At 64.2% G+C, this 57,671-nt stretch carries 44 protein-coding genes (2 of these 44 only partly in view); 16 read left to right on the plus strand and 28 right to left on the minus strand.

Annotation, left to right across the window (positions count from 1 at the left end):
* Both QA642_RS44105 and QA642_RS44110 read left to right on the plus strand, forming a co-directional pair.
* Positions 1–283: the final stretch of a transcriptional regulator GcvA gene (locus QA642_RS44105; protein WP_283082400.1), read on the plus strand. 617 nt of this gene lie to the left of the window's left edge; only the last 283 of its 900 coding nucleotides appear in the window; its start codon lies off the left edge, out of view; the stop codon is at positions 281–283.
* Positions 284–426: 143 nt separating this feature from the next.
* The gene (locus QA642_RS44110) at positions 427–1,752 is read left to right on the plus strand and encodes an MFS transporter (protein WP_283082401.1); all 1,326 of its coding nucleotides are present in this window, start codon (positions 427–429) and stop codon (positions 1,750–1,752) included.
* Positions 1,753–1,921: 169 nt separating this feature from the next.
* Here QA642_RS44110 and QA642_RS44115 read toward each other — a convergent pair whose 3' ends face one another.
* The 3 genes from QA642_RS44115 to QA642_RS44125 are packed head-to-tail and all read right to left on the minus strand — an operon-like array spanning position 1,922 to position 4,581.
* Complete coding sequence (locus QA642_RS44115; protein ID WP_036040510.1) at positions 1,922–2,335, minus strand: Rieske (2Fe-2S) protein; 414 nt, start codon at positions 2,333–2,335, stop codon at positions 1,922–1,924.
* Positions 2,336–2,384: 49 nt separating this feature from the next.
* Positions 2,385–3,497, minus strand: coding sequence for an amidohydrolase family protein (locus QA642_RS44120; RefSeq protein ID WP_283082402.1), 1,113 nt, complete (start codon positions 3,495–3,497; stop codon positions 2,385–2,387).
* A 25-nt stretch (positions 3,498–3,522) separates the two neighbouring features.
* Complete coding sequence (locus tag QA642_RS44125) at positions 3,523–4,581, minus strand: amidohydrolase family protein (RefSeq protein WP_283082403.1); 1,059 nt, start codon at positions 4,579–4,581, stop codon at positions 3,523–3,525.
* 142 nt (positions 4,582–4,723) lie between these two features.
* On the opposite strand from QA642_RS44125, the gene QA642_RS44130 reads away from it, so the two are divergent.
* A complete protein-coding gene (locus tag QA642_RS44130) occupies positions 4,724–5,206 on the plus strand; it encodes a CinA family protein (protein WP_283082404.1) in 483 nt (160 codons plus the stop codon).
* Between the two features lie 168 nt (positions 5,207–5,374).
* Here QA642_RS44130 and QA642_RS44135 read toward each other — a convergent pair whose 3' ends face one another.
* The 13 genes from QA642_RS44135 to QA642_RS44195 form a co-directional block, all read right to left on the minus strand.
* On the minus strand, positions 5,375–5,650 hold the full coding sequence (locus QA642_RS44135; RefSeq protein ID WP_283082405.1) for a DUF1488 family protein: 276 nt from the start codon (positions 5,648–5,650) through the stop codon (positions 5,375–5,377).
* Positions 5,651–5,753: 103 nt separating this feature from the next.
* Complete coding sequence (locus tag QA642_RS44140; RefSeq protein WP_283082406.1) at positions 5,754–6,365, minus strand: tetratricopeptide repeat protein; 612 nt, start codon at positions 6,363–6,365, stop codon at positions 5,754–5,756.
* Positions 6,366–6,486: 121 nt separating this feature from the next.
* Positions 6,487–7,956 (minus strand): AMP nucleosidase, encoded by a 1,470-nt coding sequence (locus tag QA642_RS44145; RefSeq protein ID WP_283082407.1) that lies wholly within the window; start codon positions 7,954–7,956, stop codon positions 6,487–6,489.
* A 226-nt stretch (positions 7,957–8,182) separates the two neighbouring features.
* On the minus strand, positions 8,183–9,517 hold the full coding sequence (locus QA642_RS44150) for an HlyD family type I secretion periplasmic adaptor subunit (protein ID WP_283082408.1): 1,335 nt from the start codon (positions 9,515–9,517) through the stop codon (positions 8,183–8,185).
* Entirely contained in the window at positions 9,514–11,259 is a 1,746-nt protein-coding gene (locus QA642_RS44155) for a type I secretion system permease/ATPase (protein ID WP_283082409.1), read from the minus strand. Before QA642_RS44155 ends, QA642_RS44150 begins: the two co-directional genes overlap by 4 nt.
* 254 nt (positions 11,260–11,513) lie before the next feature.
* The gene (locus QA642_RS44160; protein ID WP_283082410.1) at positions 11,514–11,783 is read right to left on the minus strand and encodes a GlsB/YeaQ/YmgE family stress response membrane protein; all 270 of its coding nucleotides are present in this window, start codon (positions 11,781–11,783) and stop codon (positions 11,514–11,516) included.
* A 484-nt stretch (positions 11,784–12,267) separates the two neighbouring features.
* Positions 12,268–13,242: an ABC transporter ATP-binding protein gene (locus QA642_RS44165; RefSeq protein ID WP_283082411.1), complete on the minus strand. Its 975-nt coding sequence runs from the start codon at positions 13,240–13,242 to the stop codon at positions 12,268–12,270.
* A complete protein-coding gene (locus tag QA642_RS44170) occupies positions 13,239–14,654 on the minus strand; it encodes an amidase (RefSeq protein WP_283082412.1) in 1,416 nt (471 codons plus the stop codon). The genes QA642_RS44165 and QA642_RS44170 overlap by 4 nt, the downstream gene beginning before the upstream one ends.
* Positions 14,651–14,848, minus strand: a complete 198-nt coding sequence (locus QA642_RS44175) for a hypothetical protein (protein WP_283082413.1) — start codon at positions 14,846–14,848, stop codon at positions 14,651–14,653. The genes QA642_RS44170 and QA642_RS44175 overlap by 4 nt, the downstream gene beginning before the upstream one ends.
* Complete coding sequence (locus tag QA642_RS44180; protein ID WP_283082414.1) at positions 14,845–15,906, minus strand: oligopeptide/dipeptide ABC transporter ATP-binding protein; 1,062 nt, start codon at positions 15,904–15,906, stop codon at positions 14,845–14,847. Before QA642_RS44180 ends, QA642_RS44175 begins: the two co-directional genes overlap by 4 nt.
* 158 nt (positions 15,907–16,064) lie before the next feature.
* On the minus strand, positions 16,065–16,967 hold the full coding sequence (locus QA642_RS44185) for an ABC transporter permease (protein ID WP_283082415.1): 903 nt from the start codon (positions 16,965–16,967) through the stop codon (positions 16,065–16,067).
* A 207-nt stretch (positions 16,968–17,174) separates the two neighbouring features.
* On the minus strand, positions 17,175–18,128 hold the full coding sequence (locus tag QA642_RS44190; RefSeq protein ID WP_027562031.1) for an ABC transporter permease: 954 nt from the start codon (positions 18,126–18,128) through the stop codon (positions 17,175–17,177).
* 193 nt (positions 18,129–18,321) lie between these two features.
* Positions 18,322–19,980 carry an ABC transporter substrate-binding protein gene (locus QA642_RS44195; protein WP_283082416.1) on the minus strand — a complete coding sequence of 553 codons (1,659 nt, stop codon included), beginning with the start codon at positions 19,978–19,980 and terminating at the stop codon, positions 18,322–18,324.
* Positions 19,981–20,179: 199 nt separating this feature from the next.
* Between QA642_RS44195 and QA642_RS44200 the strand changes: the two genes are divergently transcribed.
* The gene (locus QA642_RS44200; RefSeq protein WP_283082417.1) at positions 20,180–21,775 is read left to right on the plus strand and encodes an ABC transporter substrate-binding protein; all 1,596 of its coding nucleotides are present in this window, start codon (positions 20,180–20,182) and stop codon (positions 21,773–21,775) included.
* Between the two features lie 330 nt (positions 21,776–22,105).
* Here QA642_RS44200 and QA642_RS44205 read toward each other — a convergent pair whose 3' ends face one another.
* Positions 22,106–24,337, minus strand: coding sequence for an adenylate/guanylate cyclase domain-containing protein (locus QA642_RS44205; protein WP_283082418.1), 2,232 nt, complete (start codon positions 24,335–24,337; stop codon positions 22,106–22,108).
* A gap of 135 nt (positions 24,338–24,472) precedes the next feature.
* A complete protein-coding gene (locus QA642_RS44210) occupies positions 24,473–32,770 on the minus strand; it encodes a VCBS domain-containing protein (protein WP_283082419.1) in 8,298 nt (2,765 codons plus the stop codon).
* 618 nt (positions 32,771–33,388) lie between these two features.
* Between QA642_RS44210 and QA642_RS44215 the strand changes: the two genes are divergently transcribed.
* Both QA642_RS44215 and QA642_RS44220 read left to right on the plus strand, forming a co-directional pair.
* Positions 33,389–34,120 (plus strand): transglutaminase-like cysteine peptidase, encoded by a 732-nt coding sequence (locus tag QA642_RS44215; RefSeq protein ID WP_283082420.1) that lies wholly within the window; start codon positions 33,389–33,391, stop codon positions 34,118–34,120.
* A 123-nt stretch (positions 34,121–34,243) separates the two neighbouring features.
* Positions 34,244–35,278: an IS110 family transposase gene (locus QA642_RS44220; RefSeq protein ID WP_283080660.1), complete on the plus strand. Its 1,035-nt coding sequence runs from the start codon at positions 34,244–34,246 to the stop codon at positions 35,276–35,278.
* Between the two features lie 429 nt (positions 35,279–35,707).
* On the opposite strand, the gene QA642_RS44225 is transcribed toward QA642_RS44220, so the two are convergent.
* Positions 35,708–36,841 carry a murein L,D-transpeptidase family protein gene (locus QA642_RS44225; RefSeq protein ID WP_283082421.1) on the minus strand — a complete coding sequence of 378 codons (1,134 nt, stop codon included), beginning with the start codon at positions 36,839–36,841 and terminating at the stop codon, positions 35,708–35,710.
* Between the two features lie 262 nt (positions 36,842–37,103).
* Between QA642_RS44225 and QA642_RS44230 the strand changes: the two genes are divergently transcribed.
* From QA642_RS44230 to QA642_RS44240, 3 genes are all read left to right on the plus strand, one after another.
* Entirely contained in the window at positions 37,104–38,549 is a 1,446-nt protein-coding gene (locus QA642_RS44230; RefSeq protein ID WP_283079231.1) for an IS1182 family transposase, read from the plus strand.
* Positions 38,550–38,833: 284 nt separating this feature from the next.
* Positions 38,834–39,097: a hypothetical protein gene (locus QA642_RS44235; RefSeq protein WP_283082422.1), complete on the plus strand. Its 264-nt coding sequence runs from the start codon at positions 38,834–38,836 to the stop codon at positions 39,095–39,097.
* Between the two features lie 214 nt (positions 39,098–39,311).
* Positions 39,312–40,436: a hypothetical protein gene (locus QA642_RS44240; protein WP_283082423.1), complete on the plus strand. Its 1,125-nt coding sequence runs from the start codon at positions 39,312–39,314 to the stop codon at positions 40,434–40,436.
* Positions 40,437–40,715: 279 nt separating this feature from the next.
* Here the strand turns inward: QA642_RS44240 and QA642_RS44245 are convergent, their stop codons facing one another.
* From QA642_RS44245 to QA642_RS44270, 6 genes are all read right to left on the minus strand, one after another.
* The gene (locus QA642_RS44245) at positions 40,716–41,915 is read right to left on the minus strand and encodes an ABC transporter substrate-binding protein (protein WP_283082424.1); all 1,200 of its coding nucleotides are present in this window, start codon (positions 41,913–41,915) and stop codon (positions 40,716–40,718) included.
* A 105-nt stretch (positions 41,916–42,020) separates the two neighbouring features.
* Complete coding sequence (locus tag QA642_RS44250; protein ID WP_283082425.1) at positions 42,021–43,859, minus strand: AMP-dependent synthetase/ligase; 1,839 nt, start codon at positions 43,857–43,859, stop codon at positions 42,021–42,023.
* Positions 43,860–43,972: 113 nt separating this feature from the next.
* Positions 43,973–44,761 carry an ABC transporter ATP-binding protein gene (locus tag QA642_RS44255; RefSeq protein WP_283082426.1) on the minus strand — a complete coding sequence of 263 codons (789 nt, stop codon included), beginning with the start codon at positions 44,759–44,761 and terminating at the stop codon, positions 43,973–43,975.
* Between the two features lie 3 nt (positions 44,762–44,764).
* Positions 44,765–45,523, minus strand: coding sequence for an ABC transporter ATP-binding protein (locus QA642_RS44260; protein ID WP_283082427.1), 759 nt, complete (start codon positions 45,521–45,523; stop codon positions 44,765–44,767).
* Positions 45,520–46,671, minus strand: a complete 1,152-nt coding sequence (locus QA642_RS44265; protein ID WP_283082428.1) for a branched-chain amino acid ABC transporter permease — start codon at positions 46,669–46,671, stop codon at positions 45,520–45,522. The genes QA642_RS44260 and QA642_RS44265 overlap by 4 nt, the downstream gene beginning before the upstream one ends.
* Positions 46,672–46,677: 6 nt before the next feature.
* The gene (locus QA642_RS44270) at positions 46,678–47,553 is read right to left on the minus strand and encodes a branched-chain amino acid ABC transporter permease (protein ID WP_283082429.1); all 876 of its coding nucleotides are present in this window, start codon (positions 47,551–47,553) and stop codon (positions 46,678–46,680) included.
* 262 nt (positions 47,554–47,815) lie between these two features.
* Here QA642_RS44270 and QA642_RS44275 point away from each other — a divergent pair, with 262 nt between their 5' ends.
* Both QA642_RS44275 and QA642_RS44280 read left to right on the plus strand, forming a co-directional pair.
* Positions 47,816–48,565 carry an ABC transporter ATP-binding protein gene (locus tag QA642_RS44275; protein ID WP_283087105.1) on the plus strand — a complete coding sequence of 250 codons (750 nt, stop codon included), beginning with the start codon at positions 47,816–47,818 and terminating at the stop codon, positions 48,563–48,565.
* Positions 48,562–50,088, plus strand: a complete 1,527-nt coding sequence (locus QA642_RS44280; protein WP_283082430.1) for a permease — start codon at positions 48,562–48,564, stop codon at positions 50,086–50,088. Before QA642_RS44275 ends, QA642_RS44280 begins: the two co-directional genes overlap by 4 nt.
* 33 nt (positions 50,089–50,121) lie before the next feature.
* On the opposite strand, the gene QA642_RS44285 is transcribed toward QA642_RS44280, so the two are convergent.
* Positions 50,122–51,288, minus strand: coding sequence for an acyltransferase (locus tag QA642_RS44285; protein ID WP_283082431.1), 1,167 nt, complete (start codon positions 51,286–51,288; stop codon positions 50,122–50,124).
* 363 nt (positions 51,289–51,651) lie between these two features.
* On the opposite strand from QA642_RS44285, the gene QA642_RS44290 reads away from it, so the two are divergent.
* The 4 genes from QA642_RS44290 to QA642_RS44305 all read left to right on the plus strand — a co-directional run bounded on the left by QA642_RS44290 (position 51,652) and on the right by QA642_RS44305 (position 55,335).
* Positions 51,652–52,464 (plus strand): MBL fold metallo-hydrolase, encoded by an 813-nt coding sequence (locus QA642_RS44290; protein WP_283087106.1) that lies wholly within the window; start codon positions 51,652–51,654, stop codon positions 52,462–52,464.
* A 71-nt stretch (positions 52,465–52,535) separates the two neighbouring features.
* The gene (locus tag QA642_RS44295; RefSeq protein ID WP_283082432.1) at positions 52,536–53,480 is read left to right on the plus strand and encodes an EamA family transporter; all 945 of its coding nucleotides are present in this window, start codon (positions 52,536–52,538) and stop codon (positions 53,478–53,480) included.
* Positions 53,481–53,554: 74 nt separating this feature from the next.
* Positions 53,555–54,085, plus strand: a complete 531-nt coding sequence (locus QA642_RS44300) for a hypothetical protein (protein WP_283082433.1) — start codon at positions 53,555–53,557, stop codon at positions 54,083–54,085.
* 197 nt (positions 54,086–54,282) lie between these two features.
* A complete protein-coding gene (locus tag QA642_RS44305; RefSeq protein ID WP_283082434.1) occupies positions 54,283–55,335 on the plus strand; it encodes an amidohydrolase family protein in 1,053 nt (350 codons plus the stop codon).
* An 82-nt stretch (positions 55,336–55,417) separates the two neighbouring features.
* On the opposite strand, the gene QA642_RS44310 is transcribed toward QA642_RS44305, so the two are convergent.
* Positions 55,418–55,873, minus strand: a complete 456-nt coding sequence (locus QA642_RS44310) for a cupin domain-containing protein (RefSeq protein WP_092212323.1) — start codon at positions 55,871–55,873, stop codon at positions 55,418–55,420.
* 235 nt (positions 55,874–56,108) lie between these two features.
* Here QA642_RS44310 and QA642_RS44315 point away from each other — a divergent pair, with 235 nt between their 5' ends.
* Positions 56,109–56,663, plus strand: a complete 555-nt coding sequence (locus tag QA642_RS44315) for a hypothetical protein (protein WP_283082435.1) — start codon at positions 56,109–56,111, stop codon at positions 56,661–56,663.
* A gap of 227 nt (positions 56,664–56,890) precedes the next feature.
* On the opposite strand, the gene QA642_RS44320 is transcribed toward QA642_RS44315, so the two are convergent.
* Positions 56,891–57,671 carry the 3' portion of an aminopeptidase gene (locus QA642_RS44320; RefSeq protein ID WP_283082436.1) on the minus strand. 476 nt of this gene lie beyond the right edge of the window, so 781 of the gene's 1,257 nt are visible here — the last part of the coding sequence; its start codon lies beyond the right edge, outside the window; the stop codon is at positions 56,891–56,893.

A 57,671-nucleotide genomic window follows, 5' to 3' on the forward strand; every position in this document is an offset into this window, starting at 1 on the left:
GACCGCGGCTGGCCTGCCGGCCGATATCGCGCGGCAGCCCGGCATCACCTTCGACATGATCTTCATGACCATCCAGGCCGCGATCGACGGCATTGGCGTTGCGATGGGGCGGACCTCCTACGTCCAGGACGACATCGCCAAGGGCCGGCTGGTCGTCCCCTTCAAGATCGCGCTGCCAGCCGATGCCGGCTTCTACCTGGTTGCGCCGGAGGGCCGCCGCGAGGCGCCGAAGCTTGCCGCCTTCCGCCAATGGCTGGTCGCTGCAACGCAAAATAAAGCCTGAAAAATCATCAGCTTCCGCGGCAAATTCAATTGACTCGCAGCCCCTCGCGCGGGAAGGGGTAAGACAGATTGTCGCAGCATCAATCTGTCGCCTTGCCGTGAAATGAGTTCCGGTCCGGCCACGTCTCGAAGGGGAGCAACGCCATGGCTGGACCAACAACCAATCCGCCCGCAATCAAGTCGCGCATCGGCGCGATCCTGCGTGCCACTAGCGGCAATTTCCTGGAGCAGTTCGACTTCTTCCTGTTCGGCTTCTATGCCGCCGCGATCGGCAAGGCGTTCTTCCCCTCGACCAACGAGACCGCGTCCTTGCTCAATACGTTCGGCGTGTTCTGGCTCGGCGCGTTGATGCGCCCCGTCGGTGCGATCGTGCTGGGGGCCTATATCGACCGCATCGGCCGCCGCCAGGGGCTGATCGTCACGCTGGGAATCATGGCGTTCGGCACCGTCGTGATTGCGTTCTGCCCGAGCTATGCGACCATCGGCATCGCGGCGCCGGTCATCGTGCTGATCGGCCGCCTGCTGCAGGGTTTTTCGGCCGGCGTCGAGCTCGGCGGCGTGTCGGTCTATCTCGCGGAGATCTCGACACCAGGCAATCGCGGCTTCTACACCTCATTCCAGTCGTCGAGCCAGCAGGTCGCGATCTTCGTCGCCTCGATCCTCGGCTACATCCTCTCCGAACTGATGCCGGCCGATACCGTGGCGTCCTGGGGCTGGCGCATTCCCTTCTTCGTCGGCTGCCTGATCATTCCCCTGATCTTCTTCCTGCGGCGGACGCTGGAGGAAACGCCCGCATTCCTCGCGATGAAGAAGCATCCGACCGCGAGCGAGGTGTTCGCCTCTGCGCTCGCCAACTGGCGCATCGTCATCCTCGGCATGATGATCGCGATCCTGACCACGACGACGTTCTACTTCGTCACCGTGTACACCCCGACCTTCGGCAAGACCGTGCTGAAACTGTCGACGCAGGACGCGCTGCTGGTGACGCTGCTGGTCGCCGTCACCAATTTCATCTGGAATCCGGTCGGTGGCGCGCTGTCCGATCGCATCGGCCGCAAGCCGGTGCTGATCGCCATCGCGACCCTGGCACTGCTCACGGCCTATCCGGCGCTGTCCTGGCTGGTGGCGGCGCCGACCTTCGGCAAGCTGCTTGCGGTCGAGATGATGTTCTCGTTCTATTTCGGCATGTACAGCGGCACCATGCTCGGTGCCCTCGTCGAGATCGTGCCGGCGCATGTGCGCACCACCTGCTTTTCGCTGGCCTTCGCGCTCGCCGCCGCGCTGTTCGGCACCTTCACACCGTTCGCCTCGACCTGGTTGATCGAGCAGACCGGCAACAAGGCCGCACCCGGCGCCTGGCTGATGTTCGCGGCCGTGCTCGGCATCATCGCAGCGCTGATCGTCTATCGCGGCGGCGGCAAGACGGTGCCGACGTATGATCCGGTGGCGGAGCCGGTTGCTGGGCATTGATGGTCTGCCTTCACCTCTCCCCGCTTGCGGGGAGAGATCCAATTCGATCCCAGATCGAATTCGGGTGAGGGGGTACAGGTCCTTCAGGGATCTCACGTGTGGAGAGAAGCCCCTCACCCCAACCCTCTCCCCGTAAGAACGGGGCGAGTGGGCGCACCGTCGGTGCCGCCTACAGCTCCACCACCACGTAATCGCTCTCGACCTTCACCGGGATCGTCTCCGCAACATACGGCCCCTTCACCACGCTCGCGCCCGGCTCGACATGGGCCGGATAGGCCTTCACGCGGAAGCGGCGGGGGTCGCAATAGGACTGGCCGGTGCGGATGTCGAACTCCCAGCCGTGCCACGGGCAGCGAATGATCTCACCCAGCTTGGTATATTCGATCTCGCCGGGATTGCTCGACTGCGCGAGGCCGATCAGCGGACCCTCGCACAGCGCCGCGCCCTGATGCGGGCAGCGGTTCATCAGGCCGAAATATTCGCCCTTGATGTTGAAGACCGCGATCGGCCGGCCGTCGATCTCCAGAAATTTTCGCGTGCCCGGCGGAAGCTCATCGACCGCGGCAATCACATGCCGCGCCATTATGTCTTCCGCTTGGTCTGATCGAAAAGCCGCTTCACACTTTTTCGGATCATGCGGCGATCCCGTACAGCTTCTTCGCATTACCGAGATAGAACGCCTCGCGATTGGATTCGCTGACGCCCGCCGGCAGCACGCGCGACGGCTCGTCATAATCCCAATGCGGATAGTCGGTCGCGAACAAGAGCCGATCCCAGCCGATCCATTTGATGACGTCGAACAGATCTTCGCGCCGTTCAGGATCTTCCATCGGCTGCGTCGTCCACCACACCTGCTCGCGGATATATTCGGACGGCGGCCGCTTCACATGCGGCACCTCGCTGCGCAGCCGCTGCCAGGCCTTGTCGAGCCGCCACGCCAGTGACGGTGCCCAGCCGAAGCCGGCTTCGATCATCACCATCTTCAATTTTGGGAAGCGCTCGAACACGCCCTCGAGTACGAGGCTCGCCAACGCCGATTGCTGGCACTGCGAGTGGCCGACCATTTCCTCGATGTAGTAGGACGGCCAGCCCGACGGCGTGATCGGGTTGCCGCCGAAGCCAAACGCGTGCACGCCGACAGGAAGGCCGGCCTCTTCCGCGGCCTGATAGATCGGCCAGTAGCGGCGCTGGCCGAGCGGCTCGACATTGCGACTGAGTAAGAGAACCTGCACAAAATTCTTGTCGCCGGCCCGTTCGCGGATCTCGGCTGCGGCCGACAGGCCGTCCTCATTGCCGACGACGATCGACGCCTTCAGCCGCTTGTCCTTGCTGGTCCATTTGTCAATCTGCCAGTCGTTGATCGCCGAGCACAGCGCAGCCGAAAGCTCGTGATTGCGGATGCCCTGCCCCGTGTTGAGTGGATTGAGCACGCCAAGCTGGACATTGTTGGGATCGAGCAGCTGCTCCTGCATGAAGGAAAGCGAGGAGCCCTGCGGCCCACCCTCCGGCGGATAGGCGTCGCGACGCGAGGCGTTGGGCTGGGCTTTTGGATAGGGCGGGCCTTCCATCATGCCCTGATAGGCATGGACGCCGTAGACTTCGAGATGATGCTGCCAGCGTTTGGCGAGGTACGGATAGAGCTCGGTGCGGGTGGCGCGTGCCGGATGGATGTCACAGTCCGCAATCGCGGTTTTCGTCGTCAGGGGGGAAGCGGCTTCTTGGCTCTCGCGGAACTGAATATTCATCGCCTTGCCTCCTTTGGCAGCGGGCTCACGTCAGGCGGGGATAGGTTGCATGCGGATTGTCGATCATGATCTTGCGCACGAGATCGGGGGACAGACCTTCGGGCAGCGCGTCCTGGGCGTCGAACTGCCAGTGCGGATAGTCCGTGGAGAATAGGACCAATTCGTCGGACTGCATATGATCAAACAGGCGAATTAATGTCTCAGGTTGCGGCGGCACATCAAAAGGCTGTAACGAGAAGCGGATGTTGCTGCGCACAATCTCCAGCGGCGCGCGATCGACCCACGGCGTTTCCATCCGCACCCCGCGCCAGAACTTGTGCAGGCGCCAGAGATAGGGCGCAATCCAGGAGACGCCGGATTCCAGCATCACCATTTTCAGCCGCGGATATTTTGCGAACACGCCCTCAACGATGAGACTGGTGAGCTGGGTCTGGAACGCCTGGGCCTGACCGACATAATCCTCGATGTGGTAGGAACCCCACCCCACAGCGGTCGGCGGATTGTGATAGGCGGAACCGGCGTGGATGCCGACAGCAAGTTCCAGCCGTTCCGCGGCCTCATAGATCGGCCACAGCGCGCGCTTGCCGAGCGGGATGTCGCCCATCACGAGCATCAGCACCTGCACGAAGCGCTTGTCCGCCGCGCAGCGCTCGATCTCGGCGACTGATTTCTCGACGCTCTGCGTCGGGATCACGATCGAGCCCCGCAGCCGCGAATCACGATCGAGCCATTCCTTGACGAGCCAATCGTTCAGCGCGCGGCAGAAGGCTGCCTGCATGTCCTCGGAAAATACCATCTGCACGCCGTAGAGCGGATTGCAGATGGCAAGCTCGAGCTGGAAGGGATCGAGCACATGGCGCTGCATGTCCTCAAGGCTTTCGCCCGGCTTGCCAGTCTCAGGACGCCAGTCAGGGCGCGCCACGATTGGCGAGTTCTTCGGGTAGGATTGCGAGACGAGATCGACCATGCCGCGCGTCGTCACCTGATCGCGCCAATAGTCGCTCAGGTACGGCAGCAAGCTGGTCAGATGCGGCACGGCCGGATGCACATCGCAATCCACCCCGCCGGCGATCAGGGACGCCATGACGTCTCCTTCACGTTTCCTCGTCTTGTCTTGTTCTCTCCGCCATTGAAGCAGGCCTGCCCCTCGCCCGCAACTCGGCCAAGGCTTCTGTCATATGCTAGGAAGGCTGAGCTCAGTTGCGAAGGCATATGGGGTCAAAGGGATGAAAGAGCTCGTCGGCATTGCGGAACAGGTCGCGGCCAAACTGATCGCGCGCAAACAGACCATTGCTGTCGCCGAATCCTCCGCCGGCGGCCTGATCGCGGCGAGCCTGCTCGCGGTGCCCGGCGCCTCCGCCTATTTCCTCGGTGGCGCCGTGGTCTACACCCGCGATGCCAGGCGCGTGCTGATGGATATTTCAGATGAAGGAATGAAGGGCTTTCGTTCCTCATCCGAGCCCTACGCGAAACTGCTCGCCGAACGGATGCGCAGCCGCTTCAGCTCCGACTGGGGCCTCTCGGAGACCGGCGCCGCCGGCCCCACCGGCAACCGCTACGGCGACGCCGCCGGCCACAGCTGCATGGCGGTCGCAGGGCCCGCGGCGGAGGTGATGACGCTGGAGACTGATAGCAGCGACCGGTTTGCGAACATGCAGGTGTTTGCGGCAACCGCGCTGAGGTTGTTGCTGAGGAAGCTTGAGGGGTGAGGCTGCCGCGCCGGTGAGCGTGTCGGGACCGTCTCGCCACCAACAATCCTGTCATCGCCCGCCTTCGGGCGATCCAGTACTCCGCGGTGGCTGTGATTGAATCGATAGGCCTCGGAGTGCTGGATGCCCCGGTCAAGCCGGGGCATGACAGCGGTGGGCGGGCAGACACTACCTTCCCAGATGCCGCATGAAAATCCGCACCACATAGCCCTGCACCCTCGGCGCCTCGTCGTAAATGTCCGACGCGATGCGCTCGATGGTTTCGCGCAGCGACAGGAACTGCGCCTGGCGCGCGCTGCCTTCGGTGCCTTGCATGCCCGCGAGCTCGTCCATCGCGGCATCAGAGATCTGGCACTGCACGACCTCGTCGTCACGCATCATCGTGAAGCGAAAGGCCAGCCGTTCGAGATCATGGCCGATGATTCTGTCGCGCAAGAGTGGCATCAAGTCGTCCCTGTCGCGCCCCGCGCCGGACAATGCTGAAATTTTGACGACTTGTCACCATGTCTGGAGTGGCTTGGCTTCGCGGCCAACCCACCCCGCGCGTTCAGTACACGAGCGCCGTGCCGGTCGGCTTCTCCAGCGCCGCAGCCAGGGATTTGTACTCATCGCAAGCGGTCCCGCAAATGGCGGCAATCCGGTTCAGATGATACATCGCCTGCTCGCGATTGCCCTGCTCGAGCTGCCAGAGCCCATAATACTGCCAGGTCAGCACGTGGTTCGGATCAGCCTTGAGCGCACGCTGGTACCAGACCTGCGACTGCTCGTAATCGCCGAGCTTGCGATAGGAATAGCCGATGAGGTTGGCGACGTTCGGATGGTCGTCATGGCCGAGCGACTTCAGTTGCGCGATCGCGGCCGCATAGTCGTTGCGCTCGTAGATCGTGTCATAGGCGACGCGATAGCCGGCCGCGAATGCGGGATCGCCGATGCTGGACTGGTTGTTCGGCTTCTTGCCCTTCTGCGTTGCCCTGCTGCCCGGGCGCTTCGGATAGGTCGGCTGCGGTTTCTGATCCGAATAGGCGCCGGCATAGGGATCGGTGCCACCGCCGCCTCCACCACCTCCGCCTCCGCCTCCGCCGGCGGCCAGCGCTGGCGCGTTCAACAAGGCTGCCGCAAACGTACCCAGCGCGACGAGCCTGATCATCGTCGTGAGCATCTCGGTCTCCTGTCCTGTTTCTAGCGGCCCCGGACGAGGTGATAACCCTGTCGTGGCAGCAATATTCCAGGACGCTGTGTTCACGGAGACGTCAGCGTTCATGCGGCAGGTCTGTTGTCCCTTACTGGAATGCGACTTCGGCAAAGCTTCGGAGTTTTCGCGAGTGCAGCCGCTCCGATTCCTGCTGCTTGAGCCGCTCCAGCGCCTTCAGGCCGATCTCGAGATGCTGGCCGACGCGGCGGCGGTAGAATTCGCTGGCCATGCCCGCGAGCTTGATCTCGCCATGCAACGGCTTGTCGGAGACGCAGAGCAGTGTGCCGTAGGGGACGCGGAAGCGATAACCGTTGGCGGCGATCGCGGCCGATTCCATGTCGAGCGCGACCGCGCGCGATTGCGACATGCGGCGGATCACGTCGGGCCCGGAGATCTCCCAATTGCGGTTGTCGACGCTCGCCACCGTGCCGGTGCGCATCAGGCGTTTGAGCTCGAACCCCTCAAGCCCGGTGACATCCTCGACCGCTTGTTCGAGCGCGACCTGCATCTCGGCCAGCGCCGGGATCGGCACCCAGAGCGGCAGCTCGCGGTCGAGCACATGGTCCTCGCGCACATAGCCATGCGCGAGCACGTAATCACCGAGCCGCTGCGTGTTGCGTAGCCCTGCGCAATGGCCGAGCATCAGCCAGGCGTGCGGCCGAAGCACGGCGACGTGGTCGGTGACGTTGCGGGCGTTGGACGGGCCGGTGCCGATGTTGATCAGGCTGATACCGCGATAGCCCGGCGTGACAAGATGGAAGGCTGGCATCTGTGGCGCACGCACGGGCGCCGTCCCGCTGGTCGCACCGCCATTCTGCATGATCACATTGCCGGGCGCGACGAAGGAGTCGAGACCGGCCTCGCCCGACTGAAGCCGCTGCTGGCAGAGCTGCGCGAAAGCATCGACATAGAACTGGTAGTTGGTGAAAATGACAAAGTTCTGGAAATGCTCGGGATCGGTGCCGGTGTAGTGATAGAGTCGGCGCAGCGAATAATCGACGCGCGCCGCGCGGAACAGCGACAGCGGCTCGGGCGCGCCGGGCTGGAGCTCGAAGGTGCCGTCGGCGATGGAATCGTCCATGGTGGCGAGATCGGGCACGTCGAACGCATCGCGCAGCGATCGCGTGAGCGAGGAATTCTCGCTGGTGGTGATGGCGGCCTCGATATTGATGTCGCGGCGATAGGCGAAGTGGATCGGGATCGGCTCGGCGGATTCGCCGATCTCGACGGGAACGCCGTGGTTCTGGATCAGGAGACCGATCTGCTCGGTGAGGTAGGCGCGAAACAGGTCCGGCCGCGTCACGCTGGTCTCGTGCACGCCGGGTCCGGCGACGAAGCCATAGGCGAGCCGCGAATCCAGCCGGGCATGCGTCGCGGTGGTGACGCGGACGAAGGGATAATAGGCCCGCACCCGCGTCGTGACGGCTTCGCCGCCAACGTAAGCCTCGAATCGCTCGCGCAGGAATTTCGTGTTGCGCTCGTAGATCTCCTCGAGCCGGGCGACGGCGAGGTCAGCATCGGTGAAGGATTTGGTGGCGATGGAGGGGGGAGATTGCATGGTTCGACCGCCGGGTTGTGGGCTTGAGTCGAACTATAGCAAAGAAGGCGGCGCCGTAGGGTGGGCAAAGCGAAAGCGTGCCCACCACATGCGCGACGTGTGAAAGATGGTGGGCACGGCGCGTTGCGCCTTTGCCCGCCCTACGAGATCACACCGCTGTCATGCCCCGGCTTGAGCCGGGCGATGACAGCGAGCACGGAGCTCCGGAATCACGCGCTGTCGCGCGTCACTTCTCGCGGAAGGCCCGCATCAGCTGGTCGTGCAGCGGCTTCATCAGGTAGGACAGCATGGTGCGGTCGCCGGTCTGGACGAAGGCTTCGACGGGCATGCCGGGGATCAGCTTGACGTCGCCGAGGCGGGCGACCTCTTCGGCTGGCATCGAGACGCGGATGGTGTAGTAGCTCTGGCCGGTGCGCTGGTCGGTGGTGACGTCGGGCGAAACGCGGCTGACGACGCCGTTGAGCTCGGGCGTGGTGCGCTGGTTGAAGGCAGACAGGCGCAGCAGCGTCTTCTGGCCGATCTGGAGCTTGTCGATGTCGACCGGATTGACCTTGGCCTCGACCTGGAGATCGTCGGCCTGCGGCACGATCAGCATCAGCGTGTCGCCGGCGGTGACGACGCCGCCGACGGTGTGCACCGTCGATTGCAGCACCATGCCGTCCTGCGGCGCGCGGATATCGACACGGCGGAGCTGATCCTCGGCGGCGACCTTGCGCTCGATCAATTCGCCGATCTTGTCGTTGGTCTCGCGCAGATCCTTGGAAACCTCGCTGACCATGTCCTTGTCGACCTGGATGATCTGGAGCTCGGTCTCGGTGATCTTGCCCTTGGCCTGAGCGCGCGAGGCGATGTATTGCGCGCGCTCGCCATTGAGGCGGGCCGCATCGCGCTCGAGCTGGGTCAGACGCGAAATCTGCACCAGACGCTTGTCGTAGAGGTCGCGGACGCCGGTGAGCTCGTTCTGGACCAGCGCGATCTCCTTGTCCTTGGCCGTCTCCTGCGCTGACAGACCCTCGATCTCCTCGTTGAGCTGCAGGACGCGCTCGCGCAGCTGCGCCTTCTGGCCTGCGCGACCGTTGACGCGGACGTCGAACAGCTTGGTCTCAGCGGAGAGCAGCGCCTTGACATCGGGGTCGTCCGCGCGATCAAGCAGGGCCTTCGGAAACTCGATTCTGTCGATGCCGCGCTGCTCGGCCTGGAGGCGCGCCGTGCGTGCCTGCGCGGCGTCGAGATTCTTGACGACGATGGCGAGGTTCGCCCTGGTCACGGTGTCGTCGAGCCGCACCACAATGTCGCCGGCCTTGACCACGTCGCCGTCGCGGGCGCGCAGCTCGCCGACCACGCCGCCGGTCGGGTGCTGCACCTTCTTGACGTTGGATTCGACCACGATCTGACCGGGCGCGATCAGCGCGCCCGAGATCAGCACGGTGGATGCCCAGCCGCCGAGGCCGACGGCCAGCACCAGCACGATGCCGAGCCCGAGCATCAGGTGGAACCTGATCGACTGCCGCACCGTCTTCGTCGCCGCGGGTTTTGGCCCGCCAATGGCCACCGTGCTCATGCCTTGGCTCCGCCTTCGCTGACGACCTTGATCGGTGCCGCCGGCACCGCGCGCGGCTGGAGCACCTGGGCGAGCACCTGCTCCTTCGGACCGAAGGCCTGCATGCGGCCGTCGCGCAGCACCAGGATCTGGTCGACCGCCTCGACGCCGATCGGGCGGTGCGCCACCACGACGACGATCGCGCCGCGCTCACGCGCGGAGCGGATGGCGCGGGTCAGCGCCTCGTCGCCTTCGGTGTCGAGATTGGAATTGGGCTCGTCGAGCACGACCAGGAACGGATTGCCGTAGAGCGCGCGCGCCAGCGCCACGCGCTGCGCCTGGCCGGCGGACAGCGCAGCGCCCTGCTCGCCGACTTGCGTGTTGTAGCCCTCGCGCATCTTGATGATCATCTCGTGCACGCCGGCCTCTTTCGCCGCGGCGATGATGGCGTCGGACGTCGCCTCGGGATCGAACCGGCAGATGTTCTGCGCGATGGTGCCGCCGAACAGCTCGACGTCCTGCGGCAGATAGCCGATGTGGCGGCCGAGCGCGTCGGACGACCATTGGTCGAGCGCTGCGCCGTCGAGCCGGACCTTGCCGCGCACCGGCTGCCAGACGCCGACCAGGGCGCGGATCAGCGAGGACTTGCCGGAGCCGCTCGGCCCGATCACGCCGAGGCCGTTACCGGCCTGGAGTGCGAAGGTGACGTCCTGCACGATCAGGCGCTGGTCGCCCGGCGGCACCATGGCGACGCCTTCGACCGACAGGCGGCTGGTGGGCGCCTGCAACTGGGTCGGCATCGCTTGCGCCGGCATCTGCTCCAGGAGGCGCGTGAGGCGCTGCCAGCTCTGGCGCGCCGCGACGAAGGATTTCCAGTGCGCAATGGCAAGATCGACCGGCGCCAGCGCGCGGGCCGACAGGATCGAGCCGGCGATGATGATGCCGGCGGTCGCCTCCTGGTGGATGACGAGATAGGCGCCGACCGCGAGCACGGCCGATTGCAGCATCATGCGCAGCACCTTCGCGACCGCGCCGAGGCCGCCGGCGACGTCGCTCGCGCGCTGATTGCCGGCGAGGTATTTTTCGTTGGCCTCGCTCCAGCGCTGGTTCATGCGGCCGGCCATGCCCATCGACACCATGACCTCGGCGTTGCGGCGGCTTGCGGCGGCGAGATCGTTGCGCTGGGCGGCAAGGCCCATCGCCTCCTTCGCCGGCTGGCGGGACAGGAATTCGGTGACCAGCGTCAGCCCGACCAGAATGATGGCACCGACCAGGGCGGTGACGCCGATCATGACGTGGAAGGCGAAGCAGATGGCGAGGTAGAGCGGCAGCCAGGGCAGGTCGAAGAACGCGCTCGGGCCCATGCTGCCGAGGAAGGAGCGGACATTGTCGAGGTCGCGCAGCGGCTGCAGGCCCTCGTTGCGGCTGCCGACCAGCAACGGCAGGCGGACGATGGTGTCGAACACGCGCTTGTTAAGGGCGTCGTCCAGCGCGGTGCCGACCCGCCCGAGGATGCGGTTGCGGATCATGTCGAGCACGCCCTGCGCCATATAGAGGAAGCTGGCGAGGATGATCAGGCCGACCAGGGTCGGGATGCTGCGGCTCGGCAGCACCCGGTCATAGACCTCCAGCATGAAGATCGACCCGGTCAGATAGAGCAGGTTGATCATGCAGCTCATCAAGCCGACGCCGAGGAACGCCGTGCGACACGCGCGCAAGGCGTCACCGAGCTCTGAACGGCGGACGCCAGGTACGGCTGCCATCAGTCTGATCTCTTTCGGGTAAGGGGCAAAGCCCCTGATTTCACAGCTTCAGGGGGTACTCGACCGGGATTAACATCGTGTTCTCTCCTGCGATGAAACGCAGCCGAATTAATCCAGGACCCCGATGAGCCACATCTACCCCTGGTGGCGCCGCGCGCAAGTCCGGTGTTTCACAGGCTTTGCGGCTTTTTATAGCAGAGGTTTCCGCCTCGCCCCAGCGCGGAGAGAGGCGGAAGGTTCCGAACGGGGGGCGGCTAGAACCTGCCGCCGCCGCGCACCAGCCGAACCACCAGCAGCAGGATCACCGCGCCGATGGCGGAATAGACGATCTCGGACACGAGGCCCGTCCCGAGACGAATGCCGAGCTTGGGAAACAGGAAACTCGCCACCAGCGCGCCGGCGATGCCGACCACGATATCGCCGATGATGCCGAACCCGGTTCCGCGCACCACCTTGCCGGCGAGCCAGCCGGCCACCAGGCCGGCGAACAGGATGACAAGCAGGCCTTCGTTAGAAATGTACATCAGTTAAGTCCCTCTAAGTGAACGGCCCGCATGGAACGGGAACCGGGATGAATGGGGTCTGAATGCAGTTCCCCACGCCCCGGTTGCGACTGCGAAAACAAAAAACGTCGAAAACAACCCCATGCACAGTAGGAGCTGCGCCGGCGGTCGGTGCGAGGTGGAGTGTGACAACTGGGTGTTGTCGTGGAAGAATTTCGAGGAAGCGCGCAGTTCGACGTGAGGGACGCGTTGCGCGCTGATTTCGTCCGGAGTGACGGGCGCACTTCTCTCTCATTCCCTCCCCCCTTGCGGGGGAGGGGCAGGGAGAGGGGTACCACACGGGGACTCTCTCCGTGGCGCCGCTCCGCTCACCGCCGACAACGAATGCCTTTTGCTGGGCTACCCCTCTCCCCGCCCTCCCCGCAAGGGGGGAGGGAGCGCAATCGTGCGCTTGGTTGAAGCTCGGCTCACATTGACAAAACACGCTCGCCACGGAGCGCACCGGCTACGACGCCGCGACCTGCTCCGCCAGCACGCACCGCGCCGCCCGGCCCGGGCCCACCTCCACATTCGCGGGCAGCCGCTCCAGGCAGCGCGGCTCGGCGAGCTTGCAGCGGGGGGCGAAGGAGCAGTTGTGGGGCTTTTCGGCCAGCGACGGCGGGGTGCCGGGGATGGTTTCAAGGCGTGCGCCTCGCTTGGCGCCGTGGATGGTGGAGGCGAGCAGGCCCTTGGCATAGGGGTGCACGGGGCTGCGGACGATATCGCGTAGCGTCCCCTGCTCCACGATCTGGCCGGCATACATCACCGCGACGCGGTCGCAGATTTCGATGGCAACGCCGATGTCGTGGGTCACGAAGATCACGGACATGCCGAATTCGCGCTGCAATTCGCGCAGCAGCAGCAGGATCTGGATCTGCACGGTGGCATCGAGCGCGGTGGTCGGCTCGTCCGCGAGCAAGATCTTGGGCCGGCAGGCGAGCGCAAGCGCGATCATCGCGCGCTGGCGCATGCCGCCGGACATCTCGTGCGGATAGGCATCCAGCCGGCGCTTTGCCGAGGGGATGCGCACGACATCGAGCATTTCGAGCGCACGCGCGCGCCCTTCTGCAAAAGACTTGCCTTCATGGCGCACCACGCTCTCGGCGATCTGCGCGCCGATGGTGTAGACCGGATCGAGCGCCAGTGCCGGCTCCTGGAAGATCATGGAGACGGTCTGGCCACGGAACGACGACAGCTCCTCGTCGTTCATGGCGAGCACGTCGCGGCCCATCACGTTGACCTTGCCGGAAATCTGCGTGCGCTTCTTCGGCAACAGCCGCATTAGGGCACGCAGGGTCACGCTCTTGCCGGAACCGGACTCGCCGAGCAGGCCCAGCACCTCACTATTGCCAAGCGAGAGATTGAGATCGTTCACGGCATAGACCGTGCGCTCGCCGGTGAAGCGGATGTTGAGGCCTGAGATCTCGACGAGGTTGGTCATGACGGCAATTTCGGCAATCGATCGTGATAGTCGGTGACGCGCTGGAAGGCGGCGCCGATGGTGAGCAGGGTCGCCTCATCGAAGGAGCGGCCGATCAGCTGCATGCCGACAGGAAGGCCGCTCTTGGTGAAGCCGGACGGGATGGTGAGCGACGGCAGGCCCAAAAAGTTCACCGGGCGGGTGAACAGCGTCAGGCGCTGCACCATGGCCGGCGCGTTCGGCCCGCCGCCGACATCGCTCTCCTCGATGGTCGGCGCCGGGATCGGGGAAGCCGGTGCGATGATCGCATCGACGCTCGATGTCGCCGCGTTGTGCGCGGCGAGCGCGGGGCCGCGCCAGCGCATCGTTTCGAGATAGGTAATGGCGGGAACGGCGAGCCCGTTCTGAAGCCGCATCAACACTTGCGCGCCGTAATCCTGCGGACGCTCGATCATCCAGCGCTTGTGGAAAGCGGCCGCTTCCGCCGCGAGCACGAGCTGGCTCGCCGCGGACAATTGCCGCTGGTCCGGCAGCTCGACGGTGACGATGTCGGCGCCCTCGCGCTTGAGCACCGCGATGGTCTCGTCCAGCACGCGCGCGACCTCGGCGTCGAGATCATCGACATAGAACGACGCGGGGACGCCGATCTTGAGGCCCTTCAGCGAGCCCTTGGTCGCGCCGACATAGTCGGACAGCGGCTCGTGGCTGCAGGTGGCATCCGCGGGGTCCGCGCCGGCCATCAGCGCCAGCAGCAGCGCACAGTCCTCGGCAGTGCGGGCGAGCGGCCCGACGGTGTCGAGCGATTGCGACAGCGGCATCGCGCCGGCGCGGCTGATGCGGCCGACCGTCGTCTTCAGCCCGGTGACGCCGCAGAAATGCGCGGGCATGCGGATCGAGCCGCCGGTGTCCGAGCCGAGTGCGGCATAGGTCAGGCGCGCCGCGACCGCCGAGCCCGAGCCCGAGGACGAGCCGCCGGTGATATGGGCGACATTCCAGGGATTGCGCACCGGGCCGTAATGGGCGTTGTGGCCGGTCGGGCCATAGGCGAACTCGGCAAGATGCAGCGTGCCGAGGCGGACCTGCCCCGCATCCTTCAGCCGCTGCAAGGCGGTGGACGTCACCGTCGGCACGAAATCGCGGCGGATCAGCGAGCCGCAGGTCGCGACATGGCCGGCGTCGTAATACATGTCCTTGTGCGCGAGCGGCACGCCATGTAGCGGACCGCGGGAATTGCCCCTGGCGAGCTCGGCATCGGCGGCCTCAGCCGCCTTCAATGCGGATTCGGCTTCAACCGACATGAAGGCGTTGAGATGCGGCTGCCACTGCGCGATGCGGTGCAGCAGCGCGCGCGTCGCCTCATGCGAGGACACCTGCTTCATCGCGATCGCACGCGCGACCTCGGTGAGCGTCATCAAGGCAGGCTCAGTGCTCATTTCGACACCTTCTGCGTCTGCGCGACGGCATAAAGCGCGGGCTCGAGGTCGAACGGCAGCGTGCCGGCGATGGCTTCAAACCCCTCGAAGGCAGGCCCGATGGAATTGGAGATGCGCGCCGCGATCTCGTCGTCCACGGGGATGCCTGCGATCTGCGCGATCGGCTTGATCTCTTTCGGTGTCGGTCTCGTCATGCGTTTCCCTCTCTGGGCGCGCGGCTATGGCCTGAACCCGGAATCGCCATGTAGCACGCGGCCTCGTGGCCCATCTTATCCAGCGCAGTGAGCTTTGGTGTCGCATTTGCGCAGAGCGGCTCCGCAAACGGACAACGGGTGTGGAAGCGGCAGCCGGAGGGCGGGTCGATCGGATTGGGCGGATCGCCCGTGATCGGCGGCTTCTCGGTGCGCTTGTCGGGATCGGAGGACGGCATCGCAGCAAGCAGCGCACGCGTATAGGGATGCGCGGGGCTATCCCAGACCTGATCGACCGGGCCGAGCTCGACCACCTCGCCGAGATACATCACCAGCACGCGATCCGAGATGTAGCGGACGACATTGAGGTCGTGGCTGATGAAGAGATAGGTCAGGCCGAACTCGCGCTTGAGATCGGCGAGCAGGTTGAGCACCTGCGCCTCGACCGATTTGTCGAGCGCGGAGACGGCTTCGTCCAGGATCACCAGCCGCGGCGACAGCGCCAGCGCACGGGCAATGTTGACGCGCTGGCGCTGGCCGCCGGAGATCTCGTGCGGATAGCGGTTGGCGAAGTTTTCGGGGCGCAAGCCAACCTTGCCGAGCAGTTCTCGCGCCAGGGTGCGCGCCGCGCCGTCGGCCATGCCGTGCACCTTGGGGCCGAACGCGATGGATTCCTCGATGGTGAGGCGCGGATTGAGCGAAGCATAGGAATCCTGGAACACCATCTGCATGCCGCGGCGCAGCTCGCGCAGGCTCAGCGACTGGCCCACGGTCATGCCGTCATAGATGATGTCGCCGGTATCGCGCGGCATCAGATGCATCAGCAGGCGCGCGGTGGTGGACTTCCCGCAGCCGGACTCACCGACGATGCCGACGGTCTCGCCCTTGGCGACCGCGAAGGAGACGTTGTCGACGGCGCGCACGGTGCGCTTGGCTGCGAACAGCCCACCACGGACGGGAAAATGTTTTGTCAGGCCGTTGACCTGAAGCAACGGCTGCGCGACGCCGCCGCGGTCCTCGACTTGCTCCAGCATGGCGACGGAACTGTTGCTCTCGCTCATGGCCGCGCTCCCTGCGCCAAGGCCTCGCCGCCGTCATGGCCGGGCTTGTCCCGGCCATCCACGCCTAGCCACAGGAAACAAAGAACGTGGATGCCCGGGACAAGCCCGGGCATGACGACCTTCTGTGCCGCGTCAGTGTGCATCCGCATCATCATACGTTAGTTCCTGATGTCCATGGCGCTGCGCAGGCCGTCCGAGAGCAGGTTGAAGCAGATCGAGACCGCGAAGATCATTGCGCCCGGCAATGCCGCAACCCACGGGTTGACGTAGATCGCGGTGCGCAGCGTGTTGAGCATCAGGCCCCATTCCGGCTCCGGCGGCTTTGTGCCGAGGCCGAGGAAGGAGAGACCGGCTGCCAGGATCATCGAGACCGAAATGAGGCTGGTGGCATAGACGAAGATCGCGCCCAGCACGTTGCCGAGGATGTGCACGCGCATGATGGTGAAGGCGCCGGCGCCGGAGGCGCGCGCCGCCTCGACGAAATCCATGTTGCGCACGCCTGTCGTGACGCTTTCGGCGACGCGGGTGATCTGCGGCACGAACACGATGGTCAGCGCCACGATGGAATTGAGGATGCCGGCCCCCAGCGCGCCCGAAATCGCGATCGCCAGCAGCACCGAGGGGAAAGCGTAGAACACGTCGACCGTGCGCATGATCGCGGTGTTGAGCTTGCCGCCGACATAGCCGGCAATGACGCCGAGCGAGGTGCCGAAGCAGAACGCGAGGATCACCGGCAGGATGCCGATCACCAGCGACAGCCGCCCGCCATAGATCAGCCGCGCCAGCATGTCGCGACCGAGCTCGTCGGTGCCGAGCGGATAGCCAACGGTGCCGATGTGGCGGAGGCGGCGGATCATCGAGCCCTTGTAGGGGTCTTCGAGACCGAGCCATGGGGCGAGGATCGCCGAGAGGAAGATCAGCAGCAGCACCAGCGCGCAGGCCATGCTGACCTTGTCGCGCGTGATGCGGCGGCCGACAGTCGCCCAATAGCCGCGCGCCCTGGTCGCGGGCGCAGCCTGCAGCGCGGCATCGGCGGTGGCGGACAACGGAAGCTCGCTCATCGGCTGGCTCCCGGAAGTTGGTACGATCGATGCGAGCCAAGGAGGTGGTTCACCTCTCCCGCTTGCGGGAGAGGTCGGCGCAACGCGCCGGGTGAGGGCTTTCTCCTCTGGGGGGTCCTCGATTGGGGAGACACCCTCTCCCCGACCCTCCCCCGCAGGCGGGGGAGGGAGCGCACCGTTTGCGCGGTCACAGCTGGGCTCATCTCGCTAGCCCCGCTTGATGCGCGGGTCGATCGCGGCTTGCGCGATGTCGACCAGGAGATTGAGGACGACGAAGAACAGCGCCAGGATCAGGATCGTGCCCTGGAGCAACGGCAGGTCACGCTGGAAGATCGCCGAGTTGAGCAGGAAGCCCGAGCCCGGCCAGGAGAATACGGTCTCGATCAGGATCGAGCCGCCGAGCATGTAACCGAGCTGAAGCCCCATCACCGCGAGCGCGGTGGGCGCGGCGTTCTTGATGACGTGGCGGAACACGCCGCGCTCGTGCAGGCCCTTTGCGCGAAGTGCCTCGACGAAATCCTGCGAGAGGATGTCGCCTGTGAGCGCACGCACGGTGCGCGTGACGATGCCCATGGGAATCACCGAGGTCGTGATCGCGGGCAGCACGAGATATTGCAGATGCGCCCAGTCCCAGGCCCAGGAGTTGGAGCCGTTGGGACCGGCGCCGACCGCGGGCAGCCAGTTCAGCTGCACCGAGAAGATGATGACGAGCAGCATGCCAAGCCAGTAATGCGGCACCGAGACGCCGGCGATGGCAAAGGAGGTCGCGACCTTGTCGATCCAGGTCTCGCGGAAATAACCGGCGATCAGGCCAAGCAGGATGCCCATGGTAAAGCCGATGATGGCGGCGGCAATCGCCAGCGTGACGGTGTTGCCGACCGCGCGCATGACTTCGGCGAGCACGGGACGCCCGGTGGCGATGGAATTGCCGAGATCGCCGTGAAGGGCGCGCATCAACCACAGCCCGAACTGCACCGGCAACGGACGGTCGAAACCATAGGCGGCGCGGAGCTGCGCGGCGAGCTCCTGCGAGGCGTCTGCGGGCAGCACGGCGACGAGCGGATCGCCCGGCGTGATATGCACGAGCAGAAAGCACACCAGCGCGACGCTGATGACGATCGGGATGACGTAGACGATGCGTCTGGCGGTATAGGCGAGCACTGATTTACCTGACTTGGTGTCGCACGATTTGGTGCGCGGGCTACAGTAAGGGACGCATGCTGCGAGGGTTCCCTCCCCCCTTGCGGGGGAGGGTTAGGGAGAGGGGTGGCCACACAGGGACCGCCCGTGTGGACCCCCTTCCCCAACCCCTCCCCGCAAGGGGGAGGGGAGCCCTACCAGCGTGCTCGCCTCACTAATTCATCGACACCAGCGAGAAGTCGATGAACCAGCTCTTCGGCTGCACGACGCCGGTCACCTTCGGGCTCATCGCACGCGGGCCGACGTCGTGGGCGACGTAGAGGAAGGCGGCATCGTCGACGGAGGCGGCGTGGAGCTCGGCGAGCGCGGCATCGCGCGCCGCGGGATCGAAGGTCTGACGGGCCTTCTTCACCAGCTCGTCGAACTTGGGCTCGTTGATGAAGCCCCAATTGTTCGAGACCGGCGGCGCCATGCCCGATTGCAGGAAGCGCACCAGCGCGAAGAACGGGTCCATCGCCGCATAGGTGACGTTGGTGGCGTTCGAGCCGTTGGCGCTGGGATCCTTGGCGCCGCGGCGCCAGTTGGTGAACAACGTGTTCCACTCGATGACGTCAAGCTTCACGTCGAAATAGCATTCGGCGAGCGCCTGCTGGAGATATTCGTTCATCGGCAACGGCTGCATCTGGCCCGAGCCCGACGCCGAGGTCTGGATCTTCACCGTCAGCTTCTTGGACGGACCAAAGCCGGCCTCCTGCATCAGCTTTTGCGCAGCCGCCTTGTCGTACTTGATCTCGAAGCTCGGCTTGCCACGCCAGGGATGGCCGGGCTCGAAGGTCCCGGTCGCCGGCACCATCAGGCCGGCGAGCAGGCCGTCCTTGAGGCCTTCGCGATCGACGCAGAGGTTTGCGGCCTTGCGCACGCGGATGTCGTTCCAGGGCGAGCCCTCGATGCGCGAGAACTGCCAGGGCCAGACGTGCGGCTGCTCGTTGGCGTAGAGCTTGAAGCCGCGCTGCTTGAGCTCGGGCAATGCGTCGGGCGCGGGCGCCTCGACCCAATCGACCTGTCCGGACAGCAGCGCCGCGGTGCGCGCATTCGCTTCCGGCATCGGCAAGAGCACCATCTTGTCGACCTTGGGTACGCGCGCCTTGTCCCAATAATTCGCGTTCTTCACCAGCTCGAGCCGCTCGCGCGGGGTGAAGCTCGCCATCTTCCACGGGCCGGTGCCGGCGGCGTCCTTGGCGAACGCGGTCCAGGCGGCCTGCGACTTCGCCTTGGCGTCTGCGCCTTCGGCCTTGTCGTAGAAATGCTGCCACTTCGACGGGCTCGCCATGAACAGATTGGTGAGATTGATCGGCAGGAAGCTGTCAGGCTCCTTGGTAGTGAGCTCGACGGTCATGTCGTCGATCTTCTTCGCCGAGGCCAGCGTCGGCATGCGCGATGCGGTGACGCCGACCTGGCTGGCGTCGAATTGCGGCGCATCCTGCTTCAGCACCTTCTCGACGTTCCACACCACGGCATCGGCGTTGAACGGCGTGCCGTCATGGAAGGTGACGCCGGGGCGCAGCTTGAAGATCCATTTGGTCTTGTCGGCGTCGTCGACCTTCCACTCGGTGGCAAGGCCGGGGATCACCACGCTCGGCTTGTCGGCGGAGGACAGGTCCCAGCCGGTGAGCGCGTCATACATGGTGAGGCCGGTGAAGCGATTGCCTTCGAAACCTTGGTCGGGCTGACCCAGTGTGCGCGGAATATCGGCAGCCGTCATGCCGATGCGCAGCACGGTTTCCGCAGCTGCCATGCGCGGCCATGCGGCCGCGCTGCCAAGCGCCAAGAGCGCGATCAGCGCCGCCCGTGTCTTGTTGTTCTTGATAAGCATCGCCTCGATCCTTCTTCGGCTTTCGATGATTAATTTTGATGCAATCGTATGCAATGGCTATGCCAAGGAGAAACTTATTCTGCAAATTGCCCCTGCGACGACAAGTCCTTGTGATCAGGCATGGGCGAAAGCGGCGCCCTGCCTATTCTGGCATCAAGATTGCACGTTTGGCCCCAGATCCTCCCTGGAGCCCTGGGCCATGCGTATTCGTCTATCGACCTGTCTCGCCGTGCTTGCGCTGGCGTTATCCGCAATCCCGGTGCGCGCCGAGACGGTGGTGCGCTACGGTATCTCGATGGCGGATATTCCGCTGACGACCGGCCAGCCCGATCGTGGCGCCGGCGCCTACCAGTTCACGGCCTACACGATCTACGATCCGCTGGTGGCGTGGGAGATGGATGTCGCCGACAGGCCGGGCAAGCTGGTGCCGGGCCTCGCCACCGAATGGAAGGTGGATGACAACGACAAGACCAAGTGGCGCTTCAGCTTACGCAAGGACGTGAAGTTTCACGACGGCAGCGATTTCAACGCCGACGCGGTGATCTGGAATCTGGACAAGGTGCTCAACGACAAGGCGCCGCAATTCGACAAGCGGCAGAGCGCGCAGGTGAAGACCCGCCTGCCCTCGGTCGCGAGCTACGCCAAGATCGACGATTTCACGGTGGAGATCACGACCAAGACGGTCGATTCCTTCTTCCCGTATCAGATGCTCTGGTTCCTGGTGTCGAGCCCGGCGCAGTACGAGAAGCTTGGCAAGGACTGGGACAAGTTCGCGAGCCAGCCCTCCGGCACCGGCCCGTTCAAGCTGACGAAACTGGTGCCGCGCGAGCTCGCCGAGCTCACCAAGAATCCAGACTATTGGAACAAGAAGCGCATTCCCAAGGTCGACAAGATCGTGCTGGTGCCGATGCCGGAAGCGCTGACGCGCACCAATGCGCTGCTTGCCGGCCAGGTGGATCTGATCGAGACGCCGGCGCCGGATGCCGTGCCGCAGCTGAAAGCGGCCGGCATGAAGATCGTCGACAACGTCACGCCCCATGTCTGGAATTATCATCTCAGCGTGCTGCCGGGCTCGCCCTGGACCGACATCCGCCTGCGCAAGGCGCTGAATCTCGCGATCAACCGCGACGAAGTCGTTGGGCTGATGAATGGCCTCGCCAAGCCCGCCAAGGGCCAGGTCGATCCGTCGAGCCCCTGGTTCGGCAAGCCGACCTTCGAGCTGAAATATGATCTCGCCGCTGCAAAGAAGCTGGTGGAGGAAGCCGGCTATTCAAAAGCAAAGCCGCTGAAGACCACCTTCATCATCGCGCAGGGCGGCACCGGGCAGATGCTGTCGCTGCCGATGAACGAATTCCTGCAGCAAAGCTTTAAAGAGATCGGCATCGACATCGACTTCAAGGTGGTCGAGCTCGAGACATTATATACGCATTGGCGCAAGGGCGCGGCGGACGAGATGAATGCCGGCATCACCGCCAACAACATCGCCTATGTCACCTCCGATCCCCTCTACGCCATCGTCCGCTTCTTCGCCTCCGACCAGATCGCGCCGGTCGGCGTCAACTGGGGCGGCTACAAGAACCCGAAGGTCGACGCCCTGATCAACGAGGCCAAGCAGACGTTCGACACCGCCAAGCAGGACGATTTGATCGCGCAGGCGCATGCGCTGATCGTGGACGATGCCGTGCTGGTCTGGGTCGTCCACGATACCAACCCGCACGCGCTGTCGCCCAAGATCAAGCAGTTCGTGCAGGCGCAGCACTGGTTTCAGGATCTGACGACGATCGGGATGGAGTGAGGGCGGCGGGCGCCGATGTCGTAGGGTGGGCAAAGCGCAAGCGTGCCCACCAATGATGCGGTGAGAAAGACGTGGGCACGGCGCGTTGCGCCTTTGCCCACCCTACGGGAGTTTTTGGTGGCGCTGGTAGTCGGCACCAAACTACCGCGCCAAACACAATTGTCGTCCCGGGCAAGCGCAGCGTAGACCCGGGACCCATAACCACAGGGAGGCGTTTGACGAGGACTCGGAGTTCCCGGCTCGCACGACGACTCCTCCCTGTGGCTATGGGTCCCCGCCTTCGCGGGGACGACACCTTTAATGAGGCGCGAGCGAAGCCCCTCCCCGCCCCTACTTCGTCAGCAGCGCATATGCCCCGGTCCAGCCTTCCGCCGGCGGATTGACCTGGAAATCCTTGATCCGCGCCTCGTAGAGCTTGAACAGCTTTTCCAGCGTGTCGGCGTCCTCGCTCTTGCGGCCGCGCGCGATTGCGTCCAGCGCGCCCTGCCAGTTCCGGCTGCGGTAGCAGCCGAGCATCTCGATGGTGATGTTGCGCAGGCGCTGGAAGGCGGCCGAATGCATCACGTCCTCGCGGCCGGCGATGGCGTAAATCACCTCCGGCTCGGTCTTGCCCTTGACCATGATGAAGTCGAGCTCGAGGATCGCGAACTTGTCCTTGGCGGCGAGCGCCGTCCGCGAGCCGACGATGATCGGGAAGCCGTACTCCTTGGACTGCCCTTCCAGCCGCGAGGCCAGATTCACGCTGTCGCCCAGCACCGAATAGTTGAACTTGCGGTCCGATCCCATGTTGCCGACAACGCCGATGCCGGTGTTGAGGCCGATGCCGACATTGAGCGGGATGTAGACGTGGCCGCCGTCGGCCGCTTCTTCCTCGCGCTCCTTGTTGACCACGTCGATCTGCTCGAGCATCTGGATCGCAGCCTCGCAGGCGTTGATCTCGTGCTGGGGATCATCGAGCGGCGCATTCCAGAACGCCATGATGGCGTCGCCCATGTATTTGTCGATATAGCCCTTCTGCTCGATGATCACGTTGGTCAGCGGCGTCAGGAAGCGGTTCATCAGCGCCGTCAGGCCTTGCGGATCGTGCTTGTAGCTCTCCGAGATCGAGGTGAAGCCGCGCACGTCGGAGAACATGATCGTCATCTCGCGCTCCTCGCCGCCGAGCTTCAGCTTCTCCGGCGACTGCGCGAGCTGCTCGACCAGCACGGGCGACATGTACTGCGCGAATTGCCCGCGGATCTGCACGCGCTGGCGCTGCTCGCGCACGAAGCTGGAGAAGATGAACGTGATGTAGATCGCGGTCGTCGAGAGCAGCGGATAGGTGAAGTCGATGAGGTAGCGGTACTGCGCGTAGAAGAACCAGGACGTGCCGACGAGACTCGCTGCGAACATCGCGCCCGCGAGTACCAGCCGGACCGGTCCGAGATTCGGCGTGAAGACGATGACGAGCAGGCCGATGATCATCGCGACGAGCAATTCGACGCCGAGCGCGTAGTTCGGGCGGGAGATCGCGGCGCCGGTCAGTATGCTTTCGAGCACCTGGGCGTGAATCTCGACACCCGGCATGGCCCGCGACACCGGCGTGGTCTTGATGTCGTTCAAGCCGACCGCGGAGGTACCGATCAGCACCAGCTTGCCATTGACCTTGCTCGGCGACACCGTGTTGTCGAGGACGTCGGCCGCCGAGACGTAGATCGAGGGATCGTGGCGGGCATAGTGCACCCAGAGCTGGCCGTTCTCGTCGGTCGGGATCTCGACACCCTTGAGGCGGACGGCCCTGATGCCGGTCTTGTCGGTCCGCACCAGCAGCGTCGGCGTGCCCGTGACGACGCGCAGGATCTCCAGGCTGAGCGAGGGCATGATGTTGCCCTGGGCGCGCATGATCATCGGCACGCGCCGGATCAGGCCGTCGCGCTCGGTCCTGATCGTGAACAGGCCGCGGCCGGCGGCGACCTTCTCGATGGCGGGCACGTTGCGCAAGAGGCCCGGGAATTCGAACAGGAAGCGCTCGGCCCCCGCTTCACCGACCGTTGCCACGCCGGTGAAGGGAAGCGCCTTGTCGATCTCCGACGTGATCACCGACTGCCCCGTTTCGCCCAGCACTACGCGCGAGCGCTTGATTGCTTCGGACAGGATCAGGTCGTTGCTCGGCAGCTCGCGCAGCTTGGCGCGAGTGGCATCGTCCAGATAGCGCATCTGGTCCGCGACGATGTCCGGATTGAGCCGGTCGGCTTCCGAGAACACCACGTCGAAGCCGATCGCGACCGCGCCGTTGCTGGTGAGGCTCTGGATCATGTCCGCGATCCGCGTGCGGGGCCACGGCCACTGGCCAAGCTGGGCGAGGCTCTTGTCGTCGATGTCGACGATGGTGACCGGCCGCACCGCCTTGTGGCGCGGATCGAGCAGCTGGAACATGTCGAAGGTGCGCAGCCGCAATTCCTGCACCGGCGGCGGGTCCCACAAGCGCAGTCCCGCAAACACGGCCAGCAGCACGAGGCACATCACCCGCGCAAGGCCGAGCTTGCGCGCAAACCACCGCCGCAGGATCTTGAGACGTTTCATTTCAGTCGGACTTCCTGCCGTGCTGGCCCGATCATGGCGCGCCGGAGTGCGATTGGCTATTCCCCGGATGGGAAGGATTACGGATTTTTTTGCTGGGGGCGAGCTGCGCCGGCCACCGGGAGGCCGGGGCGGCGATCAGGTCACGTGGAAAATGAAATCGCTGGCCTTGAGATTTGCGGCGATCACATTCTTGAGCAACAGCGACTCGTGCTCCGTGATCGGCGCGCCCTCGGCCTGCATGACCTGCTGCTGCCAGCTGACCAGCGTGTCGCCGGATTCCCCCTGCTGGACGATGGTGAGATTGCCGATGGAGCCGACGCCCGAGAACTGCCGCAGGTCGATCTTGTCGAGGCCTTCCGTGAAATCGGTGATGGTGTGCGTGAATTCGGTGACGGCATGCCCGGGGTACAGGACCCCCGGCGCGAACACGAACTGATCCTTGGCGCCACCGCCGGTCAGCGTGTCGTTGGTATCGGTCGCGAAGATCACGTCCTTGCCGTCGGTGCCTTGCAGGGTGATGCCCTGGCTGGTGTTGCCGGCCTCGTGGAAGATGAAATTGACGGTGTCGGACAGGTGCGTGGTCTTGTCCGTTACCGTCAGCGTGATCTGGTCGGTCGCAGGCGCCGAGGCTTCCGGATCGGTGCTGGCCCCGGTCGGATTGTAGGTCAGGCCGGTCTCGAAACCCAGATTGATGGCGTCGAGCGAGCCGGAGACCGGAGCGAAATCGACGCTGCTGAGACCCGGATGCGCGGTCGACAACGTGACGGTGAAATCGTGGGTCGCGGCGCCGGCATCGGTGTCTGTGACCACGAGATCCGTGATGATGTCGCTGTTGTTCTCGATGAGATGCTCGACGTGGAAGTTCTCGGTGTTGATGACCGGGCCGCTGCCTGCGGGCGCCGTCACGCTGGTGCCGATGCTGGTCGGCCCGTTCGAGACCGGCGTGGTACCGCCGGTGCCCGTGGCGGTGAGGTCGATCGTCTCCGTCGCGCAGTGGGTGGTGATCGCGCCGGTATAGGTATCGTCGAGGGCATGGACGCCGAGGCTGCCCGGCGTGCCACTGAAACCTTCAGCCGGGACGAAGCGGATCAGCGTATCGGTGCTCAGCACCAGCGCGCTGGCGTCGCTGACGCCGGAAATATCGACCCAATGGTGGGTGCCGGCAATCTCGTACTGCCAGACGCCCTGGTCCGAGGTGGCGCTGTCGGCGCTCACCGCGACGGCCTTGAAGCTCGCGCCGGTGTCGGCGTCGTGGAACTTGCTCGCGAACAGATCGCTGATGGTGCTTCCGCTCGGATCGCTGTCGTTGCCGGCGACGGACGCCAGCGTGGCGTTGTCCAGCGTCGGCGCGTCGTTGCTGCCGGCGATGTTGATGGTGATGGTCTGGCTTGCGCCGGTCGTGTGACCGTCATTGGGCGCGATGGTGTATTGCAGCGACAGCGTCTGGCCGGCGGTAAGGAAGTCGAAGGCCTGGCTGCCGGAATTGAATTCCCAGGTGAACTGGGCGTGCGTGGCGGTGCCGTTGAGGATGTCGCCGGACGGCAAGACGAGATAGTGCATCAGATTCGAGGCCGACAATCCCTCGAACCCGTCCGCCTGGAGATGGCCGTCGAGATAGATCCCGACGCCAGTGGCGGAGACCATCACGTGATCGGCCGTGTCGGCATCCGACAGGGTCAGCGTGCGGTGAAGGTCCAGGCCCGCATTGGTCTCGTCCGTGGCCGCGCTGGCGCTGTCACCGCTCTCGACCGTGATCACCGGCGCATCGTTGGCGCCGGTCACGTTCACCGTGAACGAGGCCGTGCCGGTGGCGCCATGCGCGTCCTTGGTCTGGACGGTGAACGTATCGGCATAGTTGCCTTCCGACAGCGCGTTGATCGCCGCCGCATTGGGGACGTAGGTGTAGCTGCCGTCGGCGTTGACCGTCAGCGCGCCATAGTGACCTGCGACCGTCGTCACGGCGTGGCTGGTCGCATCCAGCACGGCATAGGTCAGTCCCGCCGTCTCGCCATGATCAGCATCGGTCCCGACCAGCGTTCCCGTGATGTCCGAGAAGCTGTCGGTCGCGGCGGTGTCCACGAGCGGGCCCGTGGTCACCGCAGCCAGCGTCGGCGCGTCGTTCTCGCCGGTGATCGTGACGGTGACGTCGGCCGCAACCTTCTGGCCGGCGCCGTCATCGAGCGTGATGGTGGAGACGACCTTCACCTTCTGGTCCGGCCCGAGGAAGTCGAGCTTGTTGTCGGCGATCGAATAGTTCCAGGTGACGGTGCCGTTGTTCTTGCCGGCCTGCTGATAGGTCAGCGCGCTCTTCAGCGCGGCGATCTCGTCGGCCGTGAGCGAGGCGGTGAGATCGGTGGTGCCATCCGCGGCGAGCAGGGTCACGGTCTGCTCGGTGACGCTCGCCGTCGGCCGGTCGGTCAGGTCGATGTCGGTGAAGTGGATCGCGCCGGTCGCGGCGGGCGCCGGATCGGGCGTGGTGTCGTCGGTCTTGTTCTCGCGCTCGGAGAAGTCCGCGCTCAGCGTCGCCGTGGCGGCGTCGTGCGCCGGCGCATCGTCGTTCGCATGGATCGTGATCCGCGTGTGGCCGGTGCCGTCATCGCTGCCGGCGAAGTGCGCGTGGCTGTAGTCGGCGCCGGTCAGGGTCAGGCTGATGCTCTTGCCGTCCGCGTCGGTGACGGTCAGCACGCCGCCGGTCGAGGGATCGGCATTGGCGACATAGACCGCGCTGGTGCCGAGCCCGTATTTGATCGTCGACAGGTCGATCGTGTCGGTCGCCGACAATTCCGCGATCGATCCGCCGAAGCTCGCCGTATCGATCTGAAGCTCGGCGCCGTCGCCGGCGAGCGTGATCGTCTGCGAGACCGTGCCCTCGAGCTTCAGCAACGCGCCGGCGTCGACGGTGACCGAGCCCGTGCCGGACAGTGAGCCGAACAGGGTCAGGACGCCATCATGAACCTCGATGGTGCCGGTATTGGTGATGCTGCCCGAGATCGACGCGGTGCCCCAGCTGTCGATCTCATGGGCGTTGGTGATGTTCAGGCCGGTCCCGAAAATCGAGGCACCGTTGAGCAGATCGATGACGCCGTGGTTGACGATCGAGGACAGGTTGCCGAACACACTGGTGCCGGAAACGGTCCAGGTGCCGGCCGCCTCGTTGTTGAACGTCGCATGCGCGACCGAGATGTTGCCGTTGATCTCGTGAAAGTTGTTGATCGTGATGGCGCCGCCGGTCTCGACGATCGCATAGGTCGTCGAGGTCACGGCGCCGGCGCCGGGTCCGATCGTGCCGGAATTGTCGATCGTCGCCGAGCCCGTGGCGTTTTCCTGGATGAAGATCGCCGCATGGCCGGTCGGGGCCACGATCGACCCGGAATTGGTGATGTGGGTGGAGCCGGTCGCGCCGACTTCGTTCTGCGTGACGCTGATGCCGGCGAGGCTGGTGCTGGTGATGTGGCCGTGGTTGACGATGGTGACGTCGCCCGCGCCGTTGGCGATGGCGGCGAGACCAACCGCGCCCGTGGCGGAGCCGTCATTGGTGACGCTGACGTCGCCGCCGCCATGATCGAACGCGCCGATCGCCGTGCCTGCGGCGGTGATCTCTGAATTCTGGCCGGTCGTGACCGTGATGTCGCCGACGCCCCAGGTGAACGCCTCGATGCCGTAGCCCGCATCGGCGGTGATCTTCGCATCGCTGTTGACGGTGACGTCGCCGTTGACCGCATTGGAGAAGGCGCCGGTCCCGCCGGGCTTGTAGCCGGCGATGATGCCGCCCGGCGTGGTGCCGTCGTTGTTCAGCGTCGTTCCGGAATGAATAGTGCCATGCGCCTCGACGAAGATCGTGCTGGCAACGCTGCCCGCGATCGCGGTCGCGTAGTTGACGGCAACGATGCCAGAGCTGTCCGAGGTGATGCTGTCGCCCTTCGCCAGGGTGACGCTGATGTCGCCCTGGTCGACGCTGAAGGCCCGGATGCCGTAGCTCGTCGCGCCCGAGATCGTGACGTTCTCGCCGAGCGTGACCGTCACGTCGCCGGTGCCGCCACTCAACGCCGAGGCGTTGATGCCGATGCTCTGGGTGCCGGCGACGGAGATCGTCGTGCCGACAAAGCTTTTCACAGTGACGTCGCCATTGCCGTAATTGTAGGCGTTGATGCCGTAACCGGCCGCGGCGGTGATGCTGCCATGGTTGTTGACGACGACCGTGCCGTTGACGTCGGTGTTGGTGCCGGTGCCGCTCGTGGCGCCGGTATAGCCGGCTTCGATGCCACCCGGCGAGTTGCCGGCGAGGTTCGGGCTGCTGCCGGAATTGATCGTGCCGTAGTTATTGACGGTGATGGTGCTGTCGTCAGACCCGTCGAGCGAGATCGCGCGATTGACGACGACGAGGCCCGCGCTGCCCGAAGTGATGATGCTGCCAGCCACGGTCGTGACCGTCTGGCTGCCGCTGCCATAGCTGCGCGACCGGATGCCGTAGATCGAGCTGCCCGTGATCGCACCGCCGGCGTCGATGGTGATGTCGCCGCCCCCCTGCGTGACAGCGTCGATGCCGTAGGCGCCGCCGACGGCGCCACCGAGCTGGGTGATCGAGATGTCGCCGCCATTGGCGCTGTTCAGATTCTCGACGAGAACGCCGACCGAATTCGCGCCGGTGCCGGTCGCCTTCCCGGAGACGTTGTCGACGGTGATGTCGCCGACGCCGGTGGCGCTGTCGCGCAGCGTGATGCCGTTGCCGGCGAGCCCCTTGATGTCCCCGGTCGCGGTCAGCGAGATGTCGCCGCTGCCGTTCTGCGTCACGACGACGCCACCCGCGGCGCCGGTCAGCGTTCCCGTGGGCGTGAGGACGATGTCGGCAGGGTTGGCCAGCGTGCCGCCCGACGCCGTGAAGGCGAGCGCATTGCCGCTCGATGTCGTGATGTCGGCCGTGCCCGTGATGGTGAACGTGCCACCCGTCGACGACTGGCCGGCGATGGTGCCGGTAAAGCTCTGGCCCGCGACCTTGTCGAGCTGGAGCGTGTCGGTGCCGCCGGCGAAGGTGATGGTTTGCGCGGTCGCCCCCGCGAGCTCCAGCGTCGCGCCGTCGTCGATGATCAACCCGCCGACGCCACTGAGACCGCCGGACAAATTGAGCGTGCCGGCCTGCACCTCGATGCTGCCGGTGTTGGTGACGGCAGCCGAGATCGTGCTGGACCCGGAAACGCCGTAGAGGTTGCCGGCATTGCCGAGGCTGCCGCCATTGATCGAGACGTCGGTGAGATAGAGCTTCGAATGGCTGTCGACGGTGATCGTTCCGGTGCTGCTGTTGCTGACGGTGAGATTTGTCAGCTTCAGCGCGCCATAGTTGATCGCCGCGAGAGACGCGGTGTTGGAGATATCTTCGCCGGAGATATCGAGCACACCGCCGTTCGCCTGAACGAGACCGTGATTGGTGATGGCGTGGATCGTGGCGGGATCGATCGTCAGCGTGCCGCTGGTGACGGTGATCGTACCGGTATTGGTGATGTCGGCATTGTCGATGGCGCTCGTGCCGGTCGATTCCAGCGTGCCCGCGATCGTGACGGTGCCGCCGTTGATGCTCGCGCCGCTGACCGTCAGCTTGCCGTTCGCATCGACCGTGACGTGGCCGGCGTTGGTGACACTGGTGCCCTGGTCGATGGTCAGCCAGCCATTCGCCAGCACCTTGATCGTGCCGGTGGCGGTGTTCGAGACCGTCTCGTGGGCGAACTCGGCCGTGCCCTTGACGTTGACGTTGCCGGAATTGTTCAGCGTGCCGCTCTCGATCAGGCTGGTGCCGTCGAGCTGCAGCGTGCCGAGAATGGCGACGGTGCCGCCATCGACGGTCGTGCCGTCGACGATCAGCGTCGTGCCGCCGTCGGCCTTCAGCGTGCCGCCGGCATTGTGGATCGCAGCCAGCGTCTTCAGCGTGCCGCCGGACAGCTCGATCGTGCCGGAATTGGTGATCGTGGTACCGGCAGCGAAATCGCCGCCACCTGCAAGCGTCAGATGGCCGGCATTGGTGAGCACGCTGGTGCCGAGGATCTCGGCCTTGCCGCCGACCGACATCGTGCCGGTCGCGGCGTTGGTGAGGATCGAGTCCGCGCTCATGTTGAGCGCGCCCGCGATCGTCAGCGAGCTCTGGTTGATCAGCTTCGGCGGCGGGCCGCCAAAGTCGTTCATCGTCACCGACTTGGCAAAGGCCGCGGCGTCGATCGTCACCGGATAGGACGGGGTCAGGCCGTGCAGCTGGTCGGTGATGACGATGACGTCGTCATTGATGGTCGGGACCGTGCCGGTTTCCCAGTTGGCCGCGTCCTTCCAGAACCCGCCCGAGGGAGCGCCCGCCTTGTCGGTCGCGATCCACACCACAGCAGGTGCGTCAGTGCCCTTGATGGTGACGGTGATGGTCTGCTGCGAGGTCGCGCCTTGCGAATCCGTGAGTGTCACGGTGTAGATGAGCGTCAGCACCTCACCCTTCGGGATGAAGTCGGCGAGATAGACGGGCAGATCGGCCAGCGACCAGTTGATGGTGCCGGTGCCGTCGCCGGTGCTGTCGGCGCCCGACGCGATCGAGACCGACATCGCTTTCGCAAACGCCGCGAGCGGGCCCGGCGGCACCGTGCCGTCGGGCAGGGTCGCGCCGGTGAGCTTCACCGACACCGTGTGCGTGTCGGTGAGGTCGACATCGTCGAAGCTCAGCGTGCCCGAGGTCGGAACGTCGCCGGCGAGCGGACCGCCCGGCACGCTGGTGCCGCCTTCGAAGGTGATGGTCGGCACGCTCGTGGTGATCACCGGCTTGTCGTTGGTGCCGGTGATGGTAATCGTGATCGGGATGAGGGCGGATTCAGGGTTGACGGCGAAATTGTTGTTGATGCGGACCATGTAGGTCAGCGTCAGCGTTTCGCCGGCCGCGAGGAAGTCGAAGACGTGGTCGGGGACCGTGTAGGTCCAGACCGCCGAGCCGTTGTTGTTGTTGGCTGCGTCGGGGATGACCTGGATAGCGATCTGGGTCGCCGCGATGTCCTGCTTCTGAAGCGCGGAGAGCGTGCCGGTGACGTCCTGCTGACCGGCGTTCTTGTAGACATAGTTCGGCGCATCGCCGAGGCTGATCGACACCGTCGGCCGGTCGCCGAGATTTTGATCGACGAAGGTGATTCGGCCGGAGATCGTGTCGAGACCCACGCTGTCACCGGACCCGTCCGCACGGTCGCCGGTCGCATTCGTGTGCTCGGTCAGCGTGAATACCGTCTTCACACTGCCGTTGGCATCGAGGCTGCGCGCATCCGGCGGACCGGGAATGCGGGTGCTGGTCGCCGGTGAGTTGCCGGGCCCCACCGACGTCTGCGGATTGAGGTTCGTGAAGATCGGGATCGCGGTGGCGCCGGACGGCGTCTTGATCAGGATGCCGTCGCTGGTCTGCGTGATCGTGTCGGTGAAGTTCTGGGTGAGCTTGGTGTTGGTGTTGTTGTCGGTGAACTTCAGCGTGAACACGTCCGTGATCAGCTTCTGCACGTCCGGCGACAGCAGCCCGTTGGTGATCGAGACGTTGCCGCCGCTGATCTGGATCATCTGGCCGGCCTGATTGACAGTCGCGATCGGCAGCAGCGTGACCTTGTCGAACAGGATGTAGGAGCCCGTCGTGCCGTTCGGCTCGACCAGCACCTGGAAGCTCGCCTGCGGCTGCGGATCGCCGCCGCCGGCGGGAACGACGAAGTTGATCTGGGTCAGCACCGCCGTGCCGCGGATGCCCATGGTGGCGACCGGCGTGTCGATCTTCATGTCGCCGTGCTTGGCGGTCTCGCCGGCGACGAAGGTGATGGTGCCGGCGACGAGGCTCAGCAGCGAGGAGTTGCTCGACCCGTTGGGGTCGTAGACCATCTCGTTCAGCACCATCCGCGCATTCGAGGACAGGCCGAACACGGTGCCGTCGATGAAGGTGATGCCGAGCGTCGAATCGGCGCCGGTCGAGCACACGTCGCCCTTCTCGACGTTGTCGCCGTTGTTGAGGATGACCGAGACGCCGTTGCGGATCGCGGTCGCGCTGCCCGACAGCTTGGTGACGTGGCCGATGACCTGGGCCGCGGCAACGCCTGACGCGGCCTGCGCATATTGCACATGGCCCGTGAGCGCGTTGACGACGTCGCCGGTGAGGTGGGCGCCGTCGGGCGAGGCGACCGCCGCGCGCTTGTCGCCCCTGAAATAATCGTGGACGACGAACTCGTGCCCGTCATGGGAGAGCACGAGGTCGAGGCCGGCGCGCTTGAACTCGCCGTTGAAGATCAGGTTGGCATCGGGAACAACCACCGCGCCGTCAGGCAGCTGGCCATGCGCCTTGGCGATGAACGGCTTGCCGGTCAACGAATCGACATGAAGGTCGGCGGGCGAGCGGGAACTCGGACCGTCCATGGCGATCGCGGCGTCAAATTTGCCAGCGTAGTTCAACCGGGCACCGTAAAAAGGGGTTAATATTTATGTAAGTATCGACCGACTAAGCTTGCTTAGCATTACCAAGTCGTTAGCGAAACCATCTATTGCTTGTGTGATTTCGCGTCACTTGGCCATAGGAGCCTGCGCCGAGCGGCGCCGAACAGAGAAGCTGAAGTAGTTTTTGAAGCATCCCAAAGTCGAATTGGGCTTATCTGCGCGCATTTCCAGTCATCCAAAGTAATCTGTCGTATAGATGAAACGGCAGATACTTGTGTCATCTCTTCTTCGTGATGCCCCGCAGCACCCTGCGGCAAACACGGGACTGAATCTGTGACCTAACTAACAGAACCCGTGAAATAGCGGGCTGTTAGCCATAGGACCCAGAATCGCCCGCCTCACAACCTGTGCCTGCAATTGGTCCCATTTCGCGGCAGCGAGTGCTCTCCTAGCCGGCGAATCGTAAAATTTTACGCAATTTGGGCAGGCCCGTTTCAGCCTGTCCTCCGGTTTTGGGACCCTGGCCGTGCGCGTTAAGCAGAACAAAACGGCCCGCCTCGCACTATCGCCGCGAAAGCAACAAAGCCCGGTGCGTCGAGGTCGAGGGGACCCGGCGAAGCCGGAAGGGGATGTCAGATGGAGACCGCTGCTCGCTCGCGCGCCTGGCGCGCAATCCTTGTCATGTGCGGCTTGATCCTGCTCGGATCGGCGGCCGAAATTCGCGCCGGCACGCTGCTGTCGCCCGGAGCGGGCGTCCTCGTGCGCAAATCCGCCGAGCCGTTCGGTGTGTTCGCCTTCGCGATCTCCGGCGGCACCCTGCGGGAGAAATGGTCCGCGCTGAAGGCGAGGCTCGACGACGACATGGTGCAGCTCGCGCTGTGCGACGGCGACCGCGACAATTGTGCTTCGCCCGCGGCCTTGAGGCTGCTCGCCATCGTCGACCAGGCCCGCGCCCGCGACGGCCGCGCGCGGCTGGGCGAGACCAACCGCGCCATCAACCTGGCCATCCGCTCCGCCAATGACGGCATCGACGATGTCTGGAGCTCGCCGCTTGCCACCTTCGCGCGCGGCGCCGGCGATTGCGAAGACTATGCCATCGCCAAGCTCGCCGCGCTGCGACTTGCCGGCGTTGCCGCCGACGATCTCCGCATCGTCGTGGTGCGCGACGTCAGGGCCGGCGAAGAGCATGCGGTGGTCGCCGCAAAGCTCGACGGCCACTGGCTGATGCTCGACAACCGCCGCATGGCGATGGTCGAGGACCACGCCGCGCGGAGCTACCAGCCGCTGTTCGTGCTCTACCAGGCGGCGGTGATGAAATATGTCGACGAGCCGGTGCGGTTCTCGATGGTCGCCGCCGAGGGGCGGTGATCTAGATGCGGTAATGGGCCCGGCTCCGGAGCAAGGGGTCATGATGGTGGCTGTCCCCCGATAGATGATGAAACGGGGTCACGACTTGAGTCGGCCCCAAGCATCTGGAGACGGAGGACAGCCGTGGAGAATTATGCCGGAATCGACGTGTCATTGGAACTGTCGAGCGTGTGTGTTGTGGACGCCCAGGGTAAGATCCTGAAGGAAGCGAAGGTCGCAAGCGAACCCGACGCCTTAGTTGAGTTTTTTGAGACGCTCGGCTTTGCAGTGAAGCGGATCGGGCTGGAGGCTGGGCCGCTGTCGCAATGGCTGCATGCAGGCCTGAAAGGTGCAGGATTTGAAACAGTTCTGCTGGAAACGCGGCACGTGAAGGCCGCATTATCTGCAATGACGGTCAAGACGGATCGCAAGGATGCCCGCGGGATCGCCCAGTTGATCCGGATGGGATGGTTTCGGCAGGTACACGCAAAGTCGGTTGATGCGCAAGAGATCCGGGCACTCCTGATCGCACGCAAACAGCTTCTCGGGCGGCTGATCGATGTAGAATTAAGTATCCGAGGGATTTTGCGCGGCTTCGGTCTGAAGGTTGGCCCGGTGACGCGAAGGAATTTCGAAGCGCGGATTCGAGAGTTGGTTGCAGGCCAGGCGACATTGGAGCGCATTGCTGGTGCGATGCTTTCGGCACGATCGGCCCTGAAGGCAGAATACGGAAGACTACACAAGGCTGTGCTGGCAATTGTGCGTGATGATGCAGTCTGCCGCCGGCTTATGACAGTACCAGGCGTTGGTCCCCTGGTGGCCATCACCTACAAATCGGCGATTGATGATCCTCATCGCATTGTAAAGTCAAAGGCAGCAGGCGCGCTGTTCGGGCTCACGCCAAAGAAATATCAATCGGGAGAAAAGGACGTCACGGGCGGAATCACGCTGGCCGGCGATGAGACGGTGCGGACGGCCTTGTATGAAGCCGCCAACGTTCTGCTATCGCGCATCACGCGGTTCTCAAAACTCAAACGCTGGGGGATGGACGTCGCCAAGCGGAGAGGCTCGAAGCGCGCAAAGGTCGCCTTGGCACGCAAGCTCGCAGTGATCCTGCATCGGATCTGGGTCGATGGCACGACTTACCGATGGGCCGAAGCGGGCTCAATCGCAGCATAGAAGACGTGGAGGAGATCAAGAACGCAACCGGGATGAACTGAAGCCCGGTGCCCGAAGTCCCGTCGCCGGGACGGTGGATGCGGTGAAGCCGTTACACGCCCAGTGGCGTCGTCCGACGAACCACGCGTATCTAGATAGGCTCACCGCTCCCTCTGACAGCATGATGTGGCGGCCAGGCGTCGACCACGAACAGAAGCATGAGCTCGGCGGCGTGGCGTTCACTCGGGAGGCTTGACATCATCGGGCCCATTACAGAAGGGGCGTGTACTCATAAAGGCGCAGATGCCGTCTTTTGGGGTCTAAGCAGACATGTTCTGCTTAATCAGAGTATTGCTGTTTTTGACCCAAACCGGTCCTCACACCGGATCGCGTTTGATCGCTAATTTCGGCGTAATGGGCCCGCCGCAAGCCTGAAGTAGACCGGGCGCCCTAGCACCCGTCGTCTCCTTCCACGACGGTCGACAGGAAGCTGGAACGAGCCAGATCACATGCAATCGGTTTCGAGAACGAGGTGCCAAACCATCTACTCGTCAACGAACCATCGTTGGTGACCCAAGGGATTGGCGGCAGTTGCGGCAGATAAGATGCATACGGCATCACTTTCGCAAGCGTCACTCTGACCAGATACTTTGCTAGAAAAGCCTCGTTCATTCCGCCGTCCAGTCCGCTGTAGATCGGAGCTGCCGGCACGTTGTCATTGAGCAATCGCGCGAGTTCGAGTTCGTCGGTGCGTTGCTTCTCAAGCGCCCGCCGCGCAATTTTGGAATCCACGACAAACGCGGGGCATTTATCGGTGGGACTGAACACGAGAGGATAAGGCGAATTTGGTGGAGCTTGCGCATCGAACACATAACGTCGATTGCACACGTCCACCCTAGGTTCGAGATGCGTCGTCTCGAAGTGATCGCTGCCGACTTTGAGCATTTTCCAGAAGGAGAGGTTCGGGCTATTTCGATGCTGCGCCAGGTTTGCCGGCGTCAGGCGGAATGGATAAGCCTGGACCTGAAAGGACGGTCGGCCGCCGAGGAATGAGTCCCGCGCTAGCGAATAGATCTCGCTTATCTGTTCGTCGGTCATGGCATAGCAACCGCTCGATGAGCAGTCGCCATGGATCATGAGTAAGCTGCCGTCGCGATTGTTTGCCTTGTCGAAGCTGTTGGGAAAGCCGACGTTGATCGCAAGATGGTAGTCGGAGTTGGGATTCATCAGCTCGGGCGTAATCGTATAGAACCCCTCTGGAGCCTGACGGTCACCCTCCTTCAGTTTGGGCCCGAGATCCCCCGACCATCGACAGATCGGGTACACCTTGAGGATTTTGAAAAGGCCGGTGGTGTCCTGTTTCCAGACTTCGAGCTCCGCCTCTTGCTTGAAGACGCGCACAAGGATAGGCGAGTATTTTGGCATCTTCTTTTGTCGGAGCAGCGAGAGCAATTCGGGTGGTAGCTCCTTTGTTGCCTTGGCCGGCAAGCGGTTGCTGTTTTCGCCAAGGCAGGTGGCCGGCGACAACGCCGGGAAAAAAGCTGCAGTCAGCACAAGCGCACGGAGTGCCGTGGCGCCGATCATGACCTTACCTCGGGCGTGGAATCTGCTCATTTGGGTAGCGTGTAGTTAGTGGGTCCGTAAGGCAAGCCCAGATGGGCGCAGTCATCGGAGAAGTTCGAGCTTGTCGTCGGCCTTGGGGATGCCAAGACGCTCGGTCTCGTCGTCCGCTTCGGGCCCTTAGCGGACCAATCGAGGCAGTGTGCCCGACGGCAGCTTTTGACCCTGGCTGTGTGAAAAGTCACGAGTCGGCTAGGATTCTTCCGTTTCCTGATGGGGGATACGGATGGGACGCTTCGTTGAAGGCGCGGACAGATCCCAGCTGACGCTCTTGCCGGAATGTCTGGAGGATTGGGTAGGCGAGGACAACGCGGTCCACGTGATCGATGTGTTCGTCGAGGCGCTCGACCTGCATGGAATGGGGTTTGAGCGTGTGATCGCCAAGGAGACGGGCCGGCCCTCCTATCATCCGGCAGTCCTTCTGAAGCTTTACATCTACGGTTATCTCAATCGGCTGCAATCCAGTCGCCGCCTGGAACGTGAGACGTGCCGCAATGTCGAGGTAATGTGGCTGATTGGGCGCCTGGCTCCCGATCACAAGACGATCGCCGATTTCCGGAAGGATAACGGCGCGGCGATCCGGAAGGTTTGCGCGAAGTTCGTTGCACTATGCCGGCAAATGGGCCTGTTGCAGACCGCAAGCGTCGCAATCGACGGCAGCAAGTTCAAGGCGGTGAACAACCGCGACCGCAACTTCACGCATGCCAAGATGGCAAGGCGGATGGCGCAGATCGAGGAAAGCGTCGGTCGATATCTGCGTCAACTCGATAGCGCCGATCGGCAGGAGCCATCGGAAGCGATCAGCATCAAGACGACGAGGATCAAGGAAAAGATCGCTCGGCTGAAGCAGGAGATGAGCCGCCTGGAAGTGCTTGATGCGCAGATGCGCAACACGCCGGATCAACAGATATCGCTGACCGATCCGGATGCCCGTTCGATGGCCACCAGCGGACGCGGATCGGGTGTCGTCGGCTACAACGTCCAGGTCGCGGTGGACACCGAACACCATCTGATTGTGACGCACGAGGTCATAAACGTCGGCAACGACCGTGGGCAGCTTGCTCGGATGTCGAAGCAGGCCAAAGAAGTGCTCGCAGTGGACAAACTCGATGCGGTCGCCGATCGTGGCTACTTCGACGGAGAGGAGATATTGGCCTGCGAAGAGGCTGGCGTTGCAGTCACCTTGCCCAAGCCCATGACGTCGAACGCCAAGGCGGAGGGCCGGTTCGGCAAACAGGACTTCGCCTACCTGCCTGATGAGGATGTCTACCGCTGCCCATCGGGCCAGCTGCTGCCCTATCACTTCACCAACATCGAGCATGGAATGACGCTGCGCCGTTACTGGTCGACGGCGGCATGCCAAGGCTGCGCGATCAAGAGCCAATGTACGCCGTCCAAGGAGCGCCGGATCACGCGCTGGGAGCATGAGCATGTGGTCGAGGAGGTCCAGCGACGGCTCGATTCCAATCCTGACGCCATGCGGACGCGACGTGAGACAGTCGAGCATCCCTTCGGCACGATCAAAGCCCGTATGGGTGCGACCCACTTCCTGATGAAGCGCCTACGGAATGTCGCCGCTGAGATGGCGCTGCATGTTCTCGCCTATAACCTCACACGGGTGATGAACATCGTCGGCAAACCGCGCCTGATTGCAGCCATCCGCGCCGCCTGAAGGCCGGAAAGCGCGTCCAAAACCGCAATACCCCGTCGCGATACCCACTTTGGCCGGTCATTGGACGATCCGATGCGTCAGCACCGGCCGCCTGCAATGATTGGCGACCACGCCGCGTCCGACCTATCCGTTTGCACACAACCAAGACCCGAAGACGACATCCGAGGAGGTCGCCAGACAATAGCCTTGCTGAGATCACTCTCCTTGACATTTCAGCTTGTCGACGCTGACGCTGCATTGCTCAGCGATTGTCCCAGCCTTCGCAGCGTTGGAAAGGTATCACCATGAGGAAGACGTTGTTGGCCCTCGCCGCCGTCGCGACTTTGGTCGTTTCAGCAGCCTCGCCCACTTATGCTGGTCCGCGCTATGACTACGGCCCCGGCGGCAATCCGTATCCGCGCACTTATCCTGGACCCGGCGGCTATCCGTACTGGTCGGGCTATGTCGATGCCCCGGTTGGAGAGCCGATCCCGCCTTGCCACTGGATAACCCAGCGCTTCTGGGACGGGCATGGCTGGCGCGAGCGCCGCGTGCGCATCTGCGGCTGATCGGGTCGCGGCTGTTTCGATTGTCTGTTTTTGGCCCTTCTCGGACCTCGTGCAATGTCTGCTTCTGGGCCGCTGTTGGGGAATAAGCGGACATCGCGGATTTATGAGTACACGCTCTTGTGGCCTTGTGGCCAGGACCTCATCCCGCCACAAACCCGTTTCGCCCGCGGTTCCGGGGCGCTAGCATGGCGCCTTCTATGCGGGGGCGAGTGGAATGCGGTTCATCGTGCTGTCTGTGCTTGCGCTCCTGGCGTTGCCGGCGGCACCAGGATTGGCGCAATCCGGCCCATCCGACCGCTCCGTCACCGATCGGCTGCCGCTATTTGCCCGAAACAACTGCCAGTCGATTCGCGATCCCGGCAACCAATTGTTCTGCGGCGATCCCGAACTCGCCGCGGCGGCCGAGAAGCTGAGCACTGCGATCGAGGCGCGGCTCGCTCGCCTGCCCGATCGCCTGCCCGCGATCGAGGAGAACGCGATCTGGATCCGCCAGCGCAATCTCGGCTGCGGCATTGTCGGCCAGACCGCGATCCGCTCCGACGAGTTCGACCGGGTCAAGGCGTGCCTGCTCAAGGTGACCGAGGAGCGCGCCGCGATCGTGCGCGACCCGGACTTCGACTGCCTTGCCGCCAACACCGCGGCGGGCGCGCTGATCTGCGCGGACCCGGCGCTCGCGCTCACCGAGACCGAGCTCAACAGCCAGGTGCTCGGCCTGATCGGCAAGCTCGACCCGACCGCGGCGCGCTTTGCCTACGCCGAATACGGCCGCTGGACGCGCGAGCGCGACCGCAAGTGCAATCTGGTCGGCAAGGAAAACGTGCCGCTGGCCGAGCTCGAATCCGCAGAAGATTGTCTCGCCGATTTTCTGAAGCACAAGAGCGAGGAGATCCGCGCGGCGAAAGGCGATCCGAAGAAGGTGTTCGGCCGGCAGGTCGCGGCGCGCTCGCCCGACACCGACGCGGTCGATTTCTGCGCCGCGCGGATTCACGCGGCCAATTCCTGCGGCAACTTCCTTCGCATCAACCGCGTCTATGCCATCGACAGCCAGGTCACCGAGCAGGAGGCGCAGGTCACCGGCGAGATCGAGATGGCCGTGCTGGCGCCCTTCACCACCTGCAGCAAGGTCGCCTCGACCTGCACCGGCACTTGCTGGAATCCCAGGACGGGCCAGCCGCAGCCCGGCGCCGGCAACAAGGAGCGATCCGGCGAGGCCTTCAACGTCACGCGCCGGCTGAGGATCCAGCGGACCTTTGCGTTCGTCAAAGCCGCCGACGGCTGGCGTTGCCGGGAAGACGAGCTGGCTCCGGTGAATTCGGGGACAGCGGGCGGCGGGTCGTAGCTCTTACCCTCCCCTCCAGGGTAGGGCCATCGCGTATGGCCTGCACGATGCGGCGACATCGGCACTGGGCTCCCTCTCCCGCTTGCGGGAGAGGGTTGGGGAGAGGGTGTCTCCGCAACGGGATAATCCCCAAGAGGAAAGAACCCTCACCCGCCGCGCTCTGCGAGCGCGTCGGCCTCTCCCGCAAGCGGGAGAGGCGGAGCAAGCCCGCAGACAATCCTGGTGAAATCCATATGCGCTTACCCTCCCCTGGAGGCCCTCCAGGGGAGGGTAAGCAGATCAAAACATCAGATTGTCCTTCACCAGCACCCAGCGGCCGCCTTTGACCTGCTGCACCTGGGTGATGGTGTTGGCGAGGTGGTCGGTCTTGGAGAACCTGGTCGGCGGCGAGTTGAAGATGTCGAGGAATTTCTCGCCCGACTCCAGTGAATCAAGCATCTTCTGCCCGGTGAGGTCCTTGCCCGCCTTGTCGGCGTAGAAGGCGAAGGTCGTCACCGCGTTGTAGCCGATGATGGCCTGCGTGTTGGCGTCGGTGCCGAACATCTTCTTGTAGTTGGCAAGCCAGTCCTTCACCTTGCCCTTGGCGTTGTCGTCGTAGGGAATCTCGAACTGGCTCGCGGCGTAGAGCCCTTCGACCGCATCCTTGCCCAGCGCCGGCACCTCCATCACGTTGGTCGGCGTGGCGCCGAGGAAGGTGACGTCCCAGCCAAGCTTCTTCGCCTCACCCATCGCGCCGATGGGCTCGCGCAGGACCGCGCCGAGCACCACGAGATCGCAGCCGTCGGACTTCATCTTGGCGATCTGCGCGCTGAAATCGGAGGCGCCGCGCTTGTAGCTCGTGATCGAGGCCGGCTGCACCTTCATGGCGGTGAGCTGCTGGTTGAAGCCGTCGAGCACGTTCTTACCGTACTCGTCGTCCTGATGCATGATGCAGGGCTTCTGGAATTTCTTCCATTCCATCATGTATTTCAGCGCCGCCCGCGTGCTCTCGACATAGGGCAGCAGATTGTTGAACTTCAACCGCTCCTGCGGCTTGGCCGGATCGAACTTGAAGGTGAACTCGGCCGCCGTCAGCGGGAACAGCTGGAGCACGCCGGCGTCGAGCAGGATATCCTGCGCCGCGAGCACGGTCGGCGATCCCATCGCTCCCACCATCGCGAAGATCCTGTCGCGCTCGATCAGCTTCTGCGAAGCCAGCACGGCCTTCTTCGGATCGTACCCGCTGTCCTCGACCACCAGCCGGAGCTTGCGCCCCTGGACGCCACCAGCCGCGTTGATCTCCTCCACCGCCATCTTCATGCCGTTGGAGACCGGCACGCCCCAGCCCTTGATCGGACCCGACAGGTCCTGATGGGTGCCGATGACGATCTCGGAGGCCGAGATCCCGTCATTGGTGACCTTGGTTTGCGCCGCGGCCGGCAGACAGGTAAGCGCCATTGCACTCACAGCAAGACCGAACGCGCAGAACGATTTCGACATTGACGTCTCCTCTCCTTTGGCCCGTGTTACGCGAAGGGCGGGGGCCGCCGCTGCTTCGCTTCTTGTCCGCACATGTCCGCGATCTCGAGGCGCGGAACAGGTGTCTCACGCCACCGCGCGCTCGCGATACATCGCGTCGATCTCGGCGGCATAGCGCTTGTTCACGAAGCCGCGCTTCAGCTTCATGGTCGGCGTCAGCTCCTCGTCCTCCGGGGTGAGCTGGCGCTCGATCAGATAGAACCGCTTGATGGCCTCGACGCGGGCGAAGTTGGCATTGACCTGTTCGATCTCGCGCCAGATCAGGTCCTGGATCTCCACCGCCCGGCACAAGCTGGCATAATTGGTGAAGGGGATGTCGTGGTCCTGGGCGAACTTCTCGACGTTCTCCTGGTCGATCATCACGAGGCAGGTCAGATACGGCCGCTTGTCGCCGATCACCACGGCGTCCGAGATGTAGGGCGAGAATTTGAGCTGGTTCTCGATCTCGGACGGGGTGATGTTCTTGCCGCCTGAGGTGATGATGATGTCCTTCATCCGGTCGGTGATGCGGACGAAGCCTTCATTGTCGATGGTGCCGACGTCGCCGGTGTGCAGCCAGCCGCGCGCATCGATGGCTTCCGCGGTCCTCTCCGGCTGGTTCAGATAGCCCATGAACAGGAAGTCGCCCTTGATCAGGATCTCGCCCTCGGGAGACAGCGCGACCTCGCCCCAGGACACCGCCTTGCCGACCGAGCCGAGCTTAATGTGATCCGCCGGCATCATGGTCGCGACCCCGCAATTCTCGGTCTGGCCGTAGACCTCGTGCATGTCGATGCCGAGCGCGAGATACCAGCGGATCAGCTCCGGCGCGATTGGCGCGGCCCCGGTGAAGGCGATGCGGCAGCGGTCGAGCCCGATCATGCGGCGGATGTTGCGGAACACCAGCCGATAGGCGAGCTGGCTGGCGATGCGAAGCGGAAGGGGCGGTGTCTTTCCCTCGAGCCGGCAATCCGTCATGCGCAGACCGATGTCGATGGCACGGCGATAGACCCATTGCTGGAACGGCGTCGCGTCCTTCAGCGCGATGGTGATGGCGGAGTAGAACTTCTCCCAGATCCGGGGCACGGCAAAGAAGACGGTCGGCTGTACCTCGCGCAGATTGTCCGGCACGGTCTCCGGGCTCTCGGCGAAATTCATCACCGAGCCGAGCGCGACCGAGATGTAATAGCCGGCGACCCGCTCTGCGACATGGCAGAGCGGAAGAAAGATCAGCCGGTCGTCATCTTGTCGGGCAGGAATGAAGTCGTTGGCGTGGCGCATCTGATGCGTGACGCTGCGGTTGGAATGCATCGCGCCCTTGGGCGGACCGGTCGTGCCGGAGGTGTAGACGAGAATGACGAGATCGTCCGCGCTGCGGCTGTCGATCATCTCCAGCCACAGCGCCTCGCGGCCGGCCATGTGGTTGCGCCCGAGCGCGCGAAACTCGTCCAGCGACATCACCATGTCGTCGACGAAGCCGCCGAGGCCCTCCATGTCGAACACGATGATCTTCTGCAGGCTCGGGCAGCGCGCGCGGCAGACGAGGATCTTGTCGAGCTGTTCCTCGTCCTCGGCGAAGATCACCCGGGTGCCGGAATCGTTGACGAGATATTCGACCTGGGACGACGAATCGGTGGGATAGATGCCGGACGAGACGCCGCCGGCGCACAATATGCCCATGTCGGCATGGACCCATTCCGGCACCGCGTTGGCGATGACGGAGGCGACGTCGCCGGGCAGGAATCCGATCGCGCGGAGCGCGTAGGCGACCTCCCTGGAGATCGCGAGCCATTCGCGCCAGCTCGTCGGTTGCCAGATGCCGAACTTCTTCTCGCGGATCGCCGGCCTGTCGCCGCGCGTCTCTGCGGCGAGCAAGAAGCTCTTCGCGATCGTATCAGCGACCGTCAGCACCGCCGGTCGGGCCATGCACTCTCCTCCTTGTCGCCTTCCCCTCCGCTGCCTGCCTTGCCGGCGGTCCATGTTGGCGGATGGGCCATTCCATTTTAACGCCAAATCTTCCTCTAGCGCCAAATCTTGCTTTAGCGCCAAGTCTTCTTCTTTTTCCAGCGCCGCTCGCCTCGCGCGCCCTGTTCCTTGGCGCCAAGGTAAAATTCCTGAATGTCCTGGGAATGCATCAAGCGTTCGCAGGTGTCGTTCATCACGATGCGGCCGATCTCAAGCACATAGCCGTAATGCGCGGTCTCCAGCGCCACCTTGGCGTTCTGCTCGACCAAGAGGATCGACATGCCCTGCTCCTCGTTGACGCGCCGGATGATCGTGAAGATCTCCTTCACCAGCAGCGGCGACAGGCCGAGCGAAGGCTCGTCGAGCAGCAGCAGCGTCGGCCGGTTCATCAGCGCGCGGCCGATCGCGAGCATCTGCTGCTCGCCGCCGGAGAGCTGGCCGGCCGGCTGGCTGATGCGCTCCTTCAGCCGCGGGAAATAGCCGTAGACGCGCTCCAGATCTTCCGCGACGCCGTCGCGATCCCGGCGCGGATAGGCGCCCATCATCAGGTTCTCGCGTACCGAGAGGAACGGAAACACCTCGCGCCCCTCCGGCACGTGGCTGAGGCCGAGCCGCACGATGCGGTCCGCTTCCATGCGCTGGATCGGCTTGCCCATGAACTCGATCGCGCCCTTCTGCGGATCGAGGATGCCGGAAATGGTTTTCAAGACCGTAGTCTTGCCGGCGCCGTTGGCACCCAGCAGCGTGACGATGCGGCCGCGCGGCACCTCCAGCGAGATGCCGCGGATCGCCATGATCGGCCCGTAATAGCTCTCGATGTTGGAGAGTTTCAGGATGATGTCGGGCGCCACGGTCGCATCCATGCGTCAGGCTCCGAGATATGCGGCGACGACGTCGGGATGCTGCTGCACCTGCGCCGGCGAGCCCATGGCGAGCACGCGGCCGTAGTTCAGCGCGATGACGCGGTCGGAGACGCGGTTCACCAGCGACATGTCGTGCTCGACCATCAGCACGGTGATGCCGAGCTCGCTCTTCATGTCGCGGATCCAGAACGACATGTCGTCGGTCTCCTCGACATTGAGCCCGGAGGACGGCTCGTCGAGCAGGATCAGCTTTGGCTCCGAGCACAGCGCGCGGGCGAGCTCGATCACCTTGCGCACGCCGTAGGGCAGCCCCGAGATCAGCTTGTCGCGGTACGGCTCGAGGTCGAGGAATTCGATCACCTGCTCGACCCGGCGGCGATGCACCTTCTCGTTGGCGCGCACGCTCGGCAGGAACAATAGCTCCTGCCAGAGCTGCGTGGTCGAGTGGCGGTGACGTCCGACCAGCAGATTCGACAACACGGTCGCGTTCTCGAACAGCTCGATGTTCTGGAAGGTGCGGGCGATGCCGAGCCTTGCGATGTCGTAGGGCGGCTGCTCGGTGATGTCCTGGTCCTCGAAGAAGATGCGGCCCGAGGTCGGCCGGTAGATCCGCGAGATCAGGTTGAAGATCGAGCTCTTGCCGGCGCCGTTGGGCCCGATGATCGAGAGGATCTCGCCCTTCTCCACCGCGAACGACACCGCATCGACCGCCTTGAGGCCTCCGAAATGCAGCGACAGGTTCTCGGCGCGGAAATAGCTCATCGGTTCCGCTCCGACTTCACGTAGATCTTCTGCCGCTTGAAGGTCGCGCGCTTGTAGAGCGGGAACAGCTGGAAGAAGAGTTTGATCTTCAGCCAGCGGCCGTAGAGCCCGAGCGGCTCGAACAGCACAAAGAGAACGATGATGATGCCGTAGATCGCGCCCTTCAGGCCGTTGAGCGAGGCGAAGGCCGCGACCTTCGACTGGATATTGCCTGCCGTCGCGGGGCCCGCGCCGAACGTTGCGGCAATGCCGGCGATGATGCCGGGCATGTCGTCCTTCAGGTAAGTCAGGAACGGATCGATCATCACGATGAAGATCGCCCCCAGCACCGCGCCGTGCAGGCTGAAGCTGCCGCCGATCAGGATCACGATGATGAACTCGATCGAGAGCTGGAGCGTGAACATCTCCGGCGAGATGAAGGAGAGCTTGTGCGCGAACAGCACGCCGGCGAGGCCGGTGATCGCCGCCGAGATCGCAAAGGACTTGACCTTGTAGAGCGCGACATTCACGCCCATGCTGCGCGCGGCCGTCTCGGAGTCCCGGATCGCGACGAAGGCGCGCCCCGTCGGCGAGCGCAACAGATTGAGCGTGCCGACGATGGTCAGCACCAGCACGGCAAGGCACAGGAAATAAAAGGTCGGGCTGTCGCGCGGCACGGTGACGCCGAGCAGCGACAGCGTTTTGACCCGCATGCCCTCATTGCCGTTGGTGACGCTCTCCCACCGCGCCAGGATCTCCTCGACGATGAAGGCGAAGGAGATGGTGGCGATGACGAGATAGATACCCTGGAGCCGCAGCGCGGGAAAGCCGACCAGCGCGCCGATGCAGCCGGTCAGCACGCCCGCGGCGAGGAAATAGACCGGGAACGGCACGTTGTATTTCTGCAAATAGGCCGCCGTGTAGGCGCCGATCGCGAGGAAGGCCGCATGCCCGAGCGAAGCCTGACCGGTGAAGCCGGTCAAAATCATCAGCGCCACGCCGACCGTCGCATAGATGCAGACGAAGACGAGCTGGCTCATCAGGTAGCTGGAGAGCACGTAAGGCGCGATCAGCAGCAGCGCGAGCAGGATGCCGTAGGAGACGACATAGCCCGAATGCGGAAACAGCCTGATGTCGTCCTCATAGTCGGTCTTGAACAGGAAGCGCATGGCGGTTCAGACCTTCTTGCGGACGTGAAGGCCGAACAGGCCTTCGGGCTTGAGCAAGAGCACCGCGAGCAGCACGATATAAGGCGCGACGTCCTTCCAGCCCTCGGCCAGATAGAATCCCGCCATGCTCTCGATCACGCCGATCAGGACGCCGCCGACGACCGCGCCGGGAATCGAGCCGAAGCCGCCGAGCACGGCGGCCGGAAATGCCTTGAGGCCGAGCACGAGGCCGACATTGGAGTGGATGAAGGTGATCGGCGCCAGCAGCACGCCGGCGCAGGTCGCGACCGCCGCGCTGATGGCCCAGACCACCGATACCACCCGCTTGACCGGAATGCCCATGTAATAGGCCGCCAGCATGTTCTCGGAACTGGCGCGCATCGCGGTGCCGAGCGTAGTCTTGTTGAAGAACAAATAGAGCAGCGCGCAGAGGATGATCGTCGCCGCGATCACCGACAGCTTATCATGGGCGAGCACCAGCGAGCCGATGCGCAGGACGCCCTGGCTGAACGGGGTGTCGATCTTGAAATCGTCGGTGCCCCAGACCATGCCGGCGACCGAGCGCAGGAAATAGCCGAGGCCGATCGTGGCCATGATGATGGAGAATTGCGGATAGCCGAGGATCGGCCGCACCACCACGCGCTCGGCCAGCATGCCGAACAGCGCCATGGCGGCGACCGCACCGGCAAAGCCGATCCAGTAGTTCAGGCCCATCATGCCGATGAAGGTGAAGGCGAAGAAGCCGCCGAGCATCATCAGATCGCCCTGGGCGAAATTGACGACCTCGGTGGCCTTGTAGACGAGCACGAAGCCGAGCGCGATCAGGCCGTAGACGCAGCCGAGCGCAACACCGCTGACCAGCTGCTGAACGAAATCCAGCATCGCCGCGCATCCTCCCGATGCAACCGGCGGTTCTTTGTGACCGCCTCGCCGCATCTTGTGTCCAGTCGCTACGCAGTCGTTTCGCTGCGTTCGCGCATTCGTCCCAGCGCCAATTCAGCCCGAACCGCCAAGCGCTGTCAACAAACGGTGACTTGCCTTTAGTCGAAACCGGATGGTGGAATTTGTGGGCCGTAGATTCACGGTGCCGAAACATCTTCGGGTCATGGTCGCGGGCGATGCAAAACCGGATGGTGTGGCCGTCATGAAGCCGGACAAGTCGGCGCTCGAAGTCCGAGGGTTAACGAAGCGTTTTGACCGTTTGGCGGTCGACAGCCTCGATCTCACCATCCATGCCGGCGAATTCTATGCGCTGGTCGGCCCCAACGGCGCCGGCAAGACCACCACTTTGCGCATGGTTGCGGGCCTGCTCAGGCCCGATGCCGGCGCGGTCTCGATCTTCGGCATCGATGCGCTCCAGAACCCCGTCGCCGCCAAGCAAGTGATGGCCTGGGTGTCCGACGAGCCCATGATTTATGACAAGCTGACGCCGCTCGAATATCTCGAATTCGTCGCCGGCCTCTGGGGCATCGCGCCGTCGGTCTCCGAACCGGTCGCGCAGGAGCTCCTCACCTCGCTCGGCCTCGCGCCGCACCGGCATGAACGCTGCGAGGGCTTTTCCAAGGGCATGCGCCAGAAGGTGGCGCTGGCCGGCGCGCTGGTGCACGATCCCCGCCTCATCATCCTCGACGAGCCGCTGACCGGGCTCGACGCCGTCTCCGCCCGCCACGTCAAGGGGTTGCTGGGCGAGCGCGTCCGCGCCGGCTGCACCGTCATCATGACGACACACATCCTGGAAGTCGCCGAGCGCATGGCCGACCGCATCGGCGTGATCGCCTCGGGCCGCCTGGTCGCGGAGGGCACGCTCACCGAATTGCGCCAGCAGAACGGCCATGCCGACACCAGCCTGGAAGATCTCTTCATCGCGCTGGTGACGCTCCAGGAAGCCGCATGAGCTCGGCGACCGCGCTGTCCTGGTTTGCCCGCCACGAGCTCCGCCTCGCCTGGCGCGAATGGTTCGCCATGATGACGGGCGGACGGCGCAAGCGGGCGCGCGCGGCCGTCATCGGCCTTCTCTTCTTCGCAGCGCTGCTGCACGTCCCGGCCTGGGCCGTGATCGGCCGCTTCGCCGATCTGCAATTGCCGCTCGACAAATCCTCGCTGATCGTAATCACGGCGACGATTTTTCTGGCCTGGACCTTGATGCTGTCGCAGGCGATCGAATCCGTGACGCGGGTGTTTTACGCCCGCGCCGATCTCGACCTGATCATGTCCTCGCCAGCGACGCTCGCCAATCTGTTCTCGGTGCGCATCGCCGCCATCGCGCTCACCGTCACGGTGATGGCGCTCTTGTTCTCGACGCCGTTCATCGACGTGCTGGTGATCGGCGGGGGTCCGCGCTGGCTCGCGGCGTTCGGCGTCGTCATCGCCATGGGCCTGTCGGCCGCCGCGATCGCGATCGCCGTCACCATCCTCTTGTTCCGCTTGATCGGCCCGGCGCGGACGCGCTTTGCGGCCCAGATCCTGGCCGCGATCATCGGCGCCGGTTTCGTGATCGCGCTCCAGGTCGCCGCGATCATGTCCTACGGCACGCTGTCGCGCTTCACCATCCTGACCTCGGGGAGCCTTGCCGCCTATGCCCCCGATGTCGACAGCATCTGGTGGTGGCCGGCGCGGGCGACGATGGGCGACAGCGAAGCGCTGTTGCTGCTTCTGGCGCTCGGGCTCGTGCTGCTCGGAAGCGTAATGGCGATGTTCTCCGGCCGCTTCGCCGACACCGCGATCGATGCCGCGGCTTACGGCAGCTCCGGCCGCAGGCGTGCGAAGGAGCGTCCGTTCCGCAGCGGATCGCGGCAGCAGGCGCTGCGGCGCAAGGAATTCAAGCTGCTCTGGCGCGATCCCTGGCTGATCTCGCAGACCCTGATGCAGCTGCTCTACCTGGTGCCGCCTGCGCTCTTGCTCTGGCGCAGCTTTGCCGACAGCTCCGCGGCGGTGACGCTGATCACGCCCGTCATCGTCATGGCGGCCGGTCAGCTCGCGGGCGGCCTTGCCTGGCTGACGATCTCCGGCGAGGACGCCCCTGATCTCGTCGCCACCGCGCCGCTGACGCCGTCCAGCGTCATCCGCGCCAAGATCGAGGTGGTGCTGATCGCGATCGCCGCCATCTTCTGCCCGCTGATCGGCGCGCTCGCCCTCGCCTCTCCGTACCAGGCTGCGGTCAGCGCCGGAGCGATCATCATCAGCTCGGCCTCGGCGACCGCGATCCAGCTCTGGTTCCGGGTGCAGGCAAGGCGCAGCCAATTCCGCCGCCGCCAGACGTCGTCGCGGCTTGCGACCTTCGCCGAGGCGTTCTCCTCGATCGGCTGGGCCGCCAGCGCCGCGCTGCTGCTTGCCTTGCCGATCGCGGGCCTCATCAGCGGCTTGATCACCGCCGGCCTCGTCGCCATCACCTGGAAGTTCAGCCCGCGGCGGGAGTGACGGGCATCGGTTGCCTGCGAGGCCACCGCCGCTTCAGGTGTCGAAGGCCGGTTGTGTGCTGCGTAGAGCGGCGGCCTTGCGCCGATCCATCAGGCGCCTGACCCAGTTGCGCCCGGGCTCTTCCACGAAGCGATATGTTGCGACCGACAGCAGCACGGTCAGCACCAGCATGGCGATTTGGAGGAGATCGCCAAGCCAGAGCGATCCATTCAAGGAGACCACCTTCGTTGGTTCATGGTCCGAGCTGAGCGCATAGGAGACAAACAGATCCATATGCCCGAGACGCTCGACGACCATGAGGATCGCCCGCACAACCGCCCTGACGAGCGGATGCAGCATGTAGATCGAGTAGGTCAGGGTCCCGATCATGAGCATGAATGGCGCCGTCAGCCGATGGCTGACCCCGCCGGCCTCACGCGCGAACACGAGAACGACGAGCGTGAACACCAGTGGCGAGGCCACCTGCAGGATGACGCTGCTTCCCGCGACCGAAACATACCCAACGACGAGCATCAGGCTCGCCGCCTCCAGCCATGTCTCGCCTGATGGCGCCAGGCGCGCTCGCAAGAGCGGGAAGCGCTCGCGCAACTCGAAGCAGACGACGCCGAGTGCAAAGCCATAAAGGCAGCGCACGAGCCCGTAGTCGTAGGTCGCGTTCATCCCATCGGGGCTGATGGCGGCGAGCACGACCGGCCCGACAACGATCGGGAGCAGCCAGGGCCAGATCGCAGGCCCGATCCTGCTCACGACGGCCGCGAAGATCACGTAGGCGGCGAACTCGGTGCTGATGCTCCAGCTCGCGAAGTTCAGCCAGTTCTGCGGATTGACGCCGAGCCCCTGCACGAGAAGGACATTGGTGATGACGGCCTGGAGCAGGTTCGCCCCGACGCCGTCCTTCGTGGCATCGATGGGGATGAACAGCAGCAGCGTCACGAGGTGCAGCGGGTAGATCCGCCCCAGCCGCAGCATGAGAAAGCGGCCCGTGCCGAAGCCCGCGGCGAGGCGCGAACGATAATTCGACGCGATGACAAAGCCGCTCAGCACGAAGAAGAAATCGACGAACAAATAGGCATGTCTGGTGAGCGGCAGGAAGGACAGATGGCTGATCACGTCGAAGTGAAACAGCGCGACCATGCAGGCGCAAATGCCGCGCCAGCTGTCGAGCGCATGATATCGGGTGATGTTTTCAGCCGAGGCCATCGAAAACGGGTAGGCAGAAAACGCCACTGTCACAAGCAAGGGTTGAATCTATACTTAATGTGTCAGGCAGTCGCGGCATGACGCAGCGGCAACGACTCGACGGCGGTCTGGGCGCGCGAGAGCGGCACAAGCAGCTATATCGGCTTCGGGTCCGCTACGCTGCAACTCGGCTGGACCGGCATCGCCGCCGATGTCTCGACCTATGCGCTCAGCGTCCAGAACACCAGCGGTGCGATCCACTATGTCACCGCCCAGCTCTCCTGAGCTATGTCACTTTTCCGGATCATGCCTCGACGGCATGACGCCCGAACGATTCGAAGCTACACTGACCGGATCGTCGACTGAATGGCGGGCGGACTGATGATGTCTCGACTCTTGCTGACGGCCTTGGCGTTCTTCGGCTGGCTGCTGGCGCCTGCCCTTGCCCAGCAGCCACAGCGCAGCGAGTGCCTGGCGATGGCCAATGCCGCGCCGCGGGTCATGTCGGTCGCCTTCAGGAAGGCGGCGGCCGCCGCGGAGGTCGAGATCACCTATGCCGGCCACTCCACCTATTTCATCGACACGCCCGGCGGCTTGCGCATCGCGACCGACTATAGCGGCGCCTATCAGGTGGGCCGGCTGCCCGACGTCGTCACCATGAACCGGGCCCACAGCACCCACTACAGTCTGTTTCCCGACCAGCGCATTCCCCATGTGCTGCATGGTTGGGGCGACGACGGCAAGCCGGCGATCATCTCGGAACGCATCGGCGACACCTTCATCCGCAACGTCACCACGGACATCCGCCGCTATTTCGGCGACGATGCCGGCGTCGACATGATCCGCGACGGCAATTCGATCTTCATCTTCGAGGTCGCCGGCCTCTGCATCGGCCATCTCGGCCATCTCCACCACAAGCTCGACGACAGCCACTTTGCCCAGATCGGGCGGCTGGATATCGTGATGGTGCCGATCGACGGCACCTACACCATGTCGCTGGGCGGCATCTCCGACATCACCAAACGCCTGCGCGCGTCCGTGGTGCTGCCGATGCATCGCTTCGCCACGCCGCTCGACGAGTTCATGGACCGCATCGGCCAGCAGTTCGAGATCGACCGGCGCAACGCGCGCTCGTTCCGGATGTCGCGCGATGCACTGCCGTCGAAGCCGACGGTGATCATCCTCGACGGAGTCTGACCCGCAAAAGCGGGAACGCATGAACCGCCTGCGACTTGGTTGCTTCGAGATCGTCTTCGATCGGAGCAATCATGAGCAGAAGGTTCCTCATCATCGGCGCGTTCGCCGCCATCTATCTGCTATGGGGTTCCACCTACTTCGCCATCACGCTGGGCCTGAAGTCGATCCCGCCATTTCTGCTGATGGCGCTTCGCTCGCTCTGCGGCGGCATCGTGTTATTGGCGATGAGCGGTGGACAGATCGCGAGCGTGTCGTTGCAGGCATGGGCCATGGCGAGCCTGTGCGGACTGTTCTTCTTCGTCGGCTGTCACGGCGTGCTCGCCTTCGCCCAGCAATCGGTTCCTTCGGGCGTGGCAGCCATCGTGCTCGCCACGATCCCGTTCTGGATCCTGCTGATCGATCTCGTGTTCCCTGGGGATCAGCGGCCGCGGCCCGTTGCCCTGCTGGCGCTCGTGCCGGGCTTCCTGGGCGTTGGACTCGTGGCATGGCAGAACGTCGAGCAGGCCGGCATCAGCATTCTTCCCGTCGTCCTCCTGCTGGCTGCGGCCTTGTCGTGGTCAGCCGGGACCGTGCTGTCCCGGCGCATGTCGAGCCAGACGTCCGCCATCCTGCTGTCAGGCATGCAGTTGTCGATCGGCGGTGCCGTGCTGTTCGCGATCAGCTGGCTGACGGGCGAGATCGAAAGCTTCAGGCCGGGCGACGTCTTGCCGATGTCGCTCGCAGCAGCGCTTTGGCTGATCATCGCCGGCAGCGTGATCGGATTCGTCGCCTACAACTGGCTGCTGGAGAACGTCTCGACCTCACTGGTGTCGACCTACACTTTCGTCAACCCGGTGATCGCGGTGCTGCTCGGCACCGTCGTGCTGGGCGAACCGTTCTCGCCCATGATGCTGCTCGGCGCGGGGCTCGTCATCGTCTCTGTCATCGTGATTTGGCGCGCGGAGCGCACAGAGAGCGGACGGACGAAAGATGAGGCCGATCGGGGCATCAAGAATATGGCCCTGCACAAGACCTGACGATCGCGGACGGCAATTTTCTCCAAGTCATCCGCGGTCCGCTCGTGCTGATCTCCGGACAACGGGAGATCGACATGACCGACTTTGCGAGATTGTTGCACGCCGATGGACCAAATCCGGAGCACGCATCGGCGCTCCAGCTCTATGGCCGCTTCGTCGGCGATTGGCGCGCCGAGATCACCGCTCGTGGCGCCGATGGAACGAAACACACCGCGCCGGGCGAGATCCATTTCGGTTGGGTGCTGGAGGGCCGCGCCGTGCAGGACGTCTGGATCATTCCGCGGCCCGCCGGCAGCCCGGCCTTTCCAGTCGCGGGCAATTGGTACGGCACGACGCTGCGGGTCTATGATCCCTCCATTTCCGCGTGGCGGATTTCCTGGTTCGATCCCGCACGCTGCGTCTTCCGGCAGCAGATCGGCCGCGCGCGCGGCGCCGATATCGTGCAGGAAGGCACGACCGAAGCGGGCGAGCTGACACGCTGGAGCTTTACCGAGATCACCGAGGATTCCTTCCATTGGCTCGGCGAGGTCAAGCCTGCCACGGCAGACGCGTGGCAACTGGTGGTCGATGTGAGGGCGACACGGTGCAAAAGCGCGATGGCATGAAGATGCATCACCATCGCGCTTTTGGTTATTGTATGAGCATGATCTTTTCGGAAAACCGCTACGCACTTTGCCGGATCATGCTCTAGGGCTGAGCGCTGTGCTTGCGATGACGGGTGCGGTTGCGCAGCGCGCGCTGCTGCGTGAGGCGATGAGGTGCTAGGCTCCCCCCACAAAGAATATAGAGGGAGCGAACGCCTATGGCCGCAACTGGCTTGTCCGCCAACACGAGCGGGCTGTTCGTCGAGCCGCGCGAGGACTGGCTCGCGCAACATCAGGAGGAGATCATCGATCCGGCCCGGCCGATCGTCGATCCCCATCACCATCTCTGGAATCGCGGACACCGCTATCTGATCGAGGAGATGGCTGACGACATCGCCTCCGGCCACAACGTCATCGCCACCGTCTATGTCGATTGCCGCTCGATGTATCGCGCGCATGGACCCGAGGCATTTCGGCCCGTCGGCGAGGTCGAGTTCGCGAGCGGCGTCGCCGCCATGAGCGCGAGCGGTGGCTACGGCAAGGCGGCGATCTGCGCCGGCATCGTCAGCCACGCCAATCTGCTGCTGGGCGATGCCGCAAGGCCGGTGCTGGAAGCGGAGATCGCGGCGGGCAACGGCCGTTTCCGCGGCATCCGGCATTCCTCGGCCTGGGACCAGGATCCCGCCGTCGCCGGCATGTACGCGAACCGGCCGAAGGAATTGTTGCGGGACCCGACCTTCCGCAAGGGCTTTGCCTGCCTCGCGCCGCTGGGCCTCAGCTTCGATGCCTGGCTGTTCCATCCGCAGATCGGCGAGTTGACCGAGCTCGCGCGCGCCTTCCCCGACACCAGAATCGTGCTCGACCATTGCGGCGGTCCGGCCGGCATCGGTCGCTTTGCCGGACGGCGCGAAGAGGTGTTTCCGCAGTGGCGCGCCTCGATCCAGGAGATCGCCAAATGCGAAAACGTGGTGGTCAAGCTCGGCGGGCTCGCGATGTGCCTGCTCGGCTACGACTTCCATCTGCGCGAGAAGCCGCCGTCATCCGAGGAGCTTGCGGCGGCGTGGCGCCCCTATGTCGAGACCTGCATCGAGGCGTTCGGCGTGAGGCGCGCGATGTTCGAGAGCAACTTTCCGCCGGACAAGGGCCAGTGCAGCTACCAGGTGATCTTCAACGCCTTCAAGCGCATCGCAGCGCCTCTGAGCGAGGCCGAGAAGACGGCGCTGTTCTCGCAGACCGCGACGGATTTCTACCGGCTCGATCTGCCGTCATGACGAGAAGAGGGGCCGGGATGTTGATCCCGACCCCTCTTCGTCGTGGCCGCTGGGAAGCGTGCTTGAAACTTTATTGTTTGCTCTAGCCGGCGCCCATCAGCGAGGCCGGACGGCGTTCGCCGGTCGAGACGAACATTTTCTTGAGCTTGTTGACGACGCGGATCAGGAAACCGATCATCACCGGATTGGTCTTGCGGCAGAACGCGATCTTCTTGACGTAGCCCTCGACGTGCCATTTGGCATGGGCGCCGTCGCGGAAGAAGATGACGTCGCCGGGGCCGTAGCGCTTCGGCGGCATGCCGTCGCTTTCGAGCACGATCGATCCTTCCATGATCATGATCGTCTCGTCGATGTCGTAGTACCAGTTGAAGCGGCCTTCGGTGCAGTGCCAGATGATGGTCGAGGCGGTGCCGTCGGCACTGGTCGACAGGATATGCGAGCGCGACACCGGGTTGCCCTCGATGATCCAGGACGGCTCGATCGGCCGCAGCTCGAGGTCCACATTGCAACTACCGACTTCAATCAATGCGCGCGACATCTGCTTCCCCAAGGAATATAATATGGCTTGCCGGGTCTCGGCCCGGATTGTTTCCAAAGATGTTGGAACGCTAGTAGCCGGTTTTTAATTCTTTCTTACGCAGGCCCCGCAAATCAGCCGCAAGTTGCATGTGCGAAGCAGCAAACGCGACGATTTCCCTGCAAATCCGCGCACATGAACCCATCTTTTCCAGGGTGCGACAAAATGCGCGAAGCAGCCAAAGGAGCCCATGCCGATGCCCCTGACGCCCGAGGTCCTCACAGCCAACGATGAGGTCGTCGCCTGGCTCGGCAGCCTCGATGTCTCCTTCGCGCCGGACGAAGAGACCTGGTTCACCATCGACGGCATCGAAAGCCCCCGGCAGATCGGCAGTGACAGCGCCGGCGGCGCCTTTGTCCTGCTGCCATCGCAGAATGTGCTCTACGTCTCATCGGAGGGCCGCGCCGGGATCATCGCGGAGAATTTCGAGGCGTTCATCCAGCTCGTGATCGCCCGCCCCTACTGGCTCGACATCCTGAAATTTTCCGCCGGCGGCGACCTCGCCGAGATGCGGCGCGCGGCCGATGCGCTGGAGGCGACACTCGACGACGAGGACGACATCAACGAGGCCCGCGAGCAACTCCGTGCTGCGCTTGACCTGCCGGACGCGAATGATCCGGTCAGCGCGCTCTACGACGCGGTCGCTGCTTCCGACGTCGTCGTGCGGGCGACCGACGCCAGCCCGTTCACGACGCTGTTCAACCGCTTCAGCATCGACAACAACCCGATGCTGCGCGACGCGGCGGCCTGAAACGAATCATAGAGTGAGAGTTCAGGAGGGATTGTCGCCTGGACCTTCACCTCTCCCCAGCGGGGAGAGGTCGGATTGCTCAGGCGCGCAATTGCGCGCCTGAGCAATCCGGGTGAGGGGCCGCGGCACCCAGCGAGACCAGAACCCCTCACCCGCATCGCATCTTGCGATGCGACCCGACCTCTCCCTACGGGAGAGGTGAAGAGCTCCCGGGGCTCGAGCGTGCCCTACTTCGCCCACTCGCCCTTGCGGAACACCGGCACCTTGCTGCCGTCAGCCAGGATGCCGTCGATGTCGGTTTCGGCGGTGCCGATCATCCAGTCGATGTGGATCAGGCTCTGGTTGCCGCCTTGGGCGGCGATCTGCTGCGGCGTCAGCTGCGCGCCGTTGACGAAGCACTTCGAATAGCACTGGCCGAGCGCGATGTGCGAGGCCGCGTTCTCGTCAAACAGCGTGTTGTAGAACAACAGTCCGCTTTGCGAGATCGGTGAGGAATGCGGCACCAGCGCCACCTCGCCGAGGCGTCGCGCACCCTCGTCGGTGTCGAGCACCTTGTTCAGCACCTCCGCGCCGCGCGAAGCTTTTGCGTCGACGATCTTGCCGTCCTCGAAGCGCACCGCGATGTTGTCGATCAGCGTGCCCTGATAGGACAGCGGCTTCGAGCTCACGACATGGCCGTAGACGCGCCGGCAATGCGGCGTGGTGAAGACCTCCTCGGTCGGGATGTTGGCGTTGCAGCTGATGCCGTTCTTGGAGAGCGAGGCGCCGCCTTCCCATTCATGACCGTCGGCGAGCCCGATGGTGAGGTCGGTGCCGGGTCCCGAATATTGCAACGCGCGAAAGCGCTGGCCGTTGAGCCAGTTGTTGCGCTCGCGCAGCACCGCATTGTGGCTCGCCCAATTGCCGATCGCGTCCTCGCGGTCGACGCGCGACGCCGCGAAGATCGCATCCGCGAGCTTGCCGATCGCGACGTCTTCCGGATCGTTCGGAAACACCTGCTTGGCCCAG

This window comes from Bradyrhizobium sp. CB2312, assembly GCF_029714425.1.
In the GTDB taxonomy this organism is placed as follows: Bacteria; Pseudomonadota; Alphaproteobacteria; order Rhizobiales; family Xanthobacteraceae; genus Bradyrhizobium.

Excerpts from the sequence above, each read along its gene's own strand:
- QA642_RS44150 (WP_283082408.1), bottom strand. The coding sequence starts at position 9,517 with ATGAGCACGGTGGCCATTGGCGGGCCAAAACCCGCGGCGACGAAGACG.
- QA642_RS44125 (WP_283082403.1), bottom strand. The coding sequence starts at position 4,581 with ATGGCGTCCCTGATCGCCGGCGGGGTGGATTGCGATGTGCATCCGGCC.
- QA642_RS44315 (WP_283082435.1), top strand. The coding sequence starts at position 56,109 with ATGCCCCTGACGCCCGAGGTCCTCACAGCCAACGATGAGGTCGTCGCC.
- QA642_RS44270 (WP_283082429.1), bottom strand. The coding sequence starts at position 47,553 with ATGCTGGATTTCGTTCAGCAGCTGGTCAGCGGTGTTGCGCTCGGCTGC.
- QA642_RS44140 (WP_283082406.1), bottom strand. The coding sequence starts at position 6,365 with ATGCTCACGACGATGATCAGGCTCGTCGCGCTGGGTACGTTTGCGGCA.
- QA642_RS44170 (WP_283082412.1), bottom strand. The coding sequence starts at position 14,654 with ATGAGCACTGAGCCTGCCTTGATGACGCTCACCGAGGTCGCGCGTGCG.
- QA642_RS44180 (WP_283082414.1), bottom strand. The coding sequence starts at position 15,906 with ATGAGCGAGAGCAACAGTTCCGTCGCCATGCTGGAGCAAGTCGAGGAC.
- QA642_RS44275 (WP_283087105.1), top strand. The coding sequence starts at position 47,816 with ATGAAGCCGGACAAGTCGGCGCTCGAAGTCCGAGGGTTAACGAAGCGT.
- QA642_RS44135 (WP_283082405.1), bottom strand. The coding sequence starts at position 5,650 with ATGCCACTCTTGCGCGACAGAATCATCGGCCATGATCTCGAACGGCTG.
- QA642_RS44145 (WP_283082407.1), bottom strand. The coding sequence starts at position 7,956 with ATGCAATCTCCCCCCTCCATCGCCACCAAATCCTTCACCGATGCTGAC.
- QA642_RS44205 (WP_283082418.1), bottom strand. The coding sequence starts at position 24,337 with ATGAAACGTCTCAAGATCCTGCGGCGGTGGTTTGCGCGCAAGCTCGGC.
- QA642_RS44185 (WP_283082415.1), bottom strand. The coding sequence starts at position 16,967 with ATGAGCGAGCTTCCGTTGTCCGCCACCGCCGATGCCGCGCTGCAGGCT.
- QA642_RS44155 (WP_283082409.1), bottom strand. The coding sequence starts at position 11,259 with ATGGCAGCCGTACCTGGCGTCCGCCGTTCAGAGCTCGGTGACGCCTTG.
- QA642_RS44305 (WP_283082434.1), top strand. The coding sequence starts at position 54,283 with ATGGCCGCAACTGGCTTGTCCGCCAACACGAGCGGGCTGTTCGTCGAG.
- QA642_RS44290 (WP_283087106.1), top strand. The coding sequence starts at position 51,652 with ATGTCTCGACTCTTGCTGACGGCCTTGGCGTTCTTCGGCTGGCTGCTG.
- QA642_RS44245 (WP_283082424.1), bottom strand. The coding sequence starts at position 41,915 with ATGTCGAAATCGTTCTGCGCGTTCGGTCTTGCTGTGAGTGCAATGGCG.
- QA642_RS44130 (WP_283082404.1), top strand. The coding sequence starts at position 4,724 with ATGAAAGAGCTCGTCGGCATTGCGGAACAGGTCGCGGCCAAACTGATC.
- QA642_RS44310 (WP_092212323.1), bottom strand. The coding sequence starts at position 55,873 with ATGTCGCGCGCATTGATTGAAGTCGGTAGTTGCAATGTGGACCTCGAG.
- QA642_RS44120 (WP_283082402.1), bottom strand. The coding sequence starts at position 3,497 with ATGAATATTCAGTTCCGCGAGAGCCAAGAAGCCGCTTCCCCCCTGACG.
- QA642_RS44285 (WP_283082431.1), bottom strand. The coding sequence starts at position 51,288 with ATGGCCTCGGCTGAAAACATCACCCGATATCATGCGCTCGACAGCTGG.
- QA642_RS44280 (WP_283082430.1), top strand. The coding sequence starts at position 48,562 with ATGAGCTCGGCGACCGCGCTGTCCTGGTTTGCCCGCCACGAGCTCCGC.
- QA642_RS44160 (WP_283082410.1), bottom strand. The coding sequence starts at position 11,783 with ATGTACATTTCTAACGAAGGCCTGCTTGTCATCCTGTTCGCCGGCCTG.
- QA642_RS44225 (WP_283082421.1), bottom strand. The coding sequence starts at position 36,841 with ATGATCGGCGCCACGGCACTCCGTGCGCTTGTGCTGACTGCAGCTTTT.
- QA642_RS44300 (WP_283082433.1), top strand. The coding sequence starts at position 53,555 with ATGACCGACTTTGCGAGATTGTTGCACGCCGATGGACCAAATCCGGAG.
- QA642_RS44200 (WP_283082417.1), top strand. The coding sequence starts at position 20,180 with ATGCGTATTCGTCTATCGACCTGTCTCGCCGTGCTTGCGCTGGCGTTA.
- QA642_RS44175 (WP_283082413.1), bottom strand. The coding sequence starts at position 14,848 with ATGACGAGACCGACACCGAAAGAGATCAAGCCGATCGCGCAGATCGCA.
- QA642_RS44295 (WP_283082432.1), top strand. The coding sequence starts at position 52,536 with ATGAGCAGAAGGTTCCTCATCATCGGCGCGTTCGCCGCCATCTATCTG.
- QA642_RS44115 (WP_036040510.1), bottom strand. The coding sequence starts at position 2,335 with ATGGCGCGGCATGTGATTGCCGCGGTCGATGAGCTTCCGCCGGGCACG.
- QA642_RS44165 (WP_283082411.1), bottom strand. The coding sequence starts at position 13,242 with ATGACCAACCTCGTCGAGATCTCAGGCCTCAACATCCGCTTCACCGGC.
- QA642_RS44265 (WP_283082428.1), bottom strand. The coding sequence starts at position 46,671 with ATGCGCTTCCTGTTCAAGACCGACTATGAGGACGACATCAGGCTGTTT.
- QA642_RS44250 (WP_283082425.1), bottom strand. The coding sequence starts at position 43,859 with ATGGCCCGACCGGCGGTGCTGACGGTCGCTGATACGATCGCGAAGAGC.
- QA642_RS44195 (WP_283082416.1), bottom strand. The coding sequence starts at position 19,980 with ATGCTTATCAAGAACAACAAGACACGGGCGGCGCTGATCGCGCTCTTG.
- QA642_RS44255 (WP_283082426.1), bottom strand. The coding sequence starts at position 44,761 with ATGGATGCGACCGTGGCGCCCGACATCATCCTGAAACTCTCCAACATC.
- QA642_RS44260 (WP_283082427.1), bottom strand. The coding sequence starts at position 45,523 with ATGAGCTATTTCCGCGCCGAGAACCTGTCGCTGCATTTCGGAGGCCTC.
- QA642_RS44240 (WP_283082423.1), top strand. The coding sequence starts at position 39,312 with ATGCGGTTCATCGTGCTGTCTGTGCTTGCGCTCCTGGCGTTGCCGGCG.
- QA642_RS44215 (WP_283082420.1), top strand. The coding sequence starts at position 33,389 with ATGGAGACCGCTGCTCGCTCGCGCGCCTGGCGCGCAATCCTTGTCATG.
- QA642_RS44235 (WP_283082422.1), top strand. The coding sequence starts at position 38,834 with ATGAGGAAGACGTTGTTGGCCCTCGCCGCCGTCGCGACTTTGGTCGTT.
- QA642_RS44230 (WP_283079231.1), top strand. The coding sequence starts at position 37,104 with ATGGGACGCTTCGTTGAAGGCGCGGACAGATCCCAGCTGACGCTCTTG.
- QA642_RS44110 (WP_283082401.1), top strand. The coding sequence starts at position 427 with ATGGCTGGACCAACAACCAATCCGCCCGCAATCAAGTCGCGCATCGGC.